This window comes from Allobosea sp. 05T438 (genome assembly GCF_056396025.1).
The window spans coordinates 111,803-167,524 of sequence record NZ_JBFTKQ010000007.1 but is presented as its reverse complement, the minus strand read 5'-3'; the positions used below and the strand labels follow the sequence as shown (position 1 = coordinate 167,524).

Here is a 55,722-nt window from a genome sequence, read left to right as displayed (position 1 = left end):
CCCGGCTGGAAGGTCTATCAGGGCATGATCGTCGGCGAGCACACCCGCGAGAACGATCTCGAGGTGAACGTCCTGAAGGGCAAGAAGCTCACCAACATCCGCACGACGTCGAAGGACGAGGCGGTTCGCCTGACTCCGCCGATCCGGATGACGCTGGAGCGTTCGCTGGCCTGGATCGACGACGACGAGCTCGTCGAGGTCACCCCGAAGTCGATCCGCCTGCGCAAGGCGATCCTCGACCCGAACGACCGCAAGCGCTCGCAGAAGCAGAAGGCCGAAGTGGCCTGAACAGGATCGCCGGCAGCCTGCGCTTGACCCAGTGCGGTTGCCGGCGACCTTTCCTCAGCGGCTCATCAACAGCGGCAGTGGCGTCGATTTCAGCAGCGACTGCGTGACGCCTCCGAGCAGCCATTCGCGCAGCCGCGAGTGCTTGTAGGCGCCGCAGACGATCAGATCGGCGCGGAAATCCGTTGCGGCCTGCCGGATCGTCTCGGCCACGTCATTGTTTCCGCTCACAGCGACGTTTCGAACGGTCACGGAAGCGCCGTGCCGTGCCAGATGCGGCGCCAGTTCCGCCCCGGCGACCAAGCGCGACAGATCCTTCTCGCCGGTGACGCAGAGAATCTCGACCTCGGCGCCTTTCAGGAACGGGCGGGTTTCCGCAACCGCGCGGGCCGCGCCCGCACTGCCGTCCCAGGCGATCAGGATGCGCCGGGCAGCGAAGCTCTCGGAACCCGGCGGCACGATGATCACCGGCCGGCCGCTGTCGAACAGCGCGGCTTCGATCAGGCCCCGGTCGCGCTCGGCGGCATCCTTCTCCAGATCGAGCACGCTGAGGTCGTGGACGCGGGCCTGGCTGACGAGCCGGTCGCTGAGCTCGGCATAGACGAGCTGCGGCGTCTCGATCGTGCTGGTCACCCCGGCAAGGCCGGCGCTGGTCCGCGCGAGTTCGGCAAAACGCTCCGCCAGAACGCCGATGCGGCGGTTCTCGGCGGTGACGAAAGCCACGCCGAAGTCTCCGACGAGGGAGGCCGGTATGGCATAACGCATCGCGGCAGCCTGGATTGTCAGATGCGCGCCAGCCTGCTGAGCGAGTGACAGGGCGTAGCCGAGCGCGTAGTCCTGCTCGCCTTGGCCTTCCTCGGTATAGGCGGTGAAGATACTCTTGATCGACGGGGCCATTGGGATCTCCGGCTGGTTCGCAGTCGCTGGGACATAGGCTCGCCCGATCATTGTGTCCGCGCCTTGCGCTGGGTCAAATGCACTGCCGCGGCCGATGATTCCGCCCTGCGCCCGGTGCAGTGCGAGGATGACGGAGGCTGCGCTTGTCGGCCTGTCCCGGCTCTGATCCTGTGTGCGGCTTCCGGAGGAGGATCACTGCCATGCAATTCCGCAATCTCGGCCGCTCGGGCCTGCGCGTCTCGCTCGTCGGGCTCGGCTGTAACAATTTCGGCGGCCGCATTGATCTCGATGCGACCCGGAAGGTCGTCGATGCCGCGATCGAGCACGGCATCACGCTCTTCGACACGGCCGACATCTATGGCGAGCGCGGCGGCTCCGAAACCGCGCTCGGCGAGGTGCTGGGCGCGCGACGCAAGCAGATCGTGCTGGCGAGCAAGTTCGGCATGGAGATGGATGCCGAGGGCGTGAAGAAGGGTGGTTCGCGCCGCTACATCATGAACGCGGTCGAGGATTCGCTGCGGCGCCTGAAGACCGACTGGCTCGACCTCTACCAGCTTCACCGGCCTGACCCGCTGACTCCGATCGAGGAGACGCTGCGCGCCCTCGACGATCTCGTCCGCCAGGGCAAGGTCCGCTATGTCGGCTGCTCGAACGTCGTCGCCTGGCAAGTCGCCGATGCGCAATGGACGGCGCGCGACCTCGGCATTCCCGGCTTCGCTTCGGCGCAGGACGAATACAGCCTGCTGAAGCGCGGCGCCGAGAAGGACCTGATCCCGGCCATCGCCCATTACGGCATGGGCCTGCTGCCCTATTTTCCGCTCGCCAACGGCGCGCTGACCGGCAAGTACAAGCGTGGCGCGGCGATGCCGGAAGGCGCGCGCCTGACCAAGCTGCCGCAGCGCGCCGATGAAATCTTCAGCGAGGATAACTGGCGCAGGATCGAGGGGCTGACGACCTTCGCCGAGGCGCGGGGTCATACCCTCGTCGAGCTCGCCTTCTCATGGCTGGCGGCGCAGCCGGTCGTCTCCAGCGTCATCGCCGGCGCGACCAAGCCGGAGCAGGTCGCGGCCAACGTCAAGGCAGCCGACTGGGCGCTGAGCGCCGAGGAATTGGCGGAGATCGACGCGATCGTGAAGTAACGTGCCGTCATTCTCGGGCCGCGCATCGCGCAGACCCGAGAATCTCGGGACAAGCGTGCACTGGTCAAAGAGATGCTCGGGTGAAGCCCGAGCATGACGGCTTGGGCGCCGCCATTCCTGACAGCTTCGTGCACACCGGGGCGCCATCGCCATGGACCGGCCGCGCCCGCCCGCTTATGGTCCGCGCCATGAGCGATGCAGCCACGACCGCCCCCGCCCTGAAGCCCGGCGACCACCTCTTCCTGGTCGATGGCTCGAACTTCATTTTCCGCGCCTATTTCCAGTCGATCAATCAGGACCGGAAATACAATGCCCGCTCGGACGGGCTGCCCTCCGGTGCGGTCCGGCTCTTTGCGACGAAGCTGTTCCAGTTCGTGCGCGAGGGCGTGCTCGGGGTCAGGCCGACCCATCTCGCCATCGTCTTCGACAAGTCGGAGAACTCGTTCCGCAAGGCGATCTACCCGGCCTACAAGGGCAACCGCTCGGAACCGCCGGCCGATCTCATTCCCCAGTTCCCGCTGATGCGCGAGGCGGTGCGCGCCTTCGGGCTGATCCCGGTCGAGCAGGACGTCTACGAGGCCGACGACCTGATCGCGACCTATGCCAAGCAGGCCCGTGAGGCCGGCGCAGAGGTCCTCATCGTCTCGGCCGACAAGGACCTGATGCAGCTCGTGCGGCCGGGCGTCGCGATGTACGACCCCGCTTCCGGCGATCAGAAGAAGGGTGCGGGCTTCCGCGCCGAGCGCCGCATCGGCGAGCCCGAGGTCGTCGAGTATTTCGGCGTCACGCCTGACAAGGTCACGGATGTGCAGGCGCTCGCGGGCGATGCCACCGACAATGTGCCGGGCGCGCCCGGCATCGGCATCAAGACCGCGGCACAGCTCATCGGCGAGTACGGCGATCTGGAGACGCTGCTGGCGCGCGCCGGCGAGATCAAGCAGCCGAAGCGCCGGGAGACGCTGACCAATCCCGAGGTGATCGAGAAGGTCCGCATCTCGCACAAGCTCGTCAGCCTCGTCGACGACGTCAAAGTCGAGACGCCGCTGGAGCATCTGACGCTAGAGCAGCCCGATCCGGCCAAGCTCGTCGCCTTCCTCAAGGCGATGGAGTTCACCACCATCACCAAGCGCGTCGCTGAGGCCTATGAGGCCGATATCGGGGCCATCGGCGCCGATCCGGCATTGGCCCCGGGCGGCTCGCGCGCGGCCGAGCTTAAGGCGCTCTATGCCGGCGCCGACGCCATCGAGGACGCGGTTTCGGCCACCACGCCCGTCGCGCCTTCTCCGACCGCCACCCTGCCGGAGGCGACCGGAGGCGAAGCCGGCTGGATGAAGCCGGCCGATCTTGCCGCATCCCGCAAGAACGAGGCGATCGCGGCCAAGATCGACCGCTCCAAATACGAATGCGTGCGCACGCTGGCCGATCTCGAACGCTGGATCGGCTGGGCCTATGAGGCCGGCCATGTCGCTCTCGACACCGAGACGAACTCGCTCGATGCGATGCAGGCCGATCTCGTCGGCATCTCGCTCGCCGTCGCGCCCGGCCGCGCCTGCTATATCCCGCTCCAGCACCGTGCCGGCGATGGCGGGCTCTTCGACGAAGGGCTGCTGCCCGAGCAGATTCCGCTGGCGCAGGCCGTCGCGGCGCTGAAGCCCCTGCTTGCCGATAAGAGTGTGCTCAAGATCGGCCAGAACCTCAAATACGACCTGCTGGTTCTGGAACGCCATGGCCTCACCGTGTCCCCGATCGAGGATACGATGCTGATCTCCTATGCGCTCGATGCCGGCACCAACAGCCACGGCATGGACAAGCTTTCGGAGCTGCATCTCGGCCACGAGACGATCCCCTATGCGCAGGTCGCTGGAAGCGGAAAGTCGCAGATCACCTTCGACAAGGTGCCGCTCGACAAGGCGACCGACTATGCCGCCGAGGATGCCGACGTTACGCTCCGCCTCTGGCTTGCGCTGAAGCCGCGGCTGGCTGCGGAGAGGAAGACCGCTGTCTACGAGGTGCTGGAGCGGCCGATGGTCGCCGTGCTTGCCGCCATGGAGTCGCGCGGCATCGCCATCGACCGGCAGATCCTCTCACGCCTCTCCGGCGACTTCGCGCAGGGGCTGGCGCGGCTGGAGGACGAGATCTACGAGGTCGCCGGCGAGAAGTTCACCATCGGCAGCCCGAAGCAGCTCGGCGACATCCTGTTCGGCAAGATGGGGCTTGCAGGCGCCAAGAAGACCGCGACCGGCCAATGGGCGACGGGCGCGGGCGTGCTGGAGGATCTCGCCGAGCAGGGCCATCCGCTGCCCTCCAAGATCCTGGAGTGGCGCCAGCTCGCCAAGTTGAAATCGACCTATACGGATTCGCTGCCGGGCTATGTGAACCCGCAGACCAACCGGGTCCACACCTCCTATGCGCTGGCGGCGACCACGACGGGCCGGCTCTCCTCGTCCGAACCCAATCTCCAGAACATCCCGATCCGCACCGAGGCCGGCCGCAAGATCAGGACGGCCTTTGTCCCGGAGAAGGGCTTCAAGCTGGTCTCGGCCGACTACAGCCAGATCGAACTGCGCCTGCTCGCCCATATCGCGGAGATACCCCAGCTCCGGCAGGCTTTCGCCGATGGCATCGACATCCACGCGATGACGGCTTCCGAGATGTTCGGCGTTCCCGTCGAGGGCATGCCCAGCGAGGTGCGCCGTCGCGCCAAGGCGATCAATTTCGGCATCATATATGGCATCTCGGCCTTTGGCCTCGCCAACCAGCTCGGCATCGGCCGCGAGGAGGCGAGCGCCTATATCCGCAAATATTTCGAGCGCTTCCCCGGCATCCGCGACTACATGGACCAGACCAAGACCCATGTCCGTGCCCATGGCCAGGTCACGACGATCTTCGGCCGCGTCTGCCATTTCCCGGCGGTTTCCTCGAAGAACCCGTCGGAGCGCGCCTTCGTCGAGCGCCAGGCGATCAACGCTCCGATCCAGGGCTCGGCCTCCGACATCATCCGCCGGGCGATGACCCGGATGGATGCCGCTCTGACCGCGAACCGGCTCAATGCCCGCATGCTGCTGCAGGTGCATGACGAGCTCGTCTTCGAGGTGCCGGAGGAGGAGGTCGCCAAGACCCTGCCGATCATCGAGAAGGTGATGGTCGATGCCCCGCATCCGGCCGTGCAGCTCAGGGTGCCGCTCGCAGTGGAGGCCCGCGCCGCCGGCAACTGGGACGAGGCCCATTGAGCCTGCCGGAACCCTGCCGATCCTTCCCGCGTTGACGCTCCGTCGCGCCAGCGGGCGCGGTTGGAAGCAAGAACATGCTCAGCTCATCGACCTGGCGGCCGTTTCCGCGTTACATGGCGGAGCCGGAACCGGTGGAGGAGATACAGGAGGTCACGCCCTACGAGCATGATCTCATCCTCCGCTATGCGATCGTCGGCATTTTCGTCATCCTGGCCACGGCATCGTTGGCGCTGACCAAGGTCATCGCCATGCCGGTCATGGCGGGCGTCATCTTCGGGCTCGTGCTCGGCCCGCTCGTCGACTGGCTCGTCCGCTACGGCGTGCCGCAGCATGCGGCTTCGGCGCTCGTCGTCCTGCTTTTCATCGGTCTGTTGCTCGGAGCGGTCGCGATCCTGGCGGTTCCGGTCGCCGGCTGGAGCGATCAGGCGCCGGCGATGATGACGGCGCTCCAGACCAAGCTCGCTGGCGTCTTCGCCTTCATGGACGATTTCAAGCGTGGCATCGCTTCGATGACCGGCAAGGGCGCGGAGCTCAGCGTATCCCAGGGAAACCCGCTCTTCGATATCGCCTTGACGTCCTCGACGGCGGCGGGCGGCATGCTGATCTTCGTCGCCACCGTCTATTTCTGGCTGGCGACACGGCGCCATCTCAAGGCCCGCATACTCCGGCTCTGCCTCGGCCGCGGCGCGCGCCGATCCGCCGGCTCCTTCTTCGAGGAGATCGAGGCGCGGGTGGCGCGCTACTTCGCCCTGGTGACGGTGATCAATCTCGGCATGGGGCTGCTGACCATGACCATTGCCTGGCTCGCAGGGTTGCCCTTTCCGGTTTTCTGGGGTGCGCTCGGTTTCCTGCTCAACTATCTCGCCTTCATCGGGCCGGTCATCGTCGCCGTGCTGCTGCTGGCGGGCGCGCTGCTGGATGCGCCGTCGATCCTCGCCGCGCTCTGGCCGGCTGCGGCCTATTACGTGCTGCATCTCGTCGAGGGCAATGCGATCACTCCGGTCTTCGTCGGCAACCGGCTGACGATCTCGCCTTTCCTCGTCTTCATCGGCTTCATCTTCTGGCTCTGGCTCTGGGGACCGATCGGCGCCGTGCTCTCGACGCCGATCGTCATCGTCGCCATGGTGGCGCAGGAGGAATTCGCGCGCTATCGGCGCGAGAAGGCGGAGGCTGAAGCCGCGGAAACGCGCGAAGGCAAGCCCGCCTGAGCCGCGCCGCGGAACAGAATCCGCAGCCGGGACGTTGCGACAGCTGCGGGGCATCTGCGCAGAGCCACTTGCAGCGCTGCCGCCGCCCCGGCACCATTCCGCTCACACCACAGGAACCGATCGACATGGCAACCACGACATCCGCGAAACGTCAGGCAGCCGCCGCAGCCAGACGGGCGAAAGCCGAGGTCGAAGCCGGCGCCGAGGACGTTTCGGCCGAGGTGCACCAGGCCGGCGCGCGCGCCAAGCGCCAGGCGAGCGCCCTGGAAGACACTCTGACCCGTAGCGCGGAGGAGATCGCGGCGACTGTGACGGATCGCTTGCGCGCTGTCGGCGTCGATACCGACAAGATGGTCGATGTCGCCAAGGAACAGGCCACGGAGTTGCAAAGGCTGATCGAGGATGAAATCCGCGAGCGGCCGCTGCGCGCCCTCGGGCTGGCGGCCGCGGTGGGGCTGTTCGTCGGCTATCTGTCGGCGCGCTGACCATGCTGGGGGGGCTCGGATCCTTCATCGCTTCGGAGATTTCCGGAGCGGTGAAGCGCAACGTCACCGTCTACGGCCTGTTCGGTCTCGCCGCCTTGCTGTCGCTCTGCGCGGCCGGCTACGCGCTGAATGCCCTGCACACGCTGCTGGCGCTTCGCTACGGCGCGATAGCTGCGAGCCTGTGGATCGCGGGAGGCCTGTTCGCGGCGGCTCTGCTGGCCGTCTGCATCGGACTTTTCGTCAAGAGCAGGCGCCGGCCGCCACGCCCGACCGCAGCGGCGGCGCTCGCCGCAGCGCCATTGGCCGCGAAGCTGATCGGCCCGCGACTGAACTGGCGCATTGTGGTCGCTGGAGGTGTCGTCGTGCTCGGCGCCATTCTCGGCCGCCAGATCGTTGCCGGCGGCGACAAGGACAAGGGCGAGGCGTGATCCTCGCGGCTCTGCTCGGCGGCTATCATGGTGGACGGCCTGTGTCATTTTACATAGGGATGTCAGCATGCGTCCTTTAACAAGGCTGGCATGCCTGCCCAAGTGAGACCCCGCAGTCGACTTTCGCTTCCGGCCTTTCCGGCCTTCGGCACGCGGCTTCGCTCGGCGACGACCACGATCATTGCGATCGGGGTGGTTGCCGTGGCGATCGTCGTGGCTGCGTGGATCAACCAGCAGGCGCGCCAGGCGGCCGATTCGGCTGCGCATGCCATCGAGATCCGCGAGCGGGCGGAACGCTTCCTCGGCCGGCTCCGCGATGCCGAGACCGGGCAGCGGGGCTATCTCCTCACAGGGCGGGCGAGCTATCTCGAACCGTTCACGGAGGGCCGGGCGGCGGCCGGGCCCGAGCTCGATATCCTCGCCGCTCTTGTCGATGCGGATCCCATCCAGAAGGCGCAGGTGGCCAAGCTGCGCGACGACATGCGCCTCAAATTCGAGGAGCTCGACCGTACGATCGCGCTCGAGGGGACGGGGCGCCGCGATCAGGCTCTGGCCCTCGTGCGTGACTCCAGCGGTATCGATGCGATGGATCGCCTGCGCGACACCGTGCGGGAGATCCAGCAGACGGAGAACGCCCGCCTGCTGACTCTCTATCGCCGCGAGGAGCGTCGCCGGCTCTGGGCCAGCACGGGTATCGTCATCGCGCTGGCGGGGCTGGCCTTCGCGGCCTGGCAGCAATTGCGCCGGCGCCAGCGCCGCAGCGTGGCGCTGGCGGTCAGCAATGCCGAACTCGAAAGGATCGTCAGCGAACGGACCAGGCAGCTCGAGAACGAACACCTGCGGATCGAGGCGCTGCTGCGCGACGTCAATCATCGTGTCGGCAACAACCTCGCCATGGTCTCGGCGTTGCTCAACGTCCAGAGCCGCCAGACGCGGGAGCCGGCCGTGAAGGCCGCACTGGCCCAGGCACAGTCGCGCATCCAGGCGATTGCTGCCGGCCAAAGGCGGCTGCGCCTCGACATCGAGACGGACGAGATCGACGCGCGCCCCTATATGGAGGATCTGCTCGCCGAGATCGGCAAGGCGGCGGAAGGTCGCCCGATCACAATTGATCTCGATATGGATTCGATCCGCCTGCCGGGGCGGGACGCCGTCTCCTTTGTCGTCATCGTCAACGAGCTCGTCACCAATGCGATAAAGCATGCTTTCCCGGACGGCATGCCCGGGCGTGTCACCATCCGGTTCGCGCGCGCGGACGCCGAGGACGCGCCGGCCCTCACCATGGCGATTGAGGATGATGGCGTCGGCTTGCCCGCCGCAGTCGAGAACAAGGGCTTGGGACAGACGGTGATCGCGAGCCTGCTGCGCAGCATGCGGGCCACCATGACGACCGAGCCGTTGCGCCCGGGGACCGAACGTCCCGGGACGCGTGTGATGCTGACGTTTCCGAAGCGGGAGAATTCACCGGCCTCTGCCTGAGGTCTGGAGCTCGAGCTGCGGCTAGCTTCTCCGATAGAGCCTGGTCAGCGCCTGCTCGAGAGCATCTTCGAGCGAGGCAGATGCCGGTTCTAGCCCTGCACGGCGCCGTCCCGAGCGCCGATCGCATTCATGACGAAAGAGGCCACTTCTCGGATCGAGAACGGCTTGCGCAGGAAACGGGCGCTGCGCAGGGGCGCGGGAACATCGCTCGGAGCCGATCCCGAGACGAAAGCGAAGGGCGTTCCGGTCTTCTGAAGTGCGCTCGCGACGTCGAAGGTCTTCCCACCGACGACGTCGATGTCGAGCAGCGCGCAGGACAGCTTGCGTGCCGCGGCGCGGCGCGCCTCCGCAACGGATTCGACCACGATCAGCTCAGCCGCGTCGCCGAGCTGCTCCGCCACGGCACTTTCGATGTCCATGGCGATGAACGGGTCATCTTCGACGATCAGAACGCGAATATCAGCCATCGACCGGCTTCTCACTCACTGCAATCCTACGATGTATCGACAACGTCATGGGATTGGCGATGTTCCTGCTTCTAGCCGCATATCCGGGAAGAAGCGTCGACTTTGAGTCGATTTTGCCGGGTCAAGGTTAGTAAAAGGTAATTCTTCGTCGAAAATGATGGCAGCCGCCTGACGGTTCGATCAGGTTGGTGAACGCATTCCTAGCTGATCGATGGAGCGCGCCTGTCAGCGGCGCTTGCTGGGAGGGACGAGCGTCAGTTCCAGGGCGGTCACGCCAGTCGCGACGTTGATGCCGCGATGGCCCTGGAAGGGGAGCGGCTGCAGCGTCACTTCGTTTTTCTCCCCGCCGGTCAGCATATGCCCGCCTGTTCCGGCGCCTGTCCCCGACGCGTTGTACTGGCCCGTGAGCGCTCCGAGCGACGCGCGTGCATAGGGGCCGAACACACGCCACGCCATCGCCGCGCTGCGGATCGACCCGAGGTCGAGGCTGAAGCCGCGCACGACACCGGTATATTGCTGCAGCGGCCCGCGGCGGGGGCGGAAACGGCACTCCATCGGCTTCTGCGTGGTCACGACTGCGGCGGGTGGGCTGCTGAGCGTGCAGGATAGCCGCCCGGTCGGTGGCCCACTCGGCTGGGCCAATGCGGGGCTGGTCAGGCTTGCCAGGCCGGCGAAGGCGGTGAGGGCGAGGCTGGATCGGGAATGCCCAGTATTCATCGCATATGCTCCTGGCGGTGGACCGGTCGAAACGCCCCAAGAAACCCACAGTTCCGCCGTAAGGGAACCAAAGCAAGCTTGTTGCGTTGACTCGTTATCTTGGCATGGGAATGTCGATGTCCGTGAGTCGCCTGCGGGGAGAAATCCCAACAATCCACGACCCGGCCCCGGAAGCGGTCCTTCCGCCGTTCTGGGAGTTGGAGGATTTGCTGGCTACGGGGCTCGATTGCGACGAGGCGCTTGCGGTAATGGCCGCGCGGCGCGCGGCTCCTAGGCTCGTCGATGGCGGCGGATTTGATGAATCGCCCGAACGCCAATCGTTCCTGCTGCGGTTCGACGCCGCCGACTAGATTTCCATTTCCTTCATTGGCAGAAGCGCGATGTGTGCGAGCGCCGCGCCTGGATGTCGACGTGAAGGTGGTTGGCGTGGGCGGCGTCAGAACCGGGCCCCAGCACCGTCATGAAGGCTCCGCAAGCCGATTGGCGCACCGCATCGAGGAAGCGGTTCTGGACAAGGCCCGAGGGCTTCTCCACCAGGATCGTCTCCGACTTGCCGCCTTCCGCGAGTTTGAAGGCGAAGATGTCCAGGGCCTGCCCGGTGGCGTGCTCGCTGATCGGGCCGGCTGAAGCTCGATTGCGCCGCCGGCATTCCTGCCCTCCGCCGACCCGCATCCCGGTCAGACTGTTGGCGAAATACCCCCGCGCCAGAGGCTGAACGCTCGTATCGAGCCAATCGGCGATGGCCGATGCCATCGCACAGCTGACCAGCGGCGCCGGTTCGAAGCTGACCGTCTGTCCCGATGCGCTGCCGCGGAGTGCGAGGCTGTGGAGCCGAACCGGATCGTCCACGCGGCAGGCAGGGTCGGCTTTGGAAACCTCCGAAACGGCAGGCTCCACCCGATTTCCGGGAATGGAGGCCATTCTGGACAGGCAAGCCTGAGCTTGCCCGCTTGTCGTCGGAGGCAGGGATTGCGAGGGCGAGGGCTGCGAGGGCAAGGGCTGCGGGGATTTGGCTTCTTCCGGAGAAGCTGGCGCGGGCGGAGGAAGCTCCGCGGGCCGGGGCGGCGGCAATCTCTGCGCGGGCAGCGGCTGGGTGCCAGGCGCAGCGGTCTCCGCCCGAACTGACGCGGGGACGAGGCAGACGGCTGCCAGGAAAGCGATTCGTGCGGCGACGGAGCCCAGGTGACGCGCCGTATTCAGCTGTCGAGAGCGGCGGCGCCGGCAACAGCCAGGCTCGTCGATGCGGCCAGTACCAGAGACAGAATCTCTCCGCTCCAGGCTCCCGGAGCCACGGCTCCGGAAAACAGCGCTGCAGCGATCGACGTCGCTGCGATTGCTGCCGACGAGCAGATCACCGCCATCGTCCACGCCCTCCCGCACCGGAAACAAAACCGACATTGGCTTGCGAACGCGCGGCGGCGCCGCCTGTTCCAAGGATCGCAACAAAAAAAGCCCGCGAAACCGCGGGCTTTGGAGCAGCGCAAGAAAGCCGGATTCAGGCAGCCTTGCGACCTGCTCGCCGATCGAAGAACAGCGCCTGGCTGATCGCGGCCTTCACCGCCTCCGGCTGGAACGGCTTGGTGATCAGGAAGGCGGGCTCCGGGCGATCACCGGTGAGCAGCCGTTCTGGGTAGGCCGTGATGAAGATCACGGGCACGTCGATCGACATCAGGATCTCGTTGACGGCATCAAGGCCGGAGCTGCCATCGGCCAGCTGGATATCGGCCAGCACCAGACCCGGGCGCTTCTTGGCGACGAGGGCGATCGCCTCGCGCTGCGTGCGTGCTACGCCGGTGACGCTGTGGCCTAGTTCCTCGACCATCGTCTCGATGTCGAGCGCGATGATCGGCTCGTCCTCGATGATCAGCACGTCGGTCGCGACCTGCTCGGCGATCTCCTGGCCGGCGGTCTGGACCAGCGCGGCCGCCTCGGCCGTGCCGACGCGCATGATCGTCGCGACCTCCTCGATCGAGAAGCCTTCGACGGTTCGCAGCAGGAAGGCCTGCCGCGGCCGTGGCGTCAGCGCTTCGAGATTGCGTTCGGCCGGAGCCCGGGAGAGTTCGACGACGGGCTCGCCGGTATCGATGCTGGCCGATGACCACAGCTTCAGGAAGGATTGATAGAGGCCGACGCGCGGGTCGATCCCCTGGGGAAAGTCGGAAGGATCCGCAACGAGCGCTTCCAGCATCGCCACGACATAGGCGTCGCCGCTGGCCTGGGTGCCGCTGAGAGCGCGCGCGAACCGGCGCAGGTAAGGAAGATGAGGCGCAATTTCTTTTGCGATAGACATGAACGCGTCCCTTTTATCGTGCCGAAATAATGGCTTAGGATCGGCCTCTGACAAGCGATTTATTTTTTGCCGAACGCGGAACATTCTGGAAACGAGCCTGTTATTAGGGCGCATTGGTGTCGCCACCGCCATTGGGCTCTGGTTTCGCCGGCCGAGAAACGAAGTACGGGACTTGCTGGAAAAGCAGGCCCGGTTGTGGCGCGAGGGCCGAAATGAGCAATCTGGATACAGCGATGTCCGAACCCGACGAAGGTGACAATGACGACTTCGAGCTGGTTCTGGATCCCAAGGTGCAGGAATCCATCGGTCGGTCGCTGAAGGCCCACTACGACGACATCGTGAACGCACCTGTCCCGGACAAATTCCTCGTGCTGCTTGCGCAGCTGGAAGCTACCGAACAGCGCGCAGCCGGAGCGTCGTCCGATGAGTGCAAGTGATTCCACTCAGGCTTCCTGCGCCGCGAACGAGTTCAAGGAAGGCCTGATCCGCGAAATCCCGAATTTGCGCGCCTTCGCGGCTTCGTTGTCGGGCTCGATGCAGCTGGCGGACGATCTCGTCCAGGACACGCTTCTCAAGGCGTGGGGCAATTCCGACAAGTTCGAGCCGGGCACGAGCCTCCGCGCCTGGTTGTTCACGATCCTGCGCAACACATACTACTCGCTCTACCGCAAGCGCGGGCGCGAGGTGCAGGACAGCGAAGGCATCTATGCCGAGCGCATGGCGACCTATGGCAATCAGGAGAGCCACCTCGACCTCGCCGATTTCCGCAAGGCGCTGGCCAAGCTTCCGGAGGAGCAGCGCGAAGTCCTGATCATGGTTGGGGCGACAGGTCTGTCCTATGAGGAGGCGGCCGGCATCTGCGGTGTGGCGATCGGCACGATCAAGAGCCGGGTCAACCGCGCGCGGACGAAGCTCGCCGAGCTGCTCTCCATCGGTAGCGTCGACGATCTCGGGCCGGACCGTACCAGCGCGGCCGCGATGCAAAGGGTCGGTTCCGAACCCGTCGGCTCCTGATGCGTTTGGCGCGATTCAGCACGGTTAGAGGGCGTCTCCTGGCCCTGCTGATCGCTATTGCGGTGCCGGTGGGATGCGCCACGGCCTTCGCTGCCTATGCCACTTATCAGGCTGCAACCGCGACGATCGAGGCAGCGCAGGTGCGCGCGGTGGAAGATTTCGCCGTGCGCACCCGTGTTTGGTTCCGCGGGGCGTCGCGCGCGCTGCTCGCCTTCGGAACGGTGGCAAACGATCCGCGGGTCGCTCCCGAGGCTTGCGAAGAGGCGGGTCTGGAGGCGATGCGGCGGGCGAGCGGTTTCCGCGCCTTCTTCCTGCGCAGCGCAGACGGGCGCATCTGCGCGGGATCTCTCGATGCCCATCTTTCGAAGGAGACGCTGGACAATGTCGCCCGGCAGCTCGCGGGGCTTCCTTCCGTGGCGAATTGGAACGGGGCCGATCTCGGGAGGATCCGCTATGACCAGGTCACGCTCGAGGGCCAGCGCTACCTCGCTATCTTGATGGCCGATGCCCAGGCCGCGAGCGGGCAGTTGCAGCAGGCCCTCCTTCTGACCACCCCGGAACTGCTCGAAAACGCCTTCGACCTTGGCGATGGCCGCTCGGACATGGATATCGCGCTGATCGGCCGGGGCAGCAGCGTTGTCGCCAGCCGGGGCGACGATCCCGTACTGTCGTGGCTGCCGCAGCAGGATCGCGTTCCGGCCGGTCGCGAGCGCTGGACGGCGCCCAGCCGCGGCGGGCAGGATCGTCTCTACGCCGCCCGGATGGTCGCTGAGCCGGACTTCTACGTCATCGCCAGTTTCGACGATGGGCCAGCGCAAGCCGCGCGCATGCAGTTCTTCGTTCTCCTCCTGGCGCCGTTGATCACGCTTGCCCTGCTTTGCATCGTCTACCTGCGTGCGATCGACAAGCATTGCGCCCGCTGGCTGCGCGGCATCGAAGCGGCGGCCCGTGCGCGGGCCTCGTCCGGGCGGACGAGGGCTGCGATTGCGGATGACATGCCGAGCGATATCCGCAGCGTGGCCGAAGCCTTCAATGCCATGGTCGATGAGCAGGAGGTGCGCCAGCGCCGCCTGCAGACCGCGCTGGACGACAACCGCTTCCTCGTGCGTGAGCTGCATCATCGGGTGAAGAACAGCCTGCAGGTCGTCCAGAGTTATATCGGTCTGAGCAAGCGCGATTACCGCAACGAGGCCCGGTTGGCTCTCGCCGACGCCGAATGTCGCGTCCATGTCCTTTCGGCCGCTTATCGCTTCACGCTGGCTGACGGAGAGATGCAGCCGGTCCGCGTCGACCTCTTCCTAGACGACGTCGTCACCATGATCTCGAATTTGATCCGCAGCCGCGACCAATGGGTCGCGAGTCGGATCGATACGGCGGCGACGCTCTCTGTGGATCGCATCATTCCGCTTGGATTTCTGGTCGCAGATGTCGCCTCGCGCGCGCTGCGCGCCACGCCGGGCGTGCGGATCACGGTCAGTGTCGTCGATATCGACGACACCACGATCGAGGTCGGGCTCGACGCGGATCGCGAGATCAGCCACGGCGCGCCGCCCCGCATCTTTGCCGGCCTGCTCGCCCAGATCGAGGCCGTACAAACGGCCGAACCGCAGGGTCGCTCGCTCGGCCGCTGGCGTGTCAGGCACGCATCCTGAACGCGAGATCAGGGCTCGCGGACCGGTTCTATCGATACGCCGACGCTCAGTCCCAGGAAGGAGCCGGCCGGGCCGATGAAGCTGCCGGCGATGGGGGAGGCGTCCTCCGGCACGCGTGCAACCGCGACACGCAGGAGCTGGCGGTCGGCGACGAGATCATTGGTCGGGTCGAACTCGACCCAGCCATCGCCGGGAATGAAGACGTCCGCCCAGGCATGGGTCAATCCGACGGCGCTGGTCAGCAAGGCGTCTTCCGGGCTTCTGTCATGGATATAGCCGGTGACGAAGCGTGCAGCGAAACCCATGCGCCGCGCGAGCTCAATGAACAGCCAGGCATAGTCGCGGCAGGTGCCGCCGCCGCTCTCCAGCGTGTCGACGGGGTGCTGCGTGCCCTCGTCGAACCGGACAGTGTAGGTCAGCGCGCCATGGAGCGCATGGGCGAGATCGCGCAGGAGGTGGCCGGAACCCTGGCCGATCCGGGCCCTGAAATCCGCGAGCCAGCGATCGAGCTTCTTGTCGGGGTCGGCGCAGGCGAGCGCGAGGAACGGCTGGAGCACCGATCGCTCGTTCTCGCTGTAGACCACGCCCGTCAGCGCGGCGCCGGGCCCCATGTCGGTGCGCGGGACGGCGGGGCCGAAGCGCTGGAGCATCAGGACGCTCACGATATCGAGCGTATCCGCCTCGGCCTCGAAATTCGCGATGGCGACGGGATTGCCGTAGGCGTCATGCATCCAGTTCAGGCTGGCCGCGGGCGAGATCGAGAGAGCGGTGTCGGCGACACGCAGGTCGAAGCTGTCGCGTGGCCGGAGCATCAGCCGATGCGGCCCGAAGGCGACGGGCTGGGCGTAGCGATAGGTGGTTGCGTGCCGGATGCGCAGCAGCATGGCTTGTGTCCGCAAGACTGAAAAAAATAAGCCGCCAGAGGCGGCTTTGAAGTGCGACGCGAGGATGCGCCGCGCGTGTAACGCGAGAAATCGCGTCAGGTTCCGTCAGAAGTCCTAGCGCACGACATGCGTGACAGGCCCACCAGCCAGAGCCTGCTGCGAGGGCGAGGCGATCGCACGCTTCGCAGTGCTCTGAGCACGATCCGCACGATCCACGGCCGCAAAGCGCAGATCCGCTGCCGGGTCACGCTCGCCCCTGGCTTGCGCGACGCTCGTCGAGCTCTGGTCGGTCGGGACTTGCAACTGCGCTCCGATGGTCAGGCCCGTGACGGCTGCCCCCATGAAGCCGAAGAAGAACAGGGCGCGAATGGCGGGGGCAAGGCTGGCTTTCAGCATATCCGTCTCCCAACGCTCTCGACCAGAAACGGTCGGTTTCGACAGGAAAACGCAACGGAATGCTTGTTGGTTCCTTTGGTGCCGGCGGGGAACGCGCCAACGCTCTTGCGAGTTGGTCGAATGCCGAGGCCTTTCGCATCGGTTTCGGGGGATCGATCGGCTCATGAACATCATCAGCAAGCAGGTACGATTGGGAACGCCCTGCCTCGCCTGCCCGTTGCGGCTCAAGCCCGCTTTCAAGGACAAGACCGACGACGAGATCCGTTTCATCCAGGCGATGAAGGTCGACCATCGCAGCTTTCCGGCCGGCGCCGACATCATCCACCCCGGCCAGGAGGATGCGGAACTCTACACGCTCTATTCGGGCTGGGCCTTCCGCTACAAGTCCCTGCCGGACGGGCGCCGCCAGATTCTGAATTTCCTGCTGCCCGGTGATCTCGTCGGCCTGCAGGCCTCGCTGCTCAGCGCCGCCGAGCATGGTATCGAGGCGCTCACCGATGTCGAGCTCTGCGTCTTCCCGCGCAAGCGGATCTGGGATCTGTTCGTCAAGATGCCGGCGCTGGCCTATGAACTGGCCTGGCTCGGCTCGCGCGAGGAATCCCTGATCGACGACAATCTGACCTCGGTCGGTCAGCGCAGCGCCGGCGAGCGCATCGCCGCGCTGGTGATCTCGCTCTACCATCGCGCCGACACGCTGGGCCTCGTCAGCAGCGGCAGCTTCGCCTTTCCGCTCACGCAGCAGCAGCTTGCCGACGCGCTGGGCCTGTCGCTGGTCCACACCAGCAAGACCTGGTCGCGTCTGCGCAAGGCTGGGCTGTTCTCACTCTCGGGCGGGCGGCTGACGCTGCTCAACCCGCGCCTGACGGCACATATGGCCTCGATATACGAGCAGGCATCACCTCCGAGACCATTGATCTGACGGCTTTTTGCCTGAGCCGCGGAAAAGAACTTGGCGGGCGGCCGCTCTTGACCCCATATGCCGCGCAGGTAACGTTCAGCTGCGTCAGACGCGTCGTCTTTGCGGCGATCAAGGGGTGCCATGTCTTCGACGATCCGTCATCGTCCGCGCGCAACGTCGCTTGCCGCTCGCCTCGGGCAATCCCGCGTGGCGTCACGGATCGAGGGCGAGGTGCGGGTGACGGCGGCCGACCTTGTCGACAGCGTCGCGGAAGCCAAGCTCAAGGTGGCTGCCGTCCGCTACAAGGTCGAAAGCGAAGTTCGCAACACCGCCGAGAAGTTCAGGAGTCGCGTCAGCGAAGCCAAGGCGAAGCTCGGCGACGAGGCCCGCTTCATCAAGTCCTGGATAGACGACCCGCTGCGCACCGGCTCGGTGACGCCGTCGAGCCCGGCGCTCGCGCGCCGGATGGCCTCCTTTGTCGATCCCGAGCAGCCCGGCCCGGTCATCGAGATCGGCCCCGGAACCGGCCCGGTCACCGAAGCGCTGATCGAGCGTGGCATCGACGAGAGCCGCCTGATCCTCGTCGAATACAGCCCGGAGTTCTGCGAGCTCCTGCGCCGGCGCTTTCCGCGCGCGACGGTGGTGCAGGGCGATGCGTATGCCTTGTCCAAGACGCTCGCCGGCCATCTGCACGAGAAGGCGATCGCGCTGGTCTCCAGCCTGCCCCTGTTCAACCGGCCGCCGGCCACCCGCACGGCGTTGGCGCGCGAGGCGTTCCCGCTGCTGGTCGAGGGCGCGCCCTTCATCCAGTTCACCTATTCGGTGATCTCGCCGATCCCGCGGAAAGGTTCCGGCCTCAAGGCCTTCGTTTCTGACTGGGTGCTGCGGAACATCCCGCCGGCGCGGGTCTGGGTCTACCGCCAGATTCGGTGACGATCTGAGCTTTCCGCAGCCCTGCGTTGCATGCACTGCGTGATTCTCGCGGCTTTTCTCACCTAATCGTAACACCTCGCTGCTAGGCAACCTTCGCGACCGGGTGCTCCGCTGGCCTGCTCGCCAGAGGAGCCGGATCAGCCGATGAGTGCCCCAGTCCTCCGTTTCAGCCTGCCGCGCTGGCGCGTGACGCGCTGGCTTGCGGATGCTGGCCCGGATGTCCCCCCCGATATTCGGGTCGCGCTGGTGGCAAGCCTCTTCGGAACGCTGCCGATCTTCGCCGGCGGCGTCATGAATTCGCTGGCGGTGTCCTTCCTGATCGCCTGGCGCATCCCGACCTTGCCCTTCACGCTCTGGTGCGCGTTCGAGATCGTTTGCTGCTTCGTGCGGCTCTGCGTCCTGCTTGCGGCGCGCAAACGCGCGGCGCGCGGCCAATCGACGCCTACCGACATCTATCTCCTGCTCGGCGTTGCCTGGGCGGCCGGTATCGGAGCCGGCACATTTCTGAGCCTGATGAGCGGTGACTGGGTTGCGGCGACGCTCGCCTGCCTCTCGGCCGCTGCGATGGTGGGCGGTATCTGCTTTCGGAATTTCGCCGCACCGCGCATGGCCGGCGTGATGATCGCGCTCACGCTCGGGCCCTGCGTGCTTGCAGCGCCTTTCGTGTCCGAGCCGATGATGCTGATCACCTTCATGCAGATTCCGTTCTATCTCTTCAGCATGACGATGGCCGCCTACAAGCTGAACGGGATGCTGATCTCGACCATGCGGGCGGAACGTGAGAACGCCTTCCATGCGCGGCACGACATGCTGACGGGGCTGTCCAACCGGGCCGGGCTGGCGAAGGCCTTTACGGCGAGATTCGACGACGCGACGCCTCCCAGGGGGCTTGCCCTGGTCTATCTCGATCTCGATGGCTTCAAGGCCGTCAATGACAGCTACGGCCATATGGCTGGAGACGCCTTGCTCCAGCTCGTGGCCGAGCGGCTGCGTGGCCTCGTCCGCGCTTCCGACATCGCGGCGCGCATCGGCGGCGACGAGTTCGTCGTCCTCTCCGAGCAGACCGAGCAGGTTCAGCTCCAGCGCTTCGGCGAGCGGATTGTGCGCGAGATCTCCGAGCCTTACGAGCTCGACAGCGGGCACAAGCTGCATATCGGTGCTTCGGTGGGCATCGCGCTCGCTCCCGAGCATGGCCGCGACATGAACAGCCTGATGACGGCGGCCGATGCAGCGCTGTACCAGGCGAAATCGCGCGGCAAGTCGCTGTGCATCATTGCCTCCCAGCGCCCGGTGGTCGGCGGCGCCTCGTCCGGCGGGACGCTTCGGCTGCAATAGGCCGGTTGCTGGTCCGGCGGGCTTGACCCGCCGGCCCGGCTCGGGCTTGCCTGACGCGCGCAACAGCGGGGATCGCAGGCGTGACGGATATCGGGCGGCTCGTCCGCGACATTGCCGACGAGATGCGCGACGCCAGCGAGCGCGGCGAGGTCGCGACCTATATCCCGCCGCTCGCCCGCATCGATCCGCGTCAGTTCGGGCTCTGCGTCGTGACCGCGGATGGGCAGACCCACGTCGCCGGCGACAGCGAAGAGCCCTTCTCGATCCAGAGCGTTTCCAAGGTCTTCGCCCTGACCCAGGCGCTCGGCAAGGTCGGCGACACGCTCTGGCGCAGGGTCGGGCGCGAGCCGTCCGGCACGCCCTTCAACTCGATCGTGCAGCTCGAGCGCGAGCAGGGCGTGCCGCGGAACCCCTTCATCAACGCCGGCGCGCTTGTCGTCGCCGACGTCAATCTCGCCGGCCACGAGCCCCGTGTCGCGATCGGCGAATTGTTGCGCTTCGTGCGCTACCTGGCCGATGACGATACCATCGTCATCGACGACGCGGTGGCGCGGGCCGAGCAGGCGACCGGCTTCCGCAACATCGCGCTAGCCAACTACATGAAGGCCTTCGGCAACGTAACCCATGCGCCGGAGCTGACGCTCGGCGTCTATTTCCATCAATGCGCCATTGCCATGAGCTGCCGTCAACTCGCCATGGCCGGGCGCTTCCTGATGCATGGCGGGCTCTACGAGCCCGGCGGGCCGCGCGTCGTCTCGGCCCAGCGGGCGCGGCGCATCAACGCGCTGATGCTGACCTGCGGCCACTACGATGCTTCGGGTGATTTCGCGTTCCGCGTCGGCCTGCCCGGCAAGTCGGGCGTCGGCGGCGGCATCCTCGCCGTCGCGCCGGGCAAGGCCGCGATCGCGGTCTGGTCACCCGGCCTCAACGCCAACGGCAACTCGCTGCTCGGCACGCTGGCGCTGGAGCGCCTGGCCGAGGCGACCGGCTGGTCGGTTTTCGCGCGTTGAGGGAAGGCTCGTCATGCTCGGGCTTGACCCGAGCATCTCAGGACGTGGAGGCTCGGGAGCCTCTTCCTGCCAGAGATTCTCGGGTCTGCGCTTCGCTCCGCCCGAGAATGACGGTGTGCTTCCCGCGCCTAGCTCCGCAGCCCCGGCGCTTCCTGCCCGGTGCGGGCGACGTATTCTGTATAGCCGCCGCCATAGGCATGGACGCCCTCGGGCGTCAGCTCCAGCAGGCGGTTGGAGAGCGCGGCGAGGAAATGCCGGTCGTGGCTGACGAAGAGCATCGTGCCCTCATATTGCGAGAGCGCCGTGATCAGCATCTCCTTGGTCGCGATGTCCAAGTGGTTGGTCGGCTCGTCCAGCACCAGGAAATTCGGCGGATCGTAGAGCATCATCGCCATGACCAGCCGCGCCTTCTCGCCGCCCGAGAGCACGCGGCAGCGCTTCTCGACATCGTCGCCCGAAAACCCGAAGCAGCCTGCGAGCGAGCGGAGCGAACCTTGCCCGGCCTGCGGGAAGCGATCCTCCAGCGCCTCGAACACGGTGCGCTCGCCGTCGAGCACCTCCATGGCGTGCTGGGCGAAATAGCCGAGCTTGACGCTGGCGCCGATATTGACCGTGCCTGCATCGGGCTCCGTCGTGCCGGTGACGAGCTTCAGCAGCGTCGACTTGCCGGCGCCGTTGACGCCGAGCACGCACCAGCGCTCCTTGCGCTGGATCTGGAAGTTCAGCCCGTCATAGATGCTGCGGCTGCCATAGGCCTTGTTGACGTTCTTGATGCTGACCACGTCGTCGCCCGAGCGCGGCGCCGGCTGGAACTCGAAGGCGACGCTCTGGCGCCGCCGCGGCGGCTCGACGCGCTCGATCTTGTCCAGCTTCTTGACCCGGCTCTGCACCTGCGCCGCGTGCGAGGCGCGAGCCTTGAAGCGCTCGATGAAGGCGATCTCCTTGGCGAGCATCGCCTGCTGGCGCTCGAACTGCGCCTGCATCTGCTTTTCGGCCAGCGCGCGCTGCTGCTGGTAGAACTCGTAATCGCCGGAATAGCTCGTCAGCGCGCCGCCATCGATCTCGATGATCTTGCCGACGATGCGGTTCATGAACTCGCGGTCATGCGAGGTCATCAGCACGGCGCCGTCATAGTTCTTGAGGAAGGATTCCAGCCAGATCAGGCTTTCGAGATCGAGATGGTTCGAGGGCTCGTCGAGCAGCATCGCGTCGGGGCGCATCAGCAGGATGCGGGCGAGCGCGACGCGCATCTTCCAGCCGCCGGAGAGGCCGCCGACATCGCCCTCCATCATCTCCTCGCTGAAGCCGAGGCCCGCGAGCACCTCGCGCGCCCTGCCGTCCAGCGCATAGCCGTCGAGCTCCTCGAAGCGGCCCTGCACCTCGCCGTAGCGCGCGATGATATCCTCCATCTCGTCGGCGCGTTCGGGATCGACCATGGCGGCTTCGAGTTCGGCGAGCTCGGCCGCGACCGTGCTGACGGGGCCTGCGCCATCCATAACCTCAGCAACGGCGCTGCGCCCGGCCATCTCGCCGACATCCTGGCTGAAATAGCCGATGGTGATGCCGCGATCGGTCGAGACCACGCCTTCGTCGGGCGCCTCCTCACCGGTGATCATCCGGAACAGGGTGGTCTTGCCGGCGCCGTTGGGACCGACGAGCCCGACCTTCTCGCCCTTCAAGAGCCCGGCAGACGCTTCGATGAAGACGATCTGCTTTCCGTTTTGCTTGCTGATGTTTTCGAGACGAATCATGCGTTTGGAAACCTTGGGAAGCGGCGCCCCGTGCCACTAAGCCATCGGGAGCCGGCGGGAAAGGCGGCGTGAGGCCGCGATCAGGCTGAGAGCGCGGCGCTGCGGGCGCCGGCGGCGCTGAGCAGATCTGCCGGCGCCAGCGCGATCTGCAGGCCGCGTTGCCCGCCATTGACGTAAACAAGCGCCTCGCCCGACGCCGCTTCGTCTATGATCGTCGGCAGCTTGCGCTTCTGGCCGAAGGGGCTGACACCGCCGACCTTGTAGCCGGTCAGCCGCTCGGCATCGGGCACCGGCATCATCGCCGCCGACTTGCCGCCGAAGGCCGCCGCGACCTTCTTCATGCTGGCTTCGCGATCGGAGGCGAGCACGATGCAGACGGGTTTGCCGTCGACCTGCGCGATCAGTGTCTTGAGCACGCGGCTTGCCGGTTCGCCCAGCGCCTCGGCCGCCTGCAGTCCGACACGCTCGGCATTCGGATCATAGGCGTAGCTACGCAGCTCGAAGCCGATGCCGAGCCGCTTCAACGCCTGAGTGGCTGGGGTTGTCTGGGCCATGGTCCGGAGAATACTGGGGCTGTCGGCAAGAACGGCGCAGAGCGTGAACCCTCTCGCCGTGAAAGCCCAGTAACTCCTTACCGATCGCCTGAAAAGCGTGGCAGGACGCCGGTCTCTGGCAGATCGACAGGCGGAGACGGGTCAGTATTTCACCACGCGGGCGCCTGGCACGGGCTCCGGAGGTGCTGCCGCCTGCGCGACAGGGCCGAGCGGGAAGGCGACGCTCAGGAGGCCTATCGTCCCCTGCGGCCGGTTCTCGACGTTCACCTCGCGCAGGATCTTGAGGCGGGTCGTGACCGGTGTTCCGGCGACGACGAAGGAATAGCCGATCGTCCCGCCGACAGCGGTGACCCGGCCCTTGTAGGGGCCGAGCACGGCACCCGAGCCGCTGTCCCCGGTGATCTGCTGATAGTGAGCGAACAGCGCTCCGACCGAGATTTCCTTGCTGAGATATTGGCTGACGGCGACGTCGACATGCGCGGCATTGCCGCTCGTGTAGTCGGTAGCGTCGTTCTTGCCGTTGATCTCGAAGCCGACCGCACCGGAGATGTCGAGGCCGATCTTCGGATCGAGCCAGGTCGCGGCGGCGTAGAGATCGCCGATCCAGCGGTTGAACGACAGGTTGGACAGCGAGTCGGCGCGATAGGTGCCCGATGGAATGTTGACCACGCCGCCGACCTGCCAATGGAAGTTGCCGGCGTGCCAGCCGACGAAGCTGGTGACGACGGGGTCGCCGAACAGGAAGGCCGAATCCCGCAGTTTTGCACCAAAGGCGCGGCCGGAGCGGGGCGCGGCGATCAGCGCGCCCGCACTGACGCGCGGCTGGCCGAAAGGCAGCGTCAGGGCGAAGCCCAGATTGCCGCCGAGAATTTCGAGCGGCGTCACCCAGGTCGGCGTGGCGAAGTCGACCCGCGCCTCAACCTTGACATTGGCGAGGACGGCGCCGCCGATCTGCGTCTGCCGGCCCGCCGAGAGGCGCCCCGAATACGAATAGACATCGTTCTCGAAGTAGAATCCGGGCGGCGGGACGATGCCGGCGCCCGGGCCACGAAGACCGGGGACGTAAAGGCTTGTGCCGCCTTCGGTGGCAAACGCCGTATCGGGAACTGCACTGGCGACGACGCAGGCCGTTGCTGCGAAGACGGCCGTCCCAATGCGCCGCATGATCGATTTCCCTGCCCTTTGACGTCGACGCTGGACCGATTTGCTTGTGTCGTCAAGGAGCGCGGCTTTCCGTTGCTGGCTGCAAAGGCCGGCATTGTTACGGTTACACGATGTCAGAAAGCGATGAACGGAGCCACAATGGCCGGGTGCCCTTTCGACGGATGAAAGCGCGGCCGATGGAAAAGGCGCAAAGACGCGGTTTGGCTCGCCTGATGCTCCGGTGGCCACAGAACCGCACGGCGCTGAAGATACGGTTCGACAGCGATGCGCGGTTCGCAGAACTATGCGAGGCGTATGAGGTTGCCTGCGATGCTGCTTCCTATTGGGACAAGTCCTCATCGCCCGCGGCCTTGGAACGAGCCCAGGAGTATCGTTCTTTGATGATCGCGACAGAGCAAGATATCTTGAACCGGATTTCTTAAGGTCTCGAATAATCGCTGGCGCGCCATGCGGATTCAGGCTTGCTGACGGGATTGACTGCGCGCCATACTGCACGCGGCAACTATCGGCGTGGTTTCAGTCCAGTGGCGGGGACGAAGCGATGGGCGAAAGCTTGAAAGATGGGCGGGATCCGCCGGGTTCCGATCAGGTTATCGGAGCTCTCGAACGGTTGCTGACCTCCGACGAGCTGCGTCTCTCCGAACGCAACCGACGTTTCCTGTCATTCGTCGTGACACAGGCCGTCAAGGGCTCGGCGGATCGCATCAAGGCCTATACGATCGGCGTCGATGTTTTCGGCCGCGACGAAGCCTTTGATCCGACGACGGATCCGATCGTCAGGATCGAGGCGACCCGCTTGAGAGCGGCCCTGGCATCTTACTATGAGCAGGCGGGGTCTGATGCGACGGTCAGGATTTCGCTTCCCAAGGGCAGCTATGTCCCGGCTTTCGCCTGGGTTTCCCACGCCTGTGGTGCGGAAGCGGCTGATGGCCTCGGCGAGAGCATGGCCGACCCCTCTTCATTCGCCGCGCAGGTGATCCTGCAAGATCACACCGGGCGTGGGAACGAAGACATGGCGGCGCGCGCCGAGCTCTTCGTCGATGGGCTCGCCGTGATGCTGCAGAGGGCGTCTTTCATCATCCGGATCGTGCCGCCATATGAGCGCCGGGCAGCGGCCGATGCGATCAAGGCCATCTACTGCAAGCCGCACGAGGCGTTCTCGCTCGATATCGCCGTCCGTCCTGTCGATGCCGCGATGCGCTACGCGTGGCGCCTGGGGGATCTCAGCACGGGCGAAATCCTGGCCACCAGCTTCCGGGACTACATGGTCGCGAACACGGGCGGCTATGAGCGCATCGACGATCTGGCCGCCGATGCGACGAGCGCGATCTCTGCCGCCATCGGCCTGCGTCGGCGCGCTCGCGCCGGCGCGAGGCCGTAACCGTTACAAGCTTAAGCGCGAAATTGCCTCATGCGATGCTTTCTGTCGCGTGCGCGACGAACGCTGAGTCAGCGATGTCTCCACGGTTGCGATGCCAAACCAGGAGCATTTCATGGAACGCCAAAAATTCCTGGCCGCAGCGGCAGCGGCGGCGCTTGCCGCTGTGCTGGGCTTTTCCGGGCCGGTAAAGGCCCAGCAGCCTGCCCCCGCCTCGGCGCCGGCCCGGCCCAACATTCTCGTCATCTTCGGCGACGATGTCGGGCAGAGCAATATCAGCGCCTATTCCCACGGGCTCGTTGGCTATCGGACACCGAACATCGATCGCATCGCCAAAGAAGGCACGATGTTCACCGACTACTACGCCGAGAACAGCTGCACGGCCGGCCGTTCCACTTTCATCACCGGGCAGGTCTGCCTGCGGACCGGGCTTTGCAAGGTCGGCATCCCCGGCGCGGCTGTCGGGTTGCAGGACCGTGATGTCACCATAGCCCAGGCGCTGAAGCCTCTCGGCTATGCTACCGGCCAGTTCGGCAAGAATCATCTCGGCGATCGCGACGAATATCTGCCGACCCGGCACGGTTTCGACGAATTCTTCGGCAATCTCTACCATCTCAATGCCGAGGAAGAGCCGGAACGTCCCTATTATCCGAAGAACGACACCAACTTCGTCAAATCCAATTCACCGCGCGGCGTGCTCAAGACCTCGGCCGACGGCAAGATCGAAGACACCGGGCCGCTGACCGCCAAACGGATGGAGACGATCGACGACGAGACCACCGCGGCCGCGATCGACTTCATGCAGCGGCAGGTGAAGGCGCAGAAGCCCTTCTTCACCTGGATGAACACCACGCGGATGCATGCCTTTACCCATGTCCGCGAGTCGATGAAGGGCCGCAGCGGCATGCCGGGCAACGATTACGCCGATGGCATGCTCGAGCATGACGAGGATGTCGGCAAGCTCCTGAAATCGCTCGACGATCTCGGCATCGCGAACAACACCATCGTGATCTACACCACCGACAACGGCCCGAACCAATGGTCGTGGCCCGACGCGGCGACCACGCAGTTCCGTTCGGAGAAGGACACGAACTGGGAAGGAGCCTTCCGCGTGCCGGCAATGATCCGCTGGCCCGGCAAGATCAAGGCGGGCGAGGTCTCGAACGAGATGGTCTCCGGCCTTGACTGGTTCCCGACGCTGGTCGCCGCCGCCGGCGATGCCGATATCAAGGACAAGCTCGCCAAGGGCACGACGCTGGGCAACCAGCAGGCCAAGGTGCATCTCGATGGCTACAACCAGCTGCCATACCTGACCGGCCAGCAGCCAAAATCGGCCCGCAACGAGTTCTTCTACTTCAACGACGACGGCGAGCTCGTCTCCTATCGTTACAACGACTGGAAGATCGTGTTCTGCGAACAGCGCGCTCCCGGCGGACTGCTGGTCTGGGCGAATCCCTTCACCTGCCTGCGTGTGCCGAAGATCTTCAATTTGCGCATGGACCCGATGGAGCGGGCGGATAGCGTCTCGGATCAGTATTACGACTGGCTCGCCAAGAACGCCTATCTGGTCCAGTACGGCGTCTGGAAGGTTGCGCCCTTCCTGCAGACCTTCAAGGAGTATCCGCCGAGCCAGCGTCCGGCGAGCTTCAGCGTCGACCAGATGATCGATTCTCTCATGCGCAATCTGGACCGGGCTGGCGCCTCCAAGTAGCGGCCGAACGAGGGAGTCCGCGAAAGCGGGCTCCCCAGCCGGAGCAGGAGGCGCCGTCGTCGCAAATGGCGATTGCGCCTTCTTGGGGCGCCATGCGATCCAAGCAGGAGAAGTGTAGTAGAATGCCGCGGTGCTGCCTGCGCGGCCGATCTTCGCGAGAAAGGGTTGGCGATGCGGCCGGATGACATCATCGCGCGTTTCCGGGTCGCCGATGGCGACAGCTTCCGGCTCAAGCAGTTCGATCCGGCCGAAACCTGCGGTCTCGACATCGAGAAAGAAGAGGCGAGGGAGCTGCTTCAGGCCGGCGTCAAGCGCCTGCACGACCTCCAGGAGCGCCTCTACGCCGAGCGGCGCTGGTCGATCCTGATCGTCCTGCAGGCGATCGACACCGCAGGCAAGGACAGCACGATCAAGCACGTCATGTCCGGTGTGAACCCGCAGGGTTGCATCGTGCATTCCTTCAAGGCTCCGAGCCTGGCGGAGCTTCGCCACGACTTCCTGTGGCGGGCAAACTGCAAGCTGCCGGAGCGTGGCGAAATCGGCATCTTCAACCGCTCCTATTACGAGGAGGTGCTGGTCGTGCGCGTCCATGAGGAACTGCTGCGCAAGCAGAACCTGCCGCCCGAGCCTGTCGGCGAAGAGCTCTGGACGAAGCGCTTCGAGAGCATTCGCGACTTCGAGAAACATCTCGGGCGTAACGGCACCGTGGTGCTGAAGTTCTTCCTGAACCTCTCCCGGGAGGAGCAGAAACGTCGGTTGCTCGCGCGCATCGACGAGCCCGACAAGCACTGGAAGTTCGATCTGAACGATATCGTCGAGCGCGAGCATTGGGACGATTACCAGCGAGCCTATCAGGCTGCGATCGCCGCCACCGCGACAAAGTCGGCACCCTGGCATGTCGTGCCGGCCGACAATAAATGGTTCACGCGGCTCGTCGTGGCGGCGACGATCGTGGAAGCCCTCGAGCGGCTCGATCCGCGCTTTCCACCCGTCGACGATGATCTGCGCAAGGCGATGGCGAAGGCGCGCAAGCAGCTTGTCGACGATGGCGAGCGCAAGAACGGCAAGGGAGACCGGGACCATGGCTGATGCCGCGGATATCGAAGCCCGCGCCGGGACGGATGGAATGGTGCATCTCCCCGGCGGCCTGTTCCGGATGGGCTCGGACGATCACTATGCCGAGGAGGCGCCGAGCCACCGGGTCGGCGTCGCGCCCTTCTGGATCGATGCGACGCCGGTGACGAACCGGCAGTTCCGGGCGTTCGTCGCGGCGACGGGCCATGTCACCTTTGCCGAGCTCGCGCCGGATCCGAAGGATTACCCCGGCGCCTTGCCGCATATGCTGCGGGCGGGGTCGCTGATGTTCGACCCGCCTTCGCATCCCGTCGATCTGCGTGACTGGTCGCAATGGTGGACCTTCAAGTTCGGTGCGACCTGGCGCAAGCCCTATGGCGCAGGCTCGTCGCTCAAGGGGCTGGACGATCACCCCGTCGTCCATGTCGCCTATCGCGATGCCGAGGCCTATGCGGCCTGGGCCGGCAAGGCGCTGCCGACGGAGGCGGAATGGGAATTCGCCGCCTGGGGCGGCCGCGAGGACTCTGAATTCGCCTGGGGCGACGAGCTCATGCCGGATGGCCGGCACATGGCCAATGTCTGGCAGGGGAACTTCCCGTTCGAGAACACTAAGGAGGACGGCTGGGCTCGTACCTCGCCGGTCGGAGCCTTCCCGCCGAACGGCTATGGTCTCTACGACATGATCGGCAATGTCTGGGAGTGGACAGCCGATTTCTGGTCTGTGCGTCACCAGGGAGACGCGCCGAAGGCCTGCTGCGTGCCGCAGAACCCGCGCGGCGGCCCGGAAGCCGAAAGCTACGATCCGCACCAGCCCGCCGTCCGCATCCCGCGCAAGGTCCTGAAGGGCGGCTCGCATCTCTGCGCGCCGAATTATTGCCGGCGCTATCGGCCGGCGGCACGTCACGCCGAGCCGATCGATACGTCCACCAGCCATGTCGGCTTTCGTTGCGTTGTCCGCGAGCGCTGATCCCTCTAGAGATGCACTGCAACTACGCAACATAAGGACGGCTGAGGCCGAGGATCCGAATGATCGACACCAGCAGAATCCGCTTCGCCGCCTTGCTTACGCTCATGATCCCCGCCGCCATGCTGGGTGCCTGCACGACCCAGGAGGCTGCTTCGTCGCCGGAGCCGCAGATCAGTGTGACGTCGGTGCCTCCGCAGCGCAGCTATCTTGATCCCGGTCCGGTCCCGGCGCGCTCTGGCGGACCTGCCTATATCCAGGCCGGCAGCAACAGCTTCGCGCGCCAGACGGACAGCTTCGGCAACGATCTCGTTCCCAAGATTCCGTGAGACCGACAAATGCCGGCTCGGACCTTGCGTCCCGAGCCGGCATTTACGGTTACACGCTTGACGGCGCCGGATGAGGCCGCGCAGGGCCTCTCCGCGTCATATCGCGGGCGTCATCGCCATCCTGCCGCCGTAACGGTTACGCAGCTGACTTGAGCTCGGCTTTCGCCACAGTCCGATCCAGGGTGCAACTGAGGGATCGGGCATGGATGGAGCCGGGCGGACCGCGCGCGATGCCGTGAATGACCTGCAGAGCCGGATGAATGCGGACATCATCGGGCAGGAGCGGGTGGTCGAGCGCATCGTCGTCGCGCTGCTGGCCAATGGCAATGTCCTGCTCGAAGGACTGCCGGGCCTCGCCAAGACGCGGGCGATCAAGAGCCTCTCGGCAAATCTCGAATCCGACTTCAGCCGCATCCAGTTCACACCGGATCTGCTACCCTCTGACGTGACCGGCGGCGAGATCCTGCGCGCCGATGGACAGTTCGAATTCCGCAAGGGCCCGGTCTTCGGCAATCTCGTCCTGGCCGACGAGATCAACCGCGCCCCGCCCAAGGTGCAGTCGGCCTTGCTCGAGGCGATGGAGGAGCGCCACGTCACCGTGGCCGGCAAGCGTTACGATCTGCCGCCGCTCTTCATGGTTCTCGCCACGCAGAATCCGATCGAGCAGGAGGGCACCTATCCGCTGCCCGAGGCGCAGATGGACCGCTTCCTGATGCATGTCCGCATCGACTACCCCTCCGATGCGGACGAGGTGAAGGTGATGCGGCTCGTGCGTTCCGAGAACGCCGCCGCGAACGCGAAGCCGCCGGTGACACCCGCGTCGATCCCGCAGCAGGCGATCTTCGATGCCCGCGCCGAGATCGACCGGGTGACGACGAAGGATGTCGTGGAGGCCTATATGGTCGCGCTCATCGCAGCGACGCGGCGGCCCGCCGAATATGGCGACCACCTCAAGAACTGGATCGCGGTCGGCGCCAGCCCGCGCGGCACACTTGCGCTCGACAAGTGCTCGCGGACCTTTGCCTGGCTGCGGGGGCGCGACTACGTCACGCCGGAGGATGTGCAGGCCGTGGCGCATGACTGCCTGCGGCACCGGATTTCGCTCGGCTACGAGGCGGGCGCCGAAGGCGTCAGTCCCGATGCGGTGTTGGACGAGGTGGTCAAACAGGTCGCTGTTGCGGCGTAGCGAGGCGCGTCATGGCGTTGATGCGGGAGAGGGCGAGGACGGGAGGGCCGGCTCCGGCCGCGGGAGCCCGCGCCTTCGCCACGCTCGACGACCTGCTGCGCCTCAAGCACCGCGCGCGTGGTTTCAGCTTCCTGCCGCGCCAGCCCGTGCATAGCCTGCTCGCTGGGCGCCATGCCTCGCGCCTGCGCGGGCGGGGCCTGAATTTCGAGGAACTGCGGCACTATTGCGAGGGCGACGACACCCGCACCATCGACTGGCTCGCCACCGCGCGGCTCGGCAGCCCGCATGTGCGCGTCTATTCCGAGGAGCGCGACCGCCCGGTCATCCTGCTTGTCGACCAGCGCAGCACGATGTTCTTCGGCAGCAGGCGTGCGATGAAGGCGGTCGCCGCCGCCGAGGCTGCAGCGCTCGCCGCCTGGCGTGTCACCTCCCTCGGCGACCGCGTCGGGGCTGTCGTCTTCGGTGACGACGAGGTCGTGACCGTGAAACCCCGGGCCCGTGACCTGGGTGCCGTACGTGTCCTCAGCGAGGTTGCCCGGCAGAACGCCGCGCTCGAACACGCGTCTTTCTCCGCTCAAGGACCTGGCCGGCTCAACGAGGCCCTCGCTGCGGCGGCGCGCATGGCGGCGCATGACGGGCTGATCTGCATCATCTCCGATCTCGACGGCGAGAACGACGAAACCCGGCGGCTGGTGACCCGCCTGTGTGCCCATAACGATGTCCTGGCCGTCTTCATCCAGGACCCGCTGGAGCAGGATCTTCCGGATGTCGGGCGCGCGACCTTCAGCTCGGGACAGGCGCAGATCGAGGTCGACGCCTCGGGAGGGGCCCTGCGCCGGCGATTCCGCGATGAGCGGGTCGAGTGGCGGGCGCGTCTTGCCGAACTCTCCCGCAGCCGCGCCATCCCGGTGCTGCCGATCTCGCCTGATCGCGACGTGGCCGAGCAGATGCGCGAGCTGATCGGCCGGCGGCAGGCGCAGAAGTCCGCCAATGCCGGCGGGAGGGCGCCATGAGCGCCGATCCCGGCGACCTCGCCAATCTGGCCGATCTGGCATTGCCGCCGGCGATCTCCTTCTGGCCGCCGGCCGCGGGCGTCTGGATCGTGGGAGGTGCGGTGGTCGCGGCGCTGGCCGTGGCTGGCTGGCGTGCCCTGCGGCGCTATCGCGCCGACGCCTATCTGCGTCGCGCCGCCGCCGAAATCGATGCGGCGGCGCAAGGCGGCGATGCGGCCGGCGCTGTTTCGGCCGTGCTCAAGCGCGCGGCGATGGTCGCCTATGGCCGGGAGCGCGTGGCCTCCCTGACCGGCTCGTCCTGGGCGACCTTCCTCCGGGAGACGGCGCCGGCAGGCATGCCGCTTGACCGGTTGGTCGCCCGTCCGGACGCTGTGTTCGCAGCGAATGAAGGCGCGCCTGCGCAGGATTGCGCGGCGCTGCTCGCCGAAGCCAGGGCCTGGTTGCAAGGCCAGCACGGCCGTGTCTCAGGACGGAGGTGACGATGCTCTCCTTCGCCTATCCCTGGGTCGGATTGCTCGCGCCGCTGCCGCTGCTCGTCTGGTTCGCACTGCCCGCCCATGCCGAGCGACGCGCTGGTCTGCGGGTGCCCTTCTTCGAGCGCTTGGCCAGGTTGAGCGGGGAAAGGCCCTATTCCGGGGGCGTGGTCGCGCGGCGCCATCTCGGGCGCCTGCTGTTGCTGACATTGGCCTGGCTTTTGACGCTTGCCGCGCTCGCACGGCCGCAATGGATCGAGCCGCCTCTGCACCGCGAGGTGCCGACCCGCGACCTGCTCGTCCTGGTCGATCTCTCCGGTTCGATGGACACCAGGGATTTCGTCGACGCTTCCGGCAAGACCGTCGATCGGCTCACCGCGGTGAAACAGGTGCTCGACGATTTTCTTTCGCGCCGCAAGGGCGATCGCGTCGGCGTGGTCGTCTTCGGCGATGCGCCGTTCGCGCTCGTGCCCTTCACCACGGATCTTGAGTTGTGCCGCGCCATGCTGCGCGACACCGATGTCGGCATGGCCGGCCCACGCACGGCGTTCGGTGATGCCATCGGCCTCGGTATCGGCCTGTTCGCAAAGAGCACCGTGAAGGCCAAGACGATCATCGCGCTCACCGACGGCAACGACACCATGAGCAAGGTCCCGCCCGCCGAGGCCGCGCGTGTCGCCAGGGACAAGGGCATCGTCATCCACACGGTCGCCGTCGGCGATCCGCAGGCAGCGGGGGAGGACAAGCTCGACGAAGCCGCGCTGAAGGAGGTCGCTGACACGACCGGCGGCGGCTTTTTCCGTGCGCTCGACCGGACGCAGCTTGCCGACATCTACCGCCGGCTCGACGAGATCGAGACCCGCCATATCGATACGGTGAGCTTCCGCCCGCGCCTCGACGTCTACTGGGTTCCGGTGGCGGGCATGCTGGTGCTGAGCCTGCTTGCGCAGGCGCTGTTCCTGCTGCGCCGCCACCGGCGCCGGGAGCCTTCCGAACCCGCAGCGATAGCGGGAGCGTTGCGATGATGGACGCGCTCGCCGCCTTCCATTTCCTGCGGCCGCTCTGGCTGCTGGCGTTGCTCCCGGCGGCTGCGCTCTGGCTGATCGAGCGCCGCAGCTCGGACGCGTTGCAGCAATGGCGCGGCGTCATCGATCCGGCACTGCTGCCTTATCTCCTCGTCGGGGCAGACAGGCACAAGCGCATCACCCCGTCGGATTGGCTCTTCCTGGTCTGGATCATCGCGACGCTCGCCGTAGCCGGCCCTGCCTGGCAGCGCGAGCCCTCGCCCTTCGCGCAGGCCAAGCCTGCCGTCGCAGTCGTACTCAAGGTCACTCCGTCCATGCTGACGCAGGATCTCGCGCCGACGCGGCTCGACCGCGCCCGGCAGAAGCTCGCCGATATTCTCGCGGCGCGAGAGGGGGCGTCGACCGCACTCGTCGCCTATGCCGGTTCGGCGCATCTCGTGCTGCCGGCGACGCCGGACAGTGGCGTGGTGCTCGATCTCGCCAAGGCACTCTCGCCGCGGATCATGCCGAAGGAGGGAGACGATCTCGCCGGGGCGCTGACGCTGGCCAGACGCGCGCTCGCCAGCAGCGCCGATGGCGGCTCGATCCTGGTCATGGCGGATACGATAGCGCCGGAGGCGGCGGCCGATCTGGCGGGGAACAAGGGACCGGCCGTGACGCTGCTCGCGCTGGTGCCGCCGGACACCGATACGAGCGGCGTGGCCGACGCGGCGCGTGCCATGGGTGCCACGACGATCCCGACGACGCCGGATCAGGTCGATGTCACCGCCGTCCTGCGCCGGCTCGACAGCAGCGATGCCGCGGCCAGTGTGGCGGGGGAAGGCGAGCATTGGCGCGAAGCCGGCTATTGGCTGGTTCCGCTGCTCGCCCTGTTGGCCCTGTTCTGGTTCCGCCGCGGTTGGGTGCTGACATGAAACGCGCCCGCTCGCTGTTGTCCTCTCCCTATGCGGCCATCGCGCTTGCCGCGGTCCTGGCGCTGCTGGCTGCGGCACATCGGATCGGCTGGCGCGATCTCTGGCTGACGCCGGATCAGCGTGGTCGCATGTTGATGAGCCAGAATCGTCCGGCGGATGCCGCAACGGCTTTTCGTGATCCGCTCTGGCGCGGCGTTGCGCTGTTCCGGGCCGGGGAGTTCAAGGAGGCGGCCCAGGCCTTCGCTGCCCGTGACACGGCCGAAGGTGCTTTCAATCAAGGCGACGCGCTGGTGATGCTGGGCCAGTATGACGACGCGCTGAAGCGCTATGACCGTGCGCTCGCGCTGCGCCCAGCTTGGCCGGAGGCACTCAAGAATCGCGAGATCGCCCGGATTCGCGGCGAGCGGAAGAAGACGGAAGGCGGCGAGACCGGCAACACCGACGACAAGCCCGACGAGATCGTCTTCGACAAGACGAAGAAGGGCGGCGAGGATTCCACGGTGGAGGGCGAGAAGCCGATGTCGGATGAGCAGGTCCGCGCGCTCTGGCTGAAGCGTGTCCAGACGCGGCCGGCCGATTTCCTGCGGGCCAAGTTCGCCTATCAACTCCAGGCAGCGCCGAGCGGAGCGGCGCCATGAGGCTCGCCACGGTCCTTATCTGCACGCTTGTTGCGGGCCTCGCCTGGGCACAGGAGCCCGAGAGCAAGCCCGTGATCCGCACGAAGATCGACCCTACACAGGGCATCGTCATCGGCCAGCCGGTGCGGCTCGACGTCGAGGTTCTGTTTCCGGGCGAGATGGTTCATCCGCCGCGGGTCGGCATCCCCGAGGCGCCCGGTGCGCAGATCCTGCGCTTCGAGACGCAGGCGACCACGATGCGGGAGCGGATCGGCGATCAGGACTATGTGGGCCAGAGCTTCGAATTCGTCCTCTTCCCGCGCCGCGGTGGCGAGATCGCCGTTCCGGCACCGAGCGTGACGTTCCTTGACCGGGGCGGGGAGGCGACGGGTTCGGCGAAGGGCGAGCCGATGCGGATCGCAATAACCGTGCCGCCCGGCATCGATCCATCCGGCCCGGTGCTCGCTGCCGATGGCGTCAGGGTCGAGCAGAGCTGGTCGCCTGATCCCCGGACTGCGCGGCTCAAGCCTGGCAGCGCGCTCGTCCGGCTGATCCGGCGGCAGGCGGATGGCGTGCCGGCGCTCGGCATGGCCGAGTTCAAATTCGCGGCGCCGGAGGGCGTGCGCGTCTATGCCGATCCGCCGGTCGTCGAGGATCGCAGCAACCGCGGTGCCGTCGAAGGCCACCGCACCGACAAGGTCACCTATGTCTTCGAGAAGGCCGGGGCCTATGATCTGCCGGCGCTGGTACAGCCCTGGTGGAGCCTCTCGGGCAAGCAGGCGCGCACGGAAACGCTGCCCGGCGTCACTGTCACCGTCGCGGCGGCAGCCGCTGGCCGTTCGGAAGCTCGGATGGGTTGGACGTTGAGCCCCCTGTGGCTCGCAGCCGGCTTCGTTCTCGCCGCGCTGGCTCTTGGCCTGATCCTGCTTCGCGCCAGATTGACTGGTCTCTGGCAGCGGGCCGAGCAGCGCCATCGCTCGTCGGAAGCCGCGGCGCGACGGGAGCTAGCGCGGACGGCCAAAGCGGGAGACGCTTCGGCAACCTACCGGGCGCTCATCCAATGGCTCCAGCGCCTGCCGGGCGACCAGCAAGTGCAGGCGCGTTCGACCGGCGAACTGGGCTCGGCCATCGTGCTGCTTGAGCGAAGCCTCTTCGGCGCCGGTCAGACCTGGGATCGCGAGGCGGGTGCACGGCTGGCGGGAGCTGCAATCGCCTTTCGCAAGGAGAGCGACGCCTCACGGCGAGGCTCGGGGAACGCGCTGCCGCCGCTCAATCCAACGACTCGAGGCTGCGCATGAACGAAGGAAGCAACAATGTCCGGCCTTGATCTCTTTGCCTGGCTCGTTCTGGTGGTGCTGGTCGCCAGCACGGTCTTCGTCATCGTCTTCATGGCGATGTGGCCGGGCATGGTTGCCCGCCGGCGCAACCACCCCTGGGCCGAGGCGGTCTCGATCGGCGGCTGGATCACCCTCTTCCTCGGCTTCGTCCTCTGGCCGGTCGTGCTGATCTGGGCTTATGTCGACGTGCCGGCGAAGCGAGGCCATCCGTCCTCCGAGGCGGAGGCGGCGCGATGATTGTCGTCCTTCTCAACACCTATCTCGCCCTGCTCTTCATCCTGGTGAAGCTCAGGGTCGTGCCGTTCAACCTGTTCTGGAAGGTTTCGCCGATCCTCGTCCTCCTGCTGCTGCTCATTGGCCTGTTCATCCCGATGAACTGGGGCGCCCCTCAGGGCAGCGTGCTGGTAGTGCGCAATTCGGTCGCGATCGTTCCCGACGTCGCCGGCGAAGTGATCGAGGTTCCCGTCCAGGCCAACCAGCCATTGAAGGCCGGGGATGTGCTCTTTCGGATCGATCCGACGCCGTTTCAGGCCCAGCTCGATGCGATCCAGGCGCAGCTCAAGCTTCAGGAGACCCGTCTCTCCCAGATGACCCAGCTGCAGACCCAGGGCACCGGCCGCGCTTTCGACGTCGAGGAGCGGCAGGCCTCGGTTGATCAATTGCGGGCCCAGCTCGTCGGAGCGCAATGGAATCTGGAGAAGACGACGGTCCGCGCACCGGCCGACGGCTATGTCACGAATGTCGCGCTGCGCAAGGGCGCCCGCGTCTCCAGCCTGCCGCTCTCGCCGGTCATGGCCTTCATCGATACGGCGGACACGATCATCGGCATCGAGATCAACCAGATCGATGCGCGCTATCTCGCTGCGGGGCAGCCGGTCGAGTTCACCTTCAAGATGACGCCGGGAACGGTGCAGACGGGCAAGGTCGAAAGCATCCTGCAGGCGGTTTCGACCGGGCAGGTCCAGACTTCCGGCGCGGCCGTCACGCCGACCGCGATCAAGGCTGCTCCCTTCGTGGTGCGCGTGAGGCTCGACGACGAGGCTTTCGCCCGTTCCCTGCCCGCGGGCAGTATCGGTACGGCGGCGATCTTTACCGATCGCGTGGAGGCGGCCCATGTGATCCGCAAGGTCCTGCTGCGGCAGATCGCGATCACCAACTACGTCAATCCCTTCTGAAGCGAGGAGACCATGATGAAGCACATTGCAAAGGCACTTTCCCTGCTCGTAGCGGTCTTGATGCTGGCTGTGCCGGCCAGCGCGCAGCAGCGCAATCTCGGCCCGGCGACGGGCAAGGTTCGCATCGAGCAAATCCAGGTCGCCTTCATCGGGTCAGGCCAGGTGGGCGGCGGCACGCTCAGCTTCCGCGGCCGAAATCATGCGATTACGGCTGGCGGGCTCGGCATCGGCGGCATCGGCGCGTCGAAGCTGACGGCGAACGGCACCGTCTACGGGCTGACCCGGCTCGACGACTTTCCCGGCGCCTATCTCCAGCTGCGCGAAGGCTGGGCGCTTGGCGACCAAGGGCGCGGCACGCTCTGGCTGCGCAACGACAAAGGCGTGACCCTCAAGCTGGCCACGCGACGCAAGGGCCTGCAGCTTTCGCTTGGCGCGGACGGTGTTCTGATCGGCTTCAAGTAAAGCAAAGCCCGCGCAGATCGCGATCTGCGCGGGCTTTTTTGAACAGATGAGCCGGCTTCGGAGCCGGGATTAGATATCGACCGTCGCGTTGAGCGCGTTCGTCTGGATGAACTCGCGCCGCGGCTCGACGACGTCGCCCATCAGCTTGACGAAGAGATCGTCGGCCTCGTCGTTCTGGTCGTTCTTGACGCGCAGGAGGGTCCGGACGTCGCGGTCGAGCGTCGTCTCCCAGAGCTGGTCGGGGTTCATCTCGCCCAACCCTTTGTAGCGCTGTAGCGCAACGCCCTTCTTGCCGATGGTCGAGACCGCGTCGAACAAGTCGGTCGGGCCGTTGATCGTGAAGGAATCGCCCTTGCGGCCGAGCACCGCCGGCTTGGAATAGGCCTCCTGCAGGGAAACCGCCGCGGCATCGAGTTTCCGGGCCTCGGCGCTGGCGAGCAGGCCGGCGTCGATCGTCGCCGCCTGCTTCACGCCGCGGACCATGCGGGAGAAGATGAAGCCGCCCTCGCTGACCTTGCCTTCCCAGCCGCGCTCCAGCTCGTCCGAGATCGCATCGAGCCGTTGCGCGACACGGGCCGCCGCCTCGTTCGCCTGGGCCTCGTTGTCCTCGCCGATCGGATGCAGAACGCCGGCGATCGCCATCTGCTCGACGACGCGCCGGTCATAGCGCGAATGCAGCTGCGACAGCGCGTTGCGGACGTTGCGGGCCTCCTCGATCAGGACCCGCAGATCGGCGCCGCCGCGCTCGACGCCCTCGCTGGTGCGGAAGGTCGCCCCGTCCAGCGTCGAGTCGATCAGGTACTGTTCCAGCGCCCGCTCATCCTTGAGATAGACATGGCTCTTGCCGCGCGCCGCCTTGTAGAGCGGCGGTTGGGCGATGAAGAGATGGCCGGCATCGATCAGCTCCGGCATCTGCCGGTAGAAGAAGGTCAGCAGCAGCGTGCGGATATGGGCGCCGTCGACGTCGGCGTCGGTCATGATGATGATCTTGTGGTAGCGCAGCTTCGCCAGGTTGAAGCCGCCCTGATCGGCCTCGGCCCGGCCGATGCCGGCGCCGAGCGCCGTGATCAGCGTGCCGACCTGGTCGGAGGAGAGCATCTTGTCGAAGCGCGCCCGCTCGACGTTCAGGATCTTGCCGCGCAGCGGCAGCACGGCCTGGTATTCGCGGGCGCGGCCCTGCTTGGCGGAGCCACCGGCCGAGTCGCCCTCGACGATGAAGAGTTCCGACTTGGCCGGATCGCGCTCCTGGCAATCAGCCAGTTTGCCGGGGAGCGAGGCGATATCGAGCGCGCCTTTGCGGCGAGTGAGGTCGCGCGCCTTGCGGGCGGCCTCGCGCGCGGCAGCGGCTTCCGCCACCTTGCCGACGATGGTCTTGGCCTCGTTCGGATGCTCTTCCAGCCACTCGGACAGCGCCTGGTTGACGACGTTCTCGACAACCGGACGGACTTCCGAGGAGACCAGCTTATCCTTGGTCTGCGAGGAGAACTTCGGATCGGGCACCTTGACCGAGACGATCGCGGTCAGGCCCTCGCGGCAGTCGTCGCCGGTGAGCGAGACCTTCTCCTTCTTCGAGATGCCCGAGCTTTCGGCGTAGCCAGTGATCTGGCGGGTCAGCGCGGCGCGGAAGCCGGCGAGGTGCGTGCCGCCGTCGCGCTGCGGGATGTTGTTGGTGAAGCAGAGCACGTTCTCGTGGTAGCTGTCGTTCCACCACAACGCGACGTCGACGGTGATGCCGTCCTTCTCCGAGGTCAGCATGATCGGCTTCTCGATCACCGGGGTCTTGGCGCGGTCGAGATAGCGCACGAAGGCCTCGACGCCGCCATCGTACATCAGCTCTTCGCGGATGACCTCGGCATGGCGGGCATCGGTGAGGACGATGCGCACGCCCGAGTTCAGGAAGGCGAGCTCCCGCAGCCGGTGCTCCAGCGTCTTGTAGTCGAACTCCACCATGGTGAAGGTTTCCTGCGACGGCAGGAAGGTGACCTCGGTGCCGCGCCGGTCACCCTGCGGGCCGACCACAGCGAGCGGGGCAACCGCGTCGCCATGGCGGAATTCCATGAAATGCTCGTGCCCGCCGCGCCAGATGCGCAACTTGAGCGAAACCGAGAGCGCGTTGACGACGGAGACGCCGACGCCGTGCAGGCCGCCCGAGACCTTGTAGGAATTCTGGTCGAACTTACCGCCGGCGTGGAGCTGGGTCATGATGACCTCGGCCGCCGAGATGCCTTCCTCGCTGTGGATATCGGTGGGGATCCCGCGGCCGTTGTCGCTGACCGTGACCGATCCGTCGGCGTTCAGCGTCACCGTGACGAGGTCGGCATGGCCTGCCAGCGCCTCGTCGATCGCGTTGTCGACGACCTCGTAGACCATGTGATGCAGGCCGGAGCCGTCGTCGGTGTCGCCGATATACATGCCCGGCCGCTTGCGGACGGCATCCAGACCCTTGAGAACCTTGATGGAATCGGCGCCGTAATCATCGGGCTGGGCGCTGAGCGCAGCGTCGGTCATGAAGTCGTCCTTGCACGGGCGAGCGAGCGCCCGCGATGATCCTGATTCGAAACGACAATATAGGGGCAGACGATGGCTTTTTCACGCGCATAGGCGCGCGTGTGCGAGTCGGCGCGTTGATGCCGGTGTCTTCGGCGTCGGAACAGAGCGTCATGCTCGGGCTTGACCCGAGCATCTCATGCCGATGGAGGCTCCGGCGTTACCGCAAGGCAGAGATTCTCGGGTCTACGCTTCGCTCCGCCCGAGAATGAGGGCTGCCCAGGCCGGAGCGCCTACCCCCGAAACTCCGCGATCGCCTCGACAAAGGCCTCGCCATACTGCGAGAGCTTGCGCTCGCCGACGCCTTCTATCGCGCGCATCTCGTCGAGGCCGAGCGGACGCTCGCGCGCCATCGCGATCAGGGTCCGGTCGGTGAAGATGATGTAGGCCGCGACGCCCTCCTCGCGGGCGAGTTGGAGCCTGAGTTTGCGCAGGTGCTCGAACAGGGCGGCCGTGCCTTCGTCCAGGCCGTCGGCGCGTGCCGCCTCGCGTTCGCCGCGGCGGGAACGCCGCTCGGCGAAGGGGTCGGCCCTGAGCGCGATCGCCTCGCGACCGAACAGGATGTCCTCGCCCTTCGGCGTGAGGCGGAAACCGCCATGTTCGGCGCTGGCTTCGGCCAGAGCCCCGGCGGCGAAGAGCTTGCGCGTCAGCCCCATCCAGGCCGCCTTGGGCCTGTCGGCACCGACGCCGAAGGTCTTCAGCCCGTCATGGTTCTGGCGACGGATCGCCTCGGTGGTCGTCCCCGTGAGGATATCGGCGAGATGGCCGGCACCGAAGCGCTCGCCGGAACGGATCACGGCCGAGAGCAGCTTGCGCGCGTCGAGCGTGGCGTCCTGCAGGGCCGGGGCTTCAGCGCTACAGAGATCGCAGCGGAACGGCGCGTTGCCATGCCGGCAGGGTGGCGTCTCCTCGCCGAAATAGGCGAGGAGCGCGCTGCGCCGGCACAGGGCGTTCTCGCAGAGATCGATCATCGCATTCAGGCGCTTGTGCTCGATGCGCTTGCGCTCGTCGTCGACGGGCTTCTCGTCGATCTGGCGCCGTCTCAAGGACATGTCGTCGACGCCGTAGAGGGTCAGCGTATCCGCCGGCAGCCCGTCGCGCCCCGCGCGGCCGATCTCCTGGTAATAGCCCTCGATCGAGCCGGGCATATCGGCATGGACGACGAAGCGCACATCCGGCTTGTTGATGCCCATGCCGAAGGCGATGGTGGCGCAGACGACCACCCCGTCCTCCTGCAGGAAGATGTCCTGGTTGCGGTTGCGTTCCGCCTGCTCCAGCCCGGCGTGATAGGCGAGCGCATTCCAGCCCTTTTCCCGCAGCCCTTCGGCAAGCCTCTCGGTCTTGCTCCGGGAAGAGCAATAGATGATGCCCGAGCCGTTGCGGTGGCGGCGCAGGAAATCGTCGATCTGCCGGCGCGGCTGCTCCTTCGGTGCGAAGGCGAGCTTCAGATTCGGCCGGTCGAAGGAATGCACCACCATCTGCGGCGGCTGCGGGAAGAGCTGGCTCGCGATATCGGCCTGGGTCTGCCGGTCGGCGGTGGCGGTCAGCGCCGTCACCGGCACGCCGCCCAGCGCCTCGCGCGTTTTGGCGAGAAGCCGGTATTCCGGGCGGAAGTCGTGGCCCCATTGCGAGACGCAATGCGCCTCGTCGATGGCGAGCCGCGTCACCCCGAGACGCTTCAGGCGGCCGACCAATCCTTCGCCGGCCAATCGCTCGGGCGAGACGAAGAGCAGCCTGAGTTCCCCGGCATTGAGCCTGTCCCAGGCCTGAGCCGCCTCCTCCTCGCTGTTCATCGAGTTCAGCGAGGCGGCGGAAACGCCGGCCCGGACGAGCTGTCCGACCTGGTCGCGCATCAGCGCGATCAATGGCGAAACGACGAGGGTGAGGCCGCCCGTGACCAGTGCCGGGAGCTGGTAGCACATCGACTTGCCCGAGCCGGTCGGCATCACCGCGAAGACGTCGCGCCCGGTGAGCGCGGCTTCGATCACCTCCCACTGGCCGGGGCGGAAGTCGTCATAGCCCCACACCGATTTCAGGATCGCGCGGGCTTCTGATTCGCGGGATGGCGACATGGGAAGGGGTGTGCCGCAGCCGGGCGCGCTTGGCCAGTCTTTCGCGGGATATCCTGTGCCTAGACCCGTCCGGCCAGCAGATGAACCACCGTGGTCAGCGCGAAAATCGCGGTGATCAGTTTCGAGGGCCAGGGCTTGAGATCGAACCAGATGAATTGCAGCATGAGCCGAAGGCCCCAGAAGGCAGCGCCCGCAAGTGGCAGCGCGGGATGGACGTTTCCTTGCCCGGCCAGCCAGATCAAGGTCGCGCCATAGGCGAGGAAGACGAAGATCAGCATCGCGTTGAGCGTCCGCGTGATCGCGGTGTTCAGACTGCCGGAGGGGACGAGCCGCTCCGGCCAGCCGAACAGGCGCCGGAACGCGGCGTGGAACAGCGCGAAGCCGAGATCGATGAGGCCCGCCGCCAGAACCAAGGCCGCTCAGCTCCGCGTCGCGATCGCGGCAGCCGCGCCCGCCATCACGCCGCCGGTCGTCCGGTTGATCCAGCGCATGGCGCGCGGGCTGGCGACAAGGCGACGCGCCCGGTCGGCCGCATAGGCATAGGCCAGCAAGGTTCCGCTGATGATCGGCGCGATCAGGGCCATGACTTCCAGATAGGCGAGCGGGGTCAGCGCGTTGAGATCGATGACGAGCGGCAGGATGGACAGGAAGAACACCATCACCTTCGGATTGCCGAGCGTCAGCGCCAGGCCCCCGAGGAACAGGCGGGCACCCTCTCCGCGCGCGGCGGCGGAAGGCTTCGGCGCTTCGGCGGGCGCCGTCCAGGCCTTGTAGGCGAGATAGAGCAGATAGGCGCAGCCGGCATATTTGATCGCGACGAAGACGCCGTGGAAGCTCTGCATGAGGACGCTGAGACCCAGCGCCGAGAGCGTGAACCAGACGAGATCGCCCGCGACGATGCCGGCGAGGAAGGGCAGCGAACGCCGGAAGCCGGTGGAGAGGGAGCGTGCGACCAGAGCCGCGATCGCCGGCCCGGGCGAGGCGACGGCGAGGAAATAGACGCCGGCGAACAGGGCGAGGCTGGCGACTTCCATTGGGAGGCTCCGATTTTTCGCGATGCTAGCAGCAACGCGCTGGTTCCGTCCCATCGCAAGACGTGGTCCGACCGATCAATCGATCGGATCGGCCCGGCCAGGCGTGATTGCGAAACGCTGCGCGCCGCCCGGCAGATCGCCGAACAAGGCGGCATCGGCGCCGGTCATCCAAACCTGACAGCCGAGATCGGTGAGGCCCTCGTAAAGCGCCGCGCGCCGGCGCGGGTCGAGATGGGCGGCGATCTCGTCGAGCAGGACGAGCGGGGCGATGCCGCTCATCGCCGCGACCAGCCTTGCATGGGCCAGCACGAGTCCGATCAGCAGCGCTTTCTGCTCGCCGGTGGAGCCCTGGCCGGCCGGGATGTCCTTCGGCCCGTGCCGGACCTCCAGATCCGAAGCCTGCGGACCGGCGAGCGTCCGCCCGGCGGCGCGGTCTCGGTTGCGGCCCTGGCGCAGCAGGTCGCGATAGGTGTCCTCCGCATCCACGGCCGGCAAGCGCGCGACGAGTTCGTCGATTTCGCCCGAAAGCGCGATATCGGCATCGGGGAAGGGCGAGGCTTCATCGCGGGTGTCGGCGATGATCGCGGACAGCCGCGCCACCGTCTCGGCACGCGCGGCAGCGACCGCGACGCCGAGCTCGGCGACCTCACGCTCGACCGCGTCGAGCCACTGCGTCTGTCCCCGGCTTTCCTCGAGGATGCGGTTGCGCGAGCGCAGCGCCCGCTCCAGCGCATTCGAGCGCGTGGCGTGGCCCGGGTCGATCGCCAGCACCAGTCGGTCGAGGAAGCGGCGGCGGTCGCCGGCGGCGCCCCGGAACAGCCCGTCGAGATCGGGCGTGAGCCAGACCACGCGCAGATAGTCGCTGAAGGCGAGGGCCGAACCGACCGCGGCGCCATCGATGCGGGCGAGCCGCGGACGGCGGCCCTCAGGGTCGAGGGGACCGAGGCCGATGCCGAGCCGGCCCGCCTCGTCGGCGAGCGTCACCGAGGCGGCGAAGGAGCCGTCGCCGCCCTGCCGCGCCATGACCGAAAGCTCGGTGCGGCGTAAGCCTCGTCCCGGTGTGAACAGCGAGAGCGCTTCGAGGATATTGGTCTTGCCGGCTCCGTTCTCGCCGATCAGCGCAACGATTTGACCCTCGACCGGGAGATCGAGGGCCTCGTAGGAACGGAAATCCTGGAGGATCAGGCGCGCGACGGCGGCCATGGCCGCGCCCGATCACGCCGCGTTCGGACGCGAGCGTCCGAACGCGGACGAGAGCGATCGGCTCGCAATGCTCGCGCATTGCTCTAGCGTAAAACCGGTGTCCACTTTTTCGCGCAATACTTCACACGCGCATCGGCATCAGCACATAGAGGGCGGAGGCCCCTTCGCGATCCTGGATCACGGTCGGCGAACCCGGGTCGGCGAGCTTGAGCACGGCGGTGTCGCCATCGAGCTGCGCCGCGATGTCCATCAGGTAGCGGGCGTTGAAGCCGATATCGAGCGGGCTCGCCTCGTAATCGACCTCGATCTCCTCGGTCGCGGAGCCCGAATCCGGATTGGTCACGGAGAGCGTCATGCGCCCGTCGGCCATCGAGAGCTTTACGGCGCGGCCGCGCTCCGACGAGATCGTCGAGACGCGATCGACGGAAGCGGCGAAATCGCCCTTGTCGACGGTGAGAAGCTTGTCGTTGCCGGCGGGAATGACGCGCTGATAGTCGGGGAAGGTGCCGTCGATCAGCTTGGAGGTCAGCACGACACTGGCGGTGGCGACGCGGATCTTCGAGCCGGAAAGCTCGACCGCGACCTCGCTCTCGCCATCCTCCAGCAGCTTCTGGATCTCGGCGACGGCCTTGCGCGGCACGATGACGCCGGGCATGCCGACCGAGCCCTGCGGGGCTGCGGTGTCGACGCGGGCGAGCCGGTGCCCGTCGGTCGCGACCGCGCGCAGCACGGGGCGGCCCTCGACATCGATGGTGTGGAGATAGATGCCGTTGAGATAGTAGCGCGTCTCCTCGGTCGAGATCGCGAACTGGGTCTTGTCGATCAGGCGCTTCAACTCACCGGCCGGCAGCACGAAGCGATGCGCCATCTCGCCGGCGGTGATGTCCGGGAAGTCGCTCTCCGGAAGCGTCTGGAGCTGGAAGCGCGAGCGGCCCGAGCGCAGCACGAGGCCGCTGTCGCCGGTCGTCTCGAGCGAAACCTGCGCGCCGTCGGGCAGCTTGCGGACGATGTCGTAGAGGGTGTGGGCGGGAACGGTCGTGGCGCCGGGCTCGGCCGCGTCAGCCGGAATCGTCTCCACCACCTCGATGTCGAGATCGGTCGCCTTGAGCCGCAGGCCGTTCTCGGAGGCGCTGAGCAGCAGGTTCGACAGGATCGGGATCGTATTGCGGCGCTCCACCACCCGATGAACGTGGCCTAGCGACTTGAGCAGCGTGGAACGTTCGACCGTGACCTTCATGATTGTCTAGTCTTCTGACGCTTGCTGCCCTCGCACGGATGCAAGGGCCGAATGAATGGCCAGCGACATTGCAGGACGGCAGCGACGCGCGCAAGGGCCGCGCGCGCCGGGAACCACAACCATTTGGCAGAGCAGGTGCGAGCGATCGCGCCGGGCTCACTCCTGCAGCATGCGCTTCAGGAGATCGACCTCGTCATGCAGCGAGCGGTCCTCGCTGATCGCCTTCTCGATCTTGCGCACCGCGTGCAGCACGGTGGTGTGATCGCGCCCGCCGAAACGGCGGCCGATCTCGGGCAGCGAGCGCGGCGTCAGCGCCTTCGACAGATACATCGCGATCTGGCGCGGCTTCACCACCGCCGCGGTGCGGCGCTCCGAAAGGATGTCCGCGCGGCTGACATTGTAGCGTGTCGCGACGAGCTTCTGGATGTCCTCGATCTTGACGCGGCGCGGCTCGCGCGTCCGCACGAGGTCGCGGATCGCGGACTCGGCCGTCTCCAGCGTCACGAGCTGGCCCGACAGCGTCGCATGAGCGAGCAGCCGGTTGGCTGCGCCGTCGAGGTCACGGCCATTGGTCGCGACGACGCGGGCGACATAGGCGACGACGTCCGGGCCGACCTGGAAGTTCGGATGGGCGCCCTGCAGCGCGTCCATGCGGGTCGCCAGGATCTTGACGCGCAACGCCTCGTCGAGCTCGCCGACCTCGACGACGAGGCCGCCGCCGAGCCGGGAGCGGATGCGCTCGTCGAGCGCCTCCAGCTCGCCGGCGAGCCGGTCGCCGGCGACGACGATCTGCTTGCCGGCGTCGAGCAGCGCGTTGATCGTGTGGCCGAACTCCTGCTGGATCGACTTGCCCTGGATGAACTGCACATCGTCGACGATGAGCAGATCGATGCCGCGCAGCTTCTCCTTGAAGGCGAGAGCGGTCTGCGACTTCAGCGCGGCGACGAAGCCGTACATGAAGCGGTCGGCGGTGAAATAGGCGACGCGCTTGCCTTGGCGGCGCGCTTCCTGAGCGACCGCCTGCAGCAGATGCGTCTTGCCGAGGCCGACGCCGGCATGGAGATACAGCGGGTTATAGGGGCTCTGGCCCGCCGGCGCTGCGGCGATGCGCTCCGCCGCCGCGAAGGCGAGCTGGTTCGACTTGCCGACGACGAAGCTCAGGAAGCTCATGCGCTTGTCGAGCGCCGTGCCGCAGGCGTCGACCAGATCGGATTCGCAAGGCTGGGCGCCGCCTGCGACAGCCGGCCGGGCGGCTTCAGCCGCGACGGGGGCTGGGGTCGTGGCAGGCCGGGCGCGCAGGGCGGCTTCGACGCGCGGTGCAACCGTGGTTTCGCGCGAGACGGTGCGGACCGAGAGCAGCACGCCGGCCGGTGCCGGCAGCTCCGCCATGCAGTTCACCCGCAGGCGCTCGGCATAATGCGCCTCGAGCCAGCTCTTCAGGAAGCGGGTCGGGACCGTGAGATAGGCCACACCCTCGACAATGCCGGCGAGCTCGAGCCGGCCGAACCAGCTGGAGAAGACGTCTTCGCCAAGTTCGGCGCGCAGGCGCCTGCGGACGCGCTCCCAGGCCTCCTGGACCGAAACCTCTTCCAGCTGAACCCCAGCGGTGTCCTCAGCCGCGATCACCACCACAGACGCTGTATCGACCGTATCACCGAGTTCCTGTCGCTCGAACATCAATGGCCCCAATCTTTAAAATGCACGCGCCTTCGGAACGGCGGCCGCAGGGCGGCCGCGTTCTTGGCACTGTTGTCCGGGTTAAAAAAAGGATCCCGTCCTGTCGGGCGCTTTGTCGCCCGCAGGTTCCGATCCATGCTTTGTCGATTACGCTTGGAAGGCTCGTCGAGGGACGATGCCGCCCTTTATCTCAACACTAAAAGACAAAGGAGCTACATCCTCCAACCTCCGTGGTCGCGAGCCAAAACGCTTATCATCTCTGGAAAGCGCCTGGCGGTCATTGCTGTCCGCCGGGCGATGAAGGGACCTTACAAGGCGCTCTCGACGGGCTGCAACATCCCTTTCAGCCGGCTTCGAAGACTTGGCCTGCGAGGTGACCCCGCCAAAGCGAGGCTGCGCCCTGCAATTGGTTGGGGAACTTAAGATTTTCTTGATGCCCTGCCCCCCTGCGCGCCGCGAATCTTTTTTTCACGGCTTTCGAAAAGGCTGCCGCAGAGTCGCCGTGATTCCGCTCGCCAAAATCCTTTGCCCACTAAGATGATGATAATGCAGGTCTTTTTGTGAGCGACGGAGTCAGCTGCGGGGGTCGGTTTTTCGCCCTGAAGCGCGCTTCAGAGTCAAGTCTGCAAACCCGTGGAAAGCCTGCGGAAATGCCTTGCGGGCAGGCTTTTTTTGTTCCGTTGGAGCCTGTGGCCGAGTCGCCACAGGAGGGGCCTTAGCCAACGAAAAAGCCCGGCCGCGAGGCCGGGCTTTTCGCCGTCGAAACGGACGGATTTTCAGGCTCAGGAAGCCAGCGCGCCGATGCGGTGAGCGAGGCGGGAAACCTTGCGCGAGGCGGTGTTCTTGTGAACCACGCCCTTCTGCGCAGCGCGCATGATCTCGGGCTGGGCGGCCTTCAGGGCCTCGGCCGCGGCGGACTTGTCGCCAGAGGCGATCGCCTCCTCGACCTTGCGCAGGAAGGTGCGCATCCGCGAGCGGCGAGTCTTGTTGACCTCGGTGCGCCGCGCGATCTTGCGCGTAGCCTTCTTGGCCGACGTCGTATTGGCCATCGAAACGTCCTCGTCTTCATCGCGGTCAGGCGCCTGGCATTATTGCCGGCGGGTCTGGCCGCACCCTTGGTGGAAAAACGTGAGCGGCGGCCGAGCATGCGCGGGCCGCCGCGAGTGGTGGGGCTATAGTCGCTTGCGACCCCGCCGTCAACGCCGGAATCGATTTCGCGCCGCTATCCTCACGCGGACGGGGCGATGAAGCGGGCGAAGCTCCCCAGATCGACATTGCCGCCGCTGATGATGACGCCGACGCGCTGGCCCTCGACCGGTATCTTGCCGGTCAGCGCCGCCGCTGCGGCGAGACAGCCGGTCGGCTCGACCACGAGCTTCATCCGCTCCGCGAAGAAGCGCATGGTCTCGATGAGCTCGGCGTCGCCCACGGTGACGATGTCCTCGACCAGCGCCTGGATGATCGGGAAGGTGAGATCGCCCAGGAATGCGGTCTGCGCGCCGTCGGCGATGGTCTTCGGCACACCGATCTTGACGATCTTGCCGGAGCGCAGCGACTGCTGGCCGTCATTGCCGGCCTCGGGCTCGACGCCGAAGATGCGGCAATTGGGATTGAGCGCCTTGGCCGCCAGGGCTGCCCCGGCGAGAAGCCCGCCGCCGCCGAGTGGCACGATCAGGATGTCGAACGGGCCGGCATCCTCGATCAGCTCCTTGGTCGCCGTGCCCTGGCCGGCGATGACATCGGCATGGTCATAAGGCGGGATCAGCGTCAGCCCGCGCTCGGTGGCGATGCGGTTGCCGATCTCCAGCCGGTCCTGGGTGTAGCGGTCGTAGCGGACGACCTCGCCGCCATAGCCCTGCGTCGCCTCGACCTTAGCCTTCGGCGCGTCTTCCGGCATGATGATGGTGGTCGGGACGCCCAGCAACTTGCCTGCATAGGCGATGGCCTGGGCGTGGTTGCCTGAGGAGAAGGTGAGCACGCCCGCCTTCTTCTGCTCGGGGGAGAGCGCGGAAATGGCGTTGTAGCCGCCGCGGAACTTGAAGGCGCCCATGCGCTGCAGGTTCTCCGGCTTGAAGACGAGGCTCGCCCCGGTGCGCCGATTGGCCGTCGCCGAGCTCATCGCCGGCGTATGATGCGCGATACCTTTCAGGCGCTCGGCGGCGCGCTCGACATCGGCATAGGTCGGAAGCGTCAGACCCTCGGGGGCGGCGATGCGGGCTGTGGCGTTCATGGTCTTCGTCCTGCTGATGATGGCGCATCGTGTCAGCAGGGCGGGGCCGGGTTCAAGTCAAAGATCGACGTCCCGGCCATGCGCGGGAGTGATCGGTCGCATCGCCGCAAACCTTCCGCCTTGTCCGAGCCTCATCCCGAGGCGCCATTTCATCGGAAACGGCGCCTCGGGATGTCTCATATGGTTCCGGAAGGCGCGACGAGCGCCGCTCACGCGGCTCCGCAGGATGAGGGCTCTCGCGGTCGAGGCGCCGGCGTCAGGCGTTCTTGAAGTCCGGCTTGCGCTTCTCGGCGAAGGCGGACATGCCTTCCTTCTGGTCGGCGGTGGCGAAGAGCGAGGAGAAGACGCGGCGCTCGAAGCGCAGTCCTTCCTGAAGCGTCACCTCGAAGGCGCGATTGACCGATTCCTTCGCCATCAGCACGGACGGCAGCGACTTCGCCGCGATCGCCTCGGCCGCCTTCAGCGCCTCCGCCTGCAGATCGGCGAGCGGCACGATGCGGGCGACGAGGCCGGAGCGCTCTGCCTCCTGCGCGTCCATCATCCGGCCGGTGAGGATCAGGTCCATGGCCTTTGCCTTGCCGACTGCCTTGGTCAGGCGCTGCGTGCCGCCCGCACCCGGGATGACGCCGAGATTGATTTCGGGCTGGCCGAATTTCGCGTTGTCGGCTGCGATGATGAAGTCGCACATCATGGCGAGCTCGCAGCCGCCGCCGAGCGCGAAGCCTGCCACCGCGGCGATGATCGGCTTGCGGCGCTGGCCGATCCGGTCCCAATCCTCGAATTTGTCGTCGAGATAGGTGCCGGGGAAGGTGCGGCTCTGCATTTCCTTGATGTCGGCGCCGGCCGCAAAAGCCTTCTCCGAGCCGGTGATGACGATGCAGCCGATGCCGGCGTCCTTCTCGAAGCCGTCGAGCGCCTGATTGATCTCGCCGATGAGCTGGCCGTTGAGGGCGTTCAGAGCCTGCGGCCGGTTGAGGGTGATCTGCCCGACCTTGCCCTTCGTCTCGACGAGAATGGTCTCATAAGCCATGGCGGCCTCCCCGATGATGCTGTCGCTGCAGCTTTAGCGGGCCGGGAAGGTTCAAGTCCATGCGCGTTGCGCGCATCCGCGCTTGGGACCAAAGGCACGTCATGCTCAGGCCTGCCCCGAGCATCTCATGCAGGAGGGGGCTCCGGTGTCACCTCCGTCTAGAGATTCTCGGGTCAAGCCCGAGAATGACGCGTGTCCCTACCGCCGTGGCTGGCAGCTCTCGCAATAGAAGGTCGAGCGGCCCGACTGGACCAGCCGCTTCACCAGCCCGCCGCAGCCCGGTGTGACGCAGACGTCGCCCTCGCGGTCGTAGACGCGGAAACGATGCTGGAAATAGCCGAGCGAGCCGTCGGCATGGGCGAAGTCGCGCAAGGTCGAGCCGCCGGCCGCGACCGCCTCCTCCAGCACCTCGCGGATGATGCGCGCCAGTTCATGCGCTGTCTGCCGTGGCCGGCCAGTCGGCGTCGCGATCGTGCCTGCCTCGGCTTCCGGATGTAGCCCGGCACGGAACAGCGCCTCGCAGACATAGATATTGCCGAGACCCGCCACGAGCCGCTGGTCGAGCAGTGCAGCCTTGAGCGGGGCGATCTTGCCCGCGAACAGCTTCGCCAGCGTCTCGCCGGAGAGTTCGTTGCCGAGCGGTTCGATGCCCATCCCGGCGAAATGCCTGGAGGCGGCGAGCTCGGCGCGCGGCACGAGGTCCATGAAGCCGAAGCGGCGCACGTCGTTATAGGTGACGCGCGCGCCCGACCCCATCTCGAACACGACATGGTCGTGGATCAGATGCCGGCCGATCTCATTATAGTAGGCGCCGGGCTCGGTCGGCGGTGTGCCGGGAGCCTCGACGATGAAGCGCCCGCTCATGCCCAGATGCATGATCAGGGCCTCGCCATCGTCGAGATCGGCGATCAGATATTTTGCCCGGCGCGACAGCGCTTCGATGCGTCGGCCGGTCAGCCGCTCGGAAAAGCCGTCTGGCAACGGAAAGCGCAGATCGGGCCGGCGCTGCTCGACGCGTGCGAAGCGTTCGCCCAGCATGGCGGGCTCCAGCCCGCGCCGGACGGTTTCGACCTCGGGTAGCTCGGGCATGGATCAAGACCTTCGTAAAGCCTGCGTCGAGACGGGCCGCGACAAGCCCGCTGCCTTTGGCTATTCATCGCGTCAGCCGAATACAAGGTCCGCCCGCAAAAGGTCCGCCCGAACGTGACAGCAGCCTCCGACACCACCCATTTCGGCTTCGAGACGGTGAAGCTCACCGAGAAGCAGGCGAAAGTCGACGACGTCTTCCACAAGGTCGCCAATCGCTACGACCTGATGAACGACCTGATGTCGGGCGGGTTGCACCGGGCCTGGAAAAGCGCCCTGCTGACCGCGATCAATCCGGCCAAGGACCGGCCTTTCCACCATCTCGACGTGGCGGGCGGGACGGGCGACGTCGCCTTTTCCGTGCTGGAGGCCGGCGGCCCGCAGACCGACGTCACCGTGCTCGACATCAATGCCGACATGCTGCGTGTCGGGCGCGAGCGGGCCGACAAGCGCTTCCCGGATGACGACCGCATTCGCTTCGTCCAGGGCAATGCCGAGGAGCTCGGTCTGCCGGACAACCATTTCGACTGCTACACCATCGCCTTCGGCATCCGTAACGTGCCGCGCATCGACAAGGCGCTGGCCGAGGCCTATCGCGTGCTGAAGCGCGGCGGGCGCTTCCTCTGCCTCGAATTCAGCCATGTCGACGTGCCGCTGCTCGACAAGATCTACGAGACCTATTCCTTCAAGGTCATTCCGCCGATGGGCCGCATGGTCACCGGCGAAGCCGAGCCCTACCAGTATCTCGTCGAATCCATCCGCAAGTTCCCGAAGCCGCAGGCCTTCGCGAACATGATCGAGGACGCCGGCTTCCGCCGGGCGAAGTTCACGCCGATGACGGGCGGGGTCGTGGCGCTGCATTCCGGCTGGAAGCTGTGATGGATTGTTTTGCGTCATGCCCGGGCTTGACCCGGGCATCTCGTGCCGGAAAAGGCACCCTTCCTGAGATGCTCGGGTCAGGCCCGAGCATGACGGCTGGAACCGCATGATCTCTTCCTCCTTCCACCTCCTGCGCGGCGCGCGCGTCGGCTTCGTGCTGGCCCGCGAGGGCGCGCTCGCGCTGGTCGACCCCTCGGTGCTGCCGCCGCTGGCGCGTGGTCTGATCCGCGTCGGCCGGCTGATCGAGCGACGCGGCGCCGGGTCCTCGGCGACGAGGCTCGCGGCGGCTCTGACCCGGCTCGGCCCGTCCTATGTCAAGTTCGGCCAGTTCCTGGCGACGCGGCCTGATGTCGTCGGCATGAAGATCGCGGAGGATCTTTCGGCCCTGCAGGATCGCATGCCGGCCTTCCCGATGGCGGAGGCGCGCGCCATCGTCGAAGCCGCGCATGACGAGAAGCTGGAAGAGATCTTCGTCGAGTTCAGCGAGCCGGTCGCCGCCGCCTCGATCGCACAGGTCCACCGCGCCCGGCTGAAGGACGGGCGCGAGGTCGCGGTCAAGATCCTGCGCCCCGGTATCCGTGATCGCTTCAACCGCGACCTCGCGGCGATGCGCTTCGGAGCCGAGCAGGCCGAGGCGCGTTCGGCCGAGGCGCGCCGCCTGCGCTTCACCGGCGTGGTCGAGACGCTGGCGCGCTCGGTCACGATGGAAATGGATTTGCGGCTGGAAGCGGCCGCCCTGTCCGAATTCGCCGAGAATACCAAGGACGACGCCGATTTCCGCGTGCCGGAGCCGGACTGGCAGCTGACGGCGCGCGAGATGCTGGTCGACGAATGGATCGACGGCGTGCGCCTCTCCGATGTCGACGGCCTGCGCGCTGCCGGCCACGACCTGCCGGAGCTCGCGCGCAACATCATCCAGTCCTTCCTGAAGCATGCGATCCGTGACGGCTTCTTCCATGCCGACATGCATCCCGGAAACCTCTTCGTCGATGTCGAGGGGCGGCTCGTCGCGGTCGATGGCGGCATCATGGGCCGGCTGGGCTTGAAGGAGCGGCGCTTCCTGGCCGAGATCCTGCTCGGCTTCATCACGCGCGACTATCGCCGCGTGGCGGAGGTTCATTTCGAAGCCGGCTACGTTCCCTCCCATCACGACGTCGAGGATTTCGCCCAGGCGATCCGTGCCGTCGGCGAGCCGATCCACGACAAGCGTGCCGACCAGATCTCGATGGCCAAGGTGCTGACGCTGCTCTTCGAGATCACCGGCATGTTCGACATGGCGACCCGCACCGAACTCGTCATGCTGCAGAAGACCATGGTGGTGGTCGAGGGCGTGGCGCGCTCGCTCGATCCGCATCTCGACATGTGGGGCACGGCCGATCCGGTCGTCCGCAGCTGGATCACGCATAATCTCGGGCCGATCGGCAAGCTGGAGGAGGCCGGGCGCGGCGCCCGCTCGCTGCTAGGTTCCCTGGCCGCGCTCCCGGACACGGTCGTCCGCGCCGAGCGTGTGCTCGGCCAGCTGGAGGACGCCTCGCGCAACGGCTTCGTTCTCGACGAGCGCAGCATCGAGGCGATCGGGCGCGCCGAGGCGCAGCGCAATCGCTGGGGCACCGCCGCACTCTGGGTGATCGCGGCGCTGATCGCCTATGGCGTGTTCGGCTGAGGCCGGCCCGTCATTCTCGGGCGCCGCGCAGCGGCGACCCGGGAATCTCTTGCCGGACAGGGCGCCTTTGCCGGATGGGGGCCTTCTGGTCCAGAGATGCTCGGGTCGAGCCCGAGCATGACCCCCTTTCCGGGCCGAGCCTTATCGGAAAGGCGGCTCGTCAAAACTCCGGAGCTTGCGCGAATGGATCGCCGAGCCCGCTTCCTTCAGCTTCTCCAGCGCGGCGAGCCCGATCCGCAGATGCTCGCCGACGGCGCGTTCATAGAAGGCGTTGGCGGCACCCGGCAGCTTGATCTCGCCATGGAGCGGCTTGTCGGAGACGCAGAGCAGCGTGCCATAGGGCACGCGCAGCCGGTAGCCCTGCGCGGCGATGGTGCCGGATTCCATGTCGACCGCGATGGCGCGCGAGAGATTGATGCGCCGCCGTTCCTTGGTCCATTGCAGTTCCCAGTTGCGGTCGTCCTGGGTCACGACCGTGCCGGTGCGCAGCCTTTGCTTCAGCCGGTCGCCCTTCTCGCCGGTGATCTCGGCGGCGGCCTGCTGCAGCGCGACCTGGACCTCGGCCAGCGCCGGGATCGGAATCTCCGGCGGTACCAGCTCGTCGAGGATATGGTCCTGCCTGAGATAGGCATGCGCGAGGACGTAGTCGCCGATGATCTGGGTCTGGCGCAGGCCGCCGCAATGGCCGACCATCAGCCAGCAATTCGGCCTCAGCACCGCCAGATGGTCGGTGATGTTCTTCGCATTGGAAGGGCCGACGCCGATATTGACCAGCGTCACGCCCTCGCCGGTCTTCCGGATCAGGTGATAGGCCGGCATCTGGAAGCGGTGCCAGGGCGCGGACATCACGCGTTCCGCCGCCGAGACGTCGATGCCGTCGCGGCCGATGCGGATGCCGCCCGGCGCGACCAGTGCCTCGGCCGTGCCGGCCTCGATCTCCGCGAGCCCAAGCCGGACGAACTGGTCGACATAGCGGTGATAGTTCGTCAGCAGCACCCAGGGCTGCACGGCCCGCCAATCGGTGCCGGTGTAATGGACCAGGCGCCGCAGCGAATAGTCGACCCTGACCGCGTCGAACAATGAGAGCGGGCGCGGCTCGCCCTCGATCAGGTCATAGGTGCCATCGGCGATCTCATCGCCGACCAGCGCGAGCAGTGGCGTGGGGAAATGCCGTGCGAGTTCGGCGGGCG

The 55,722-nt window shown here is 66.5% G+C and carries 55 protein-coding genes (2 of these 55 only partly in view); 32 read left to right on the top strand and 23 right to left on the bottom strand.

Annotated elements, in window-relative coordinates:
- A protein-coding gene (typA, locus tag AC1DIN_RS16380) for a translational GTPase TypA (RefSeq protein WP_441471199.1) crosses the window boundary here: on the top strand, window positions 1-288 show its final stretch. The gene continues 1,536 nt to the left of window position 1, outside the view; 288 of the gene's 1,824 nt are visible here — the last part of the coding sequence; its start codon lies beyond the left edge, outside the window; it ends in the stop codon at window positions 286-288.
- Between the two features lie 54 nt (window positions 289-342).
- On the opposite strand, the gene AC1DIN_RS16375 is transcribed toward typA, so the two are convergent.
- On the bottom strand, window positions 343-1,182 hold the full coding sequence (locus AC1DIN_RS16375; protein ID WP_476810549.1) for a universal stress protein: 840 nt from the start codon (window positions 1,180-1,182) through the stop codon (window positions 343-345).
- A 200-nt stretch (window positions 1,183-1,382) separates the two neighbouring features.
- On the opposite strand from AC1DIN_RS16375, the gene AC1DIN_RS16370 reads away from it, so the two are divergent.
- The 6 genes from AC1DIN_RS16370 (at window position 1,383) to AC1DIN_RS16345 (ending at window position 9,151) form a co-directional block, all read left to right on the top strand.
- Entirely contained in the window at window positions 1,383-2,321 is a 939-nt protein-coding gene (locus AC1DIN_RS16370; RefSeq protein ID WP_441471201.1) for an aldo/keto reductase, read from the top strand.
- 188 nt (window positions 2,322-2,509) lie between these two features.
- Complete coding sequence (gene polA, locus AC1DIN_RS16365) at window positions 2,510-5,551, top strand: DNA polymerase I (RefSeq protein ID WP_476810625.1); 3,042 nt, start codon at window positions 2,510-2,512, stop codon at window positions 5,549-5,551.
- Window positions 5,552-5,625: 74 nt separating this feature from the next.
- Window positions 5,626-6,759, top strand: a complete 1,134-nt coding sequence (locus tag AC1DIN_RS16360; RefSeq protein WP_476810548.1) for an AI-2E family transporter — start codon at window positions 5,626-5,628, stop codon at window positions 6,757-6,759.
- Between the two features lie 68 nt (window positions 6,760-6,827).
- On the top strand, window positions 6,828-7,244 hold the full coding sequence (locus tag AC1DIN_RS16355; protein WP_476810547.1) for an ElaB/YgaM/YqjD family protein: 417 nt from the start codon (window positions 6,828-6,830) through the stop codon (window positions 7,242-7,244).
- A 2-nt stretch (window positions 7,245-7,246) separates the two neighbouring features.
- Complete coding sequence (locus AC1DIN_RS16350; protein WP_441471205.1) at window positions 7,247-7,672, top strand: hypothetical protein; 426 nt, start codon at window positions 7,247-7,249, stop codon at window positions 7,670-7,672.
- A 102-nt stretch (window positions 7,673-7,774) separates the two neighbouring features.
- Window positions 7,775-9,151 (top strand): sensor histidine kinase, encoded by a 1,377-nt coding sequence (locus AC1DIN_RS16345; RefSeq protein WP_476810546.1) that lies wholly within the window; start codon window positions 7,775-7,777, stop codon window positions 9,149-9,151.
- Between the two features lie 89 nt (window positions 9,152-9,240).
- Here AC1DIN_RS16345 and AC1DIN_RS16340 read toward each other — a convergent pair whose 3' ends face one another.
- Complete coding sequence (locus AC1DIN_RS16340) at window positions 9,241-9,618, bottom strand: response regulator (RefSeq protein WP_441471207.1); 378 nt, start codon at window positions 9,616-9,618, stop codon at window positions 9,241-9,243.
- 225 nt (window positions 9,619-9,843) lie between these two features.
- Window positions 9,844-10,335 (bottom strand): DUF992 domain-containing protein, encoded by a 492-nt coding sequence (locus tag AC1DIN_RS16335; RefSeq protein ID WP_476810545.1) that lies wholly within the window; start codon window positions 10,333-10,335, stop codon window positions 9,844-9,846.
- 116 nt (window positions 10,336-10,451) lie between these two features.
- On the opposite strand from AC1DIN_RS16335, the gene AC1DIN_RS16330 reads away from it, so the two are divergent.
- The gene (locus AC1DIN_RS16330) at window positions 10,452-10,685 is read left to right on the top strand and encodes a hypothetical protein (protein WP_476810544.1); all 234 of its coding nucleotides are present in this window, start codon (window positions 10,452-10,454) and stop codon (window positions 10,683-10,685) included.
- Between the two features lie 13 nt (window positions 10,686-10,698).
- Here AC1DIN_RS16330 and AC1DIN_RS16325 read toward each other — a convergent pair whose 3' ends face one another.
- The 3 genes from AC1DIN_RS16325 to AC1DIN_RS16315 form a co-directional block, all read right to left on the bottom strand.
- Window positions 10,699-11,331, bottom strand: coding sequence for an extensin-like domain-containing protein (locus tag AC1DIN_RS16325; protein ID WP_476810624.1), 633 nt, complete (start codon window positions 11,329-11,331; stop codon window positions 10,699-10,701).
- A gap of 200 nt (window positions 11,332-11,531) precedes the next feature.
- Window positions 11,532-11,696: a hypothetical protein gene (locus AC1DIN_RS16320; RefSeq protein WP_441471351.1), complete on the bottom strand. Its 165-nt coding sequence runs from the start codon at window positions 11,694-11,696 to the stop codon at window positions 11,532-11,534.
- Between the two features lie 134 nt (window positions 11,697-11,830).
- On the bottom strand, window positions 11,831-12,625 hold the full coding sequence (locus AC1DIN_RS16315; RefSeq protein ID WP_476810543.1) for a response regulator: 795 nt from the start codon (window positions 12,623-12,625) through the stop codon (window positions 11,831-11,833).
- A gap of 233 nt (window positions 12,626-12,858) precedes the next feature.
- Here AC1DIN_RS16315 and AC1DIN_RS16310 point away from each other — a divergent pair, with 233 nt between their 5' ends.
- From AC1DIN_RS16310 to AC1DIN_RS16300, 3 genes are read left to right on the top strand one after another with little or no spacing between them, the layout of a single operon-like run.
- Window positions 12,859-13,062 (top strand): NepR family anti-sigma factor, encoded by a 204-nt coding sequence (locus AC1DIN_RS16310; protein WP_441471211.1) that lies wholly within the window; start codon window positions 12,859-12,861, stop codon window positions 13,060-13,062.
- On the top strand, window positions 13,049-13,639 hold the full coding sequence (locus tag AC1DIN_RS16305) for a sigma-70 family RNA polymerase sigma factor (protein WP_476810542.1): 591 nt from the start codon (window positions 13,049-13,051) through the stop codon (window positions 13,637-13,639). The genes AC1DIN_RS16310 and AC1DIN_RS16305 overlap by 14 nt, the downstream gene beginning before the upstream one ends.
- Entirely contained in the window at window positions 13,639-15,291 is a 1,653-nt protein-coding gene (locus tag AC1DIN_RS16300; protein ID WP_476810541.1) for a histidine kinase dimerization/phosphoacceptor domain -containing protein, read from the top strand. The genes AC1DIN_RS16305 and AC1DIN_RS16300 overlap by 1 nt, the downstream gene beginning before the upstream one ends.
- An 8-nt stretch (window positions 15,292-15,299) precedes the next feature.
- On the opposite strand, the gene AC1DIN_RS16295 is transcribed toward AC1DIN_RS16300, so the two are convergent.
- A complete protein-coding gene (locus AC1DIN_RS16295) occupies window positions 15,300-16,175 on the bottom strand; it encodes a transglutaminase family protein (protein ID WP_476810540.1) in 876 nt (291 codons plus the stop codon).
- A 114-nt stretch (window positions 16,176-16,289) separates the two neighbouring features.
- Window positions 16,290-16,571: a hypothetical protein gene (locus AC1DIN_RS16290; protein ID WP_476810539.1), complete on the bottom strand. Its 282-nt coding sequence runs from the start codon at window positions 16,569-16,571 to the stop codon at window positions 16,290-16,292.
- Between the two features lie 163 nt (window positions 16,572-16,734).
- On the opposite strand from AC1DIN_RS16290, the gene AC1DIN_RS16285 reads away from it, so the two are divergent.
- From AC1DIN_RS16285 to AC1DIN_RS16270, 4 genes are all read left to right on the top strand, one after another.
- On the top strand, window positions 16,735-17,490 hold the full coding sequence (locus AC1DIN_RS16285) for a Crp/Fnr family transcriptional regulator (protein ID WP_441471216.1): 756 nt from the start codon (window positions 16,735-16,737) through the stop codon (window positions 17,488-17,490).
- A 186-nt stretch (window positions 17,491-17,676) separates the two neighbouring features.
- Window positions 17,677-18,402 (top strand): class I SAM-dependent methyltransferase, encoded by a 726-nt coding sequence (locus tag AC1DIN_RS16280; protein ID WP_441471217.1) that lies wholly within the window; start codon window positions 17,677-17,679, stop codon window positions 18,400-18,402.
- Window positions 18,403-18,546: 144 nt separating this feature from the next.
- Window positions 18,547-19,737 carry a diguanylate cyclase domain-containing protein gene (locus AC1DIN_RS16275; RefSeq protein ID WP_476810538.1) on the top strand — a complete coding sequence of 397 codons (1,191 nt, stop codon included), beginning with the start codon at window positions 18,547-18,549 and terminating at the stop codon, window positions 19,735-19,737.
- An 80-nt stretch (window positions 19,738-19,817) separates the two neighbouring features.
- Complete coding sequence (locus tag AC1DIN_RS16270) at window positions 19,818-20,747, top strand: glutaminase (RefSeq protein ID WP_476766720.1); 930 nt, start codon at window positions 19,818-19,820, stop codon at window positions 20,745-20,747.
- A 128-nt stretch (window positions 20,748-20,875) separates the two neighbouring features.
- On the opposite strand, the gene AC1DIN_RS16265 is transcribed toward AC1DIN_RS16270, so the two are convergent.
- From AC1DIN_RS16265 to AC1DIN_RS16255, 3 genes are all read right to left on the bottom strand, one after another.
- Window positions 20,876-22,498: an ABC-F family ATP-binding cassette domain-containing protein gene (locus tag AC1DIN_RS16265; RefSeq protein WP_476810537.1), complete on the bottom strand. Its 1,623-nt coding sequence runs from the start codon at window positions 22,496-22,498 to the stop codon at window positions 20,876-20,878.
- A gap of 80 nt (window positions 22,499-22,578) precedes the next feature.
- Window positions 22,579-23,052: a Cys-tRNA(Pro) deacylase gene (ybaK, locus tag AC1DIN_RS16260; protein WP_476810536.1), complete on the bottom strand. Its 474-nt coding sequence runs from the start codon at window positions 23,050-23,052 to the stop codon at window positions 22,579-22,581.
- Window positions 23,053-23,193: 141 nt separating this feature from the next.
- Window positions 23,194-24,216 carry a SphA family protein gene (locus tag AC1DIN_RS16255; protein WP_476810535.1) on the bottom strand — a complete coding sequence of 341 codons (1,023 nt, stop codon included), beginning with the start codon at window positions 24,214-24,216 and terminating at the stop codon, window positions 23,194-23,196.
- A gap of 610 nt (window positions 24,217-24,826) precedes the next feature.
- Between AC1DIN_RS16255 and AC1DIN_RS16250 the strand changes: the two genes are divergently transcribed.
- From AC1DIN_RS16250 to AC1DIN_RS16180, 15 genes are all read left to right on the top strand, one after another.
- Window positions 24,827-25,597, top strand: a complete 771-nt coding sequence (locus tag AC1DIN_RS16250; RefSeq protein ID WP_476766725.1) for a hypothetical protein — start codon at window positions 24,827-24,829, stop codon at window positions 25,595-25,597.
- Between the two features lie 112 nt (window positions 25,598-25,709).
- Window positions 25,710-27,305, top strand: a complete 1,596-nt coding sequence (locus tag AC1DIN_RS16245; protein ID WP_441471224.1) for an arylsulfatase — start codon at window positions 25,710-25,712, stop codon at window positions 27,303-27,305.
- A 171-nt stretch (window positions 27,306-27,476) separates the two neighbouring features.
- Window positions 27,477-28,394 (top strand): polyphosphate kinase 2 family protein, encoded by a 918-nt coding sequence (locus AC1DIN_RS16240; protein ID WP_476810534.1) that lies wholly within the window; start codon window positions 27,477-27,479, stop codon window positions 28,392-28,394.
- Window positions 28,387-29,346: a formylglycine-generating enzyme family protein gene (locus tag AC1DIN_RS16235; RefSeq protein WP_476810533.1), complete on the top strand. Its 960-nt coding sequence runs from the start codon at window positions 28,387-28,389 to the stop codon at window positions 29,344-29,346. Before AC1DIN_RS16240 ends, AC1DIN_RS16235 begins: the two co-directional genes overlap by 8 nt.
- A 59-nt stretch (window positions 29,347-29,405) precedes the next feature.
- The gene (locus AC1DIN_RS16230) at window positions 29,406-29,672 is read left to right on the top strand and encodes a hypothetical protein (RefSeq protein ID WP_441471227.1); all 267 of its coding nucleotides are present in this window, start codon (window positions 29,406-29,408) and stop codon (window positions 29,670-29,672) included.
- Window positions 29,673-29,874: 202 nt separating this feature from the next.
- Window positions 29,875-30,858, top strand: a complete 984-nt coding sequence (locus AC1DIN_RS16225) for an AAA family ATPase (RefSeq protein WP_476810532.1) — start codon at window positions 29,875-29,877, stop codon at window positions 30,856-30,858.
- Window positions 30,859-30,869: 11 nt separating this feature from the next.
- Window positions 30,870-31,871, top strand: a complete 1,002-nt coding sequence (locus AC1DIN_RS16220; RefSeq protein WP_476810531.1) for a DUF58 domain-containing protein — start codon at window positions 30,870-30,872, stop codon at window positions 31,869-31,871.
- Complete coding sequence (locus AC1DIN_RS16215) at window positions 31,868-32,350, top strand: DUF4381 domain-containing protein (protein ID WP_476810530.1); 483 nt, start codon at window positions 31,868-31,870, stop codon at window positions 32,348-32,350. The genes AC1DIN_RS16220 and AC1DIN_RS16215 overlap by 4 nt, the downstream gene beginning before the upstream one ends.
- A gap of 2 nt (window positions 32,351-32,352) precedes the next feature.
- Window positions 32,353-33,369 carry a VWA domain-containing protein gene (locus AC1DIN_RS16210; RefSeq protein WP_476810529.1) on the top strand — a complete coding sequence of 339 codons (1,017 nt, stop codon included), beginning with the start codon at window positions 32,353-32,355 and terminating at the stop codon, window positions 33,367-33,369.
- Window positions 33,366-34,283: a VWA domain-containing protein gene (locus AC1DIN_RS16205; RefSeq protein ID WP_476810528.1), complete on the top strand. Its 918-nt coding sequence runs from the start codon at window positions 33,366-33,368 to the stop codon at window positions 34,281-34,283. Before AC1DIN_RS16210 ends, AC1DIN_RS16205 begins: the two co-directional genes overlap by 4 nt.
- Entirely contained in the window at window positions 34,280-34,921 is a 642-nt protein-coding gene (locus AC1DIN_RS16200; RefSeq protein WP_476810527.1) for a tetratricopeptide repeat protein, read from the top strand. Before AC1DIN_RS16205 ends, AC1DIN_RS16200 begins: the two co-directional genes overlap by 4 nt.
- Window positions 34,918-36,198 (top strand): BatD family protein, encoded by a 1,281-nt coding sequence (locus AC1DIN_RS16195; RefSeq protein ID WP_476810526.1) that lies wholly within the window; start codon window positions 34,918-34,920, stop codon window positions 36,196-36,198. The genes AC1DIN_RS16200 and AC1DIN_RS16195 overlap by 4 nt, the downstream gene beginning before the upstream one ends.
- Before the next feature lie 15 nt (window positions 36,199-36,213).
- On the top strand, window positions 36,214-36,474 hold the full coding sequence (locus tag AC1DIN_RS16190) for a DUF3302 domain-containing protein (RefSeq protein ID WP_476766732.1): 261 nt from the start codon (window positions 36,214-36,216) through the stop codon (window positions 36,472-36,474).
- The gene (locus AC1DIN_RS16185) at window positions 36,471-37,412 is read left to right on the top strand and encodes an HlyD family secretion protein (RefSeq protein WP_476810525.1); all 942 of its coding nucleotides are present in this window, start codon (window positions 36,471-36,473) and stop codon (window positions 37,410-37,412) included. Before AC1DIN_RS16190 ends, AC1DIN_RS16185 begins: the two co-directional genes overlap by 4 nt.
- A gap of 15 nt (window positions 37,413-37,427) precedes the next feature.
- Complete coding sequence (locus tag AC1DIN_RS16180; RefSeq protein WP_476810524.1) at window positions 37,428-37,874, top strand: hypothetical protein; 447 nt, start codon at window positions 37,428-37,430, stop codon at window positions 37,872-37,874.
- Window positions 37,875-37,943: 69 nt separating this feature from the next.
- Here the strand turns inward: AC1DIN_RS16180 and gyrB are convergent, their stop codons facing one another.
- The 11 genes from gyrB to mutM form a co-directional block, all read right to left on the bottom strand.
- Window positions 37,944-40,382: a DNA topoisomerase (ATP-hydrolyzing) subunit B gene (gene gyrB / locus AC1DIN_RS16175; RefSeq protein WP_441471313.1), complete on the bottom strand. Its 2,439-nt coding sequence runs from the start codon at window positions 40,380-40,382 to the stop codon at window positions 37,944-37,946.
- Window positions 40,383-40,654: 272 nt separating this feature from the next.
- Window positions 40,655-42,493, bottom strand: coding sequence for a DNA helicase RecQ (gene recQ, locus AC1DIN_RS16170; protein WP_476810523.1), 1,839 nt, complete (start codon window positions 42,491-42,493; stop codon window positions 40,655-40,657).
- Between the two features lie 59 nt (window positions 42,494-42,552).
- Window positions 42,553-42,906: a hypothetical protein gene (locus AC1DIN_RS16165; protein WP_476810522.1), complete on the bottom strand. Its 354-nt coding sequence runs from the start codon at window positions 42,904-42,906 to the stop codon at window positions 42,553-42,555.
- Window positions 42,907-42,912: 6 nt separating this feature from the next.
- Window positions 42,913-43,527 carry a LysE family translocator gene (locus AC1DIN_RS16160; protein ID WP_476810521.1) on the bottom strand — a complete coding sequence of 205 codons (615 nt, stop codon included), beginning with the start codon at window positions 43,525-43,527 and terminating at the stop codon, window positions 42,913-42,915.
- 75 nt (window positions 43,528-43,602) lie between these two features.
- Window positions 43,603-44,730 (bottom strand): DNA replication/repair protein RecF, encoded by a 1,128-nt coding sequence (gene recF / locus AC1DIN_RS16155; protein ID WP_476810520.1) that lies wholly within the window; start codon window positions 44,728-44,730, stop codon window positions 43,603-43,605.
- Window positions 44,731-44,851: 121 nt separating this feature from the next.
- Window positions 44,852-45,967 (bottom strand): DNA polymerase III subunit beta, encoded by a 1,116-nt coding sequence (gene dnaN, locus AC1DIN_RS16150; protein WP_476810519.1) that lies wholly within the window; start codon window positions 45,965-45,967, stop codon window positions 44,852-44,854.
- A gap of 156 nt (window positions 45,968-46,123) precedes the next feature.
- Window positions 46,124-47,644, bottom strand: coding sequence for a chromosomal replication initiator protein DnaA (gene dnaA / locus AC1DIN_RS16145; RefSeq protein ID WP_476810518.1), 1,521 nt, complete (start codon window positions 47,642-47,644; stop codon window positions 46,124-46,126).
- A gap of 782 nt (window positions 47,645-48,426) precedes the next feature.
- Entirely contained in the window at window positions 48,427-48,693 is a 267-nt protein-coding gene (rpsT, locus tag AC1DIN_RS16140) for a 30S ribosomal protein S20 (protein ID WP_149131629.1), read from the bottom strand.
- A 179-nt stretch (window positions 48,694-48,872) separates the two neighbouring features.
- Complete coding sequence (locus tag AC1DIN_RS16135; protein ID WP_476810517.1) at window positions 48,873-49,874, bottom strand: threo-3-hydroxy-L-aspartate ammonia-lyase; 1,002 nt, start codon at window positions 49,872-49,874, stop codon at window positions 48,873-48,875.
- A gap of 256 nt (window positions 49,875-50,130) precedes the next feature.
- Window positions 50,131-50,904, bottom strand: coding sequence for an enoyl-CoA hydratase (locus tag AC1DIN_RS16130; RefSeq protein ID WP_476810516.1), 774 nt, complete (start codon window positions 50,902-50,904; stop codon window positions 50,131-50,133).
- 198 nt (window positions 50,905-51,102) lie between these two features.
- Entirely contained in the window at window positions 51,103-51,993 is an 891-nt protein-coding gene (mutM, locus tag AC1DIN_RS16125) for a bifunctional DNA-formamidopyrimidine glycosylase/DNA-(apurinic or apyrimidinic site) lyase (protein WP_476810515.1), read from the bottom strand.
- Window positions 51,994-52,107: 114 nt separating this feature from the next.
- Between mutM and ubiE the strand changes: the two genes are divergently transcribed.
- Window positions 52,108-52,869, top strand: coding sequence for a bifunctional demethylmenaquinone methyltransferase/2-methoxy-6-polyprenyl-1,4-benzoquinol methylase UbiE (ubiE, locus tag AC1DIN_RS16120; RefSeq protein ID WP_441471323.1), 762 nt, complete (start codon window positions 52,108-52,110; stop codon window positions 52,867-52,869).
- 106 nt (window positions 52,870-52,975) lie between these two features.
- Complete coding sequence (ubiB, locus tag AC1DIN_RS16115; protein WP_476810514.1) at window positions 52,976-54,532, top strand: 2-polyprenylphenol 6-hydroxylase; 1,557 nt, start codon at window positions 52,976-52,978, stop codon at window positions 54,530-54,532.
- 141 nt (window positions 54,533-54,673) lie between these two features.
- Here the strand turns inward: ubiB and AC1DIN_RS16110 are convergent, their stop codons facing one another.
- Window positions 54,674-55,722: the 3' portion of an AMP nucleosidase gene (locus AC1DIN_RS16110; RefSeq protein WP_441471325.1), read on the bottom strand. The gene runs 406 nt beyond the window's last position; 1,049 of the gene's 1,455 nt are visible here — the last part of the coding sequence; its start codon lies beyond the right edge, outside the window; the stop codon is at window positions 54,674-54,676.

Bases quoted from the DNA above. Each gene is read 5' to 3' on its own strand.
- AC1DIN_RS16375 (WP_476810549.1), bottom strand. From the start codon at position 1,182: ATGGCCCCGTCGATCAAGAGTATCTTCACCGCCTATACCGAGGAAGGC.
- AC1DIN_RS16370 (WP_441471201.1), top strand. From the start codon at position 1,383: ATGCAATTCCGCAATCTCGGCCGCTCGGGCCTGCGCGTCTCGCTCGTC.
- polA (WP_476810625.1), top strand. From the start codon at position 2,510: ATGAGCGATGCAGCCACGACCGCCCCCGCCCTGAAGCCCGGCGACCAC.
- AC1DIN_RS16360 (WP_476810548.1), top strand. From the start codon at position 5,626: ATGCTCAGCTCATCGACCTGGCGGCCGTTTCCGCGTTACATGGCGGAG.
- AC1DIN_RS16350 (WP_441471205.1), top strand. From the start codon at position 7,247: ATGCTGGGGGGGCTCGGATCCTTCATCGCTTCGGAGATTTCCGGAGCG.
- AC1DIN_RS16340 (WP_441471207.1), bottom strand. From the start codon at position 9,618: ATGGCTGATATTCGCGTTCTGATCGTCGAAGATGACCCGTTCATCGCC.
- AC1DIN_RS16335 (WP_476810545.1), bottom strand. From the start codon at position 10,335: ATGAATACTGGGCATTCCCGATCCAGCCTCGCCCTCACCGCCTTCGCC.
- AC1DIN_RS16330 (WP_476810544.1), top strand. From the start codon at position 10,452: ATGTCCGTGAGTCGCCTGCGGGGAGAAATCCCAACAATCCACGACCCG.
- AC1DIN_RS16320 (WP_441471351.1), bottom strand. From the start codon at position 11,696: ATGGCGGTGATCTGCTCGTCGGCAGCAATCGCAGCGACGTCGATCGCT.
- AC1DIN_RS16315 (WP_476810543.1), bottom strand. From the start codon at position 12,625: ATGTCTATCGCAAAAGAAATTGCGCCTCATCTTCCTTACCTGCGCCGG.
- AC1DIN_RS16310 (WP_441471211.1), top strand. From the start codon at position 12,859: ATGTCCGAACCCGACGAAGGTGACAATGACGACTTCGAGCTGGTTCTG.
- AC1DIN_RS16305 (WP_476810542.1), top strand. From the start codon at position 13,049: ATGAGTGCAAGTGATTCCACTCAGGCTTCCTGCGCCGCGAACGAGTTC.
- AC1DIN_RS16300 (WP_476810541.1), top strand. From the start codon at position 13,639: ATGCGTTTGGCGCGATTCAGCACGGTTAGAGGGCGTCTCCTGGCCCTG.
- AC1DIN_RS16295 (WP_476810540.1), bottom strand. From the start codon at position 16,175: ATGCTGCTGCGCATCCGGCACGCAACCACCTATCGCTACGCCCAGCCC.
- AC1DIN_RS16290 (WP_476810539.1), bottom strand. From the start codon at position 16,571: ATGCTGAAAGCCAGCCTTGCCCCCGCCATTCGCGCCCTGTTCTTCTTC.
- AC1DIN_RS16285 (WP_441471216.1), top strand. From the start codon at position 16,735: ATGAACATCATCAGCAAGCAGGTACGATTGGGAACGCCCTGCCTCGCC.
- AC1DIN_RS16275 (WP_476810538.1), top strand. From the start codon at position 18,547: ATGAGTGCCCCAGTCCTCCGTTTCAGCCTGCCGCGCTGGCGCGTGACG.
- AC1DIN_RS16265 (WP_476810537.1), bottom strand. From the start codon at position 22,498: ATGATTCGTCTCGAAAACATCAGCAAGCAAAACGGAAAGCAGATCGTC.
- ybaK (WP_476810536.1), bottom strand. From the start codon at position 23,052: ATGGCCCAGACAACCCCAGCCACTCAGGCGTTGAAGCGGCTCGGCATC.
- AC1DIN_RS16255 (WP_476810535.1), bottom strand. From the start codon at position 24,216: ATGCGGCGCATTGGGACGGCCGTCTTCGCAGCAACGGCCTGCGTCGTC.
- AC1DIN_RS16245 (WP_441471224.1), top strand. From the start codon at position 25,710: ATGGAACGCCAAAAATTCCTGGCCGCAGCGGCAGCGGCGGCGCTTGCC.
- AC1DIN_RS16240 (WP_476810534.1), top strand. From the start codon at position 27,477: ATGCGGCCGGATGACATCATCGCGCGTTTCCGGGTCGCCGATGGCGAC.
- AC1DIN_RS16235 (WP_476810533.1), top strand. From the start codon at position 28,387: ATGGCTGATGCCGCGGATATCGAAGCCCGCGCCGGGACGGATGGAATG.
- AC1DIN_RS16230 (WP_441471227.1), top strand. From the start codon at position 29,406: ATGATCGACACCAGCAGAATCCGCTTCGCCGCCTTGCTTACGCTCATG.
- AC1DIN_RS16225 (WP_476810532.1), top strand. From the start codon at position 29,875: ATGGATGGAGCCGGGCGGACCGCGCGCGATGCCGTGAATGACCTGCAG.
- AC1DIN_RS16220 (WP_476810531.1), top strand. From the start codon at position 30,870: ATGGCGTTGATGCGGGAGAGGGCGAGGACGGGAGGGCCGGCTCCGGCC.
- AC1DIN_RS16215 (WP_476810530.1), top strand. From the start codon at position 31,868: ATGAGCGCCGATCCCGGCGACCTCGCCAATCTGGCCGATCTGGCATTG.
- AC1DIN_RS16210 (WP_476810529.1), top strand. From the start codon at position 32,353: ATGCTCTCCTTCGCCTATCCCTGGGTCGGATTGCTCGCGCCGCTGCCG.
- AC1DIN_RS16205 (WP_476810528.1), top strand. From the start codon at position 33,366: ATGATGGACGCGCTCGCCGCCTTCCATTTCCTGCGGCCGCTCTGGCTG.
- AC1DIN_RS16200 (WP_476810527.1), top strand. From the start codon at position 34,280: ATGAAACGCGCCCGCTCGCTGTTGTCCTCTCCCTATGCGGCCATCGCG.
- AC1DIN_RS16195 (WP_476810526.1), top strand. From the start codon at position 34,918: ATGAGGCTCGCCACGGTCCTTATCTGCACGCTTGTTGCGGGCCTCGCC.
- AC1DIN_RS16190 (WP_476766732.1), top strand. From the start codon at position 36,214: ATGTCCGGCCTTGATCTCTTTGCCTGGCTCGTTCTGGTGGTGCTGGTC.
- AC1DIN_RS16185 (WP_476810525.1), top strand. From the start codon at position 36,471: ATGATTGTCGTCCTTCTCAACACCTATCTCGCCCTGCTCTTCATCCTG.
- AC1DIN_RS16180 (WP_476810524.1), top strand. From the start codon at position 37,428: ATGAAGCACATTGCAAAGGCACTTTCCCTGCTCGTAGCGGTCTTGATG.
- gyrB (WP_441471313.1), bottom strand. From the start codon at position 40,382: ATGACCGACGCTGCGCTCAGCGCCCAGCCCGATGATTACGGCGCCGAT.
- recQ (WP_476810523.1), bottom strand. From the start codon at position 42,493: ATGTCGCCATCCCGCGAATCAGAAGCCCGCGCGATCCTGAAATCGGTG.
- AC1DIN_RS16160 (WP_476810521.1), bottom strand. From the start codon at position 43,527: ATGGAAGTCGCCAGCCTCGCCCTGTTCGCCGGCGTCTATTTCCTCGCC.
- recF (WP_476810520.1), bottom strand. From the start codon at position 44,730: ATGGCCGCCGTCGCGCGCCTGATCCTCCAGGATTTCCGTTCCTACGAG.
- dnaN (WP_476810519.1), bottom strand. From the start codon at position 45,967: ATGAAGGTCACGGTCGAACGTTCCACGCTGCTCAAGTCGCTAGGCCAC.
- dnaA (WP_476810518.1), bottom strand. From the start codon at position 47,644: ATGTTCGAGCGACAGGAACTCGGTGATACGGTCGATACAGCGTCTGTG.
- rpsT (WP_149131629.1), bottom strand. From the start codon at position 48,693: ATGGCCAATACGACGTCGGCCAAGAAGGCTACGCGCAAGATCGCGCGG.
- AC1DIN_RS16135 (WP_476810517.1), bottom strand. From the start codon at position 49,874: ATGAACGCCACAGCCCGCATCGCCGCCCCCGAGGGTCTGACGCTTCCG.
- AC1DIN_RS16130 (WP_476810516.1), bottom strand. From the start codon at position 50,904: ATGGCTTATGAGACCATTCTCGTCGAGACGAAGGGCAAGGTCGGGCAG.
- mutM (WP_476810515.1), bottom strand. From the start codon at position 51,993: ATGCCCGAGCTACCCGAGGTCGAAACCGTCCGGCGCGGGCTGGAGCCC.
- ubiB (WP_476810514.1), top strand. From the start codon at position 52,976: ATGATCTCTTCCTCCTTCCACCTCCTGCGCGGCGCGCGCGTCGGCTTC.